The sequence below is a fragment of the Nocardia sp. NBC_00881 genome (assembly GCF_045207455.1).
Taxonomy (GTDB): Bacteria; Actinomycetota; Actinomycetes; order Mycobacteriales; family Mycobacteriaceae; genus Nocardia.
Genome location: NZ_CP108798.1, coordinates 57,672 through 115,342, shown reverse-complemented (window position 1 = coordinate 115,342; position 57,671 = coordinate 57,672). Strand labels below are relative to the sequence as shown.

The following is a 57,671-nucleotide window of genomic DNA, read 5'->3' as shown; positions in this document are numbered from 1 at the left end:
TCGGTGTCCGGCACGGGTCCGACCGTGGAACTACTCGGGCCGGCAGAGCCTTCCGGCAACCCGGGTGACGGCGCGGGATCCGGAGTGGTCGCGACCTCCGCACCAATCGTCTTTTCTGTTGTGGGAGACCGATCCGCCAGAATGGTTTCCAGCGGGAACCGATGGTAGTCTGCTACCGCTTCCGACAGCCGGCCGAACAGCGTCGGCCGCTCGGACATGTGCGCTGACAGAGGCATCAAGTCCCTGACCAACCCCAAGACTCGCGAGCGCTTCTCCTCATCCGGGTCGAATAGGCCATCGGGCAGATCAGAGCCTCCCCGCTCGACCTGGAACTTCACGCCCGGGAAAGCGTCCGCTATCGCCTTCAGTGCGTCCAGCACCCTCGCTCGGACCTCAGCAATGGCGCCACTCGACCCCGCCGCCTGTGAATCGGAACCATCCTCCTCGAAACGAGCGCCATTGGTGTTTGGCCCGTACCACGGCCCGCTGCCGGGCTCCTCGAGACGACGCTGGCGGCTACGCTTGGGGTCGACAGTGGTTCCTGTCGGGCCCATTTCGACACCCTGCCGCTGATGGCGGATACCCAGCAAGGGTGGAGTCACCCGATGGTCGGAGTCCGGTTCGGCAGTAAGCGGCGCCGGCGGATGGAAGTCCGAACGAGGAGATTCGAAGCCGCTTCGGTGTGCCGGCGCGCCGTTCTGGTCCGAGTCCAATTGGGTCCGCGCCGGTTCGTCGCTGGATTCGACGTCAGACGCCGACGCCGCATACCGGTGGGTGTCCTGAGAATCGCCTTCGGAGGCGCGGGCGGCAGCTTCCGGGGAACCACTCAGCCCTGCCCGGATAGCGTCGGCTTGCTTCGCCTCCCGAACTTTCTGACCATCTGACGTCGATTCGGGAAGCTCGGTCAAAGTCTCGTAGACGCGGGTGGTGTCCTCGTCGTCGCTGAAGCTCGCATCCGCATCTTGCTGCAGCTCAACAGTGTTCAGCCACGAGTCGATCTCGAGCTTCAGCGCGTCCACAGCCGCACTGACGATGTCGGCGTCGGGACCGTGGAAGATCCTCGGGTAGAACGCCATGACACGGCCGTCGTTGCCCCGACCGATCTGCACAATGATCTGTTTCGACATGCCGTGGTCGAAGCGCAACGAAAGGATCAGCCGCACACCGCCGTTCGCGATCCAGTCGATCCCGTCGAGCTGGATGGAGAAGTTGCCAACGCGGCCGACGAAGAACTTATAGGGGTAACCGTCAAACCTTTCGAGCCGCGAATCCAGCAACAGCTCGGTGTACCTGCGCAACCACAATCCACCTTGCTCGACCTCGAGCGGCTCCGGGGTCGGCTCCTCGGCTGCTATCGGCGAATCCGCATTCGGCTGGTCCGGCTCGGCATCTGTCGCCACGCGCTCCGCAGCGTCGCTGGCGGTCGAAACGTCGCTGCCCGCCACAGCTTCGGCAGCCACCGGCACCGCCTCGTCGAATTCCTGCGCTGGCCCCCCCGGCACGACGACCACCATCGACCGCGGTGCCGCACCGCCGGAAACACTGACCGTGATCTGCTTCCGCGCACCACCGAGCGAACCCTGCAACCAGCGCGCAACCTTGTCGACGGTCTCGTCGCTGTCATGCCAGTTCGACACCATCGAGCTGAGCAGTCGATACGTGAATTCGGTTGGCCACCCTTGACTGTCGCATTCGACCGTCCAGGTGAATTTCGCGTCCGCGCCGTCGGCACCGCTGGGGGCCTCGACCGTCAGCCAGTGCGAGAAATCGGCACCGGCCCCGTGAATCGTCAGCTGCCGGGAGTTCTCGTCGTAGGCGACGTCCGCGTAGCCGCCGCGTTCGCTGACGCCGGATGCGAGCGATTGCCGCAGGATCTCTGTGGTGTCGTCAACGAAACCCCAATCACGCAGCGCTGCAACGAGTTCTCCATCCGGCAGCAGCGTATGCGCAGGCGCGATCAGGTTCGATTGCCTGCTGTTCTCGTAGACTTGGACGCCGGGGATGAACTTGCGTTCCTCCGCAGCGCCAGCCCTGCTGCCGGGGCGGACACCCGGATACTGCTCGAGGAGAATATGTTCGCCGTCGCGCAGGGGCCTGCCTCCGGGTAGCGCCTGGAACAGTGTGGCGATGACGGCCTCGCGGAGTTTCAGGCCGTTCATGTCGGAGTAGAACTCCGGGAACTGCTTGGGCTTCCACATCGCGTACTCGAATTCGTCGAAGTCGCCGCCGCCCGGACCGTCTTGATAGAAGCCCTGCAGCGCCGACTCGACATCATCGACCTCGGGATGGCGCACGACCGACTGATACGCGACATCCGCGATCCCATATGCGAGAACAGTTGTGAGGTCGTCGCGCGACCGTCCCTCGGCCCACGGGTGAACCTTCCGCTTCGCCAACTGGTCCGCCAGCCATCCGGGCTCGGTGAACACCCGCTCGTTCAGCACGAGCACCCGCTGCTGCCCACCCGGCACATCCTCCACCCAGGACTCGCAGAATTTCCCGCTCTCCAGCGGTGTCACCGCGATCGCATGCGGCAGCGCCACCTCACCCTGCCTATGCGCCGCCCGCAGGAATTCCGTGATCTTCACGAGATCAGCGAGCGAGATTTTTCCGTTCGCAACCAGCCCGCCGAGGTGCACACGGGTATCCGACACCTGTTCGGCAACAACCTGTTTCGCCTGCCTGTTCTGGGCTGCGACTCCAGCCTCCGGTCGCGGCGCGGGTGCACCCGCGCCCGAGCCAGGAAGGTCGACTGCCGCGAAACCGGCGGCCACCGCCCCGGTTATCGCACCCGCATCCAGTCCGCTGGGTTGTTCACCAGGCCCCGGGACCTGCGTACTATCCATCCCCGGCTCCAGGGACTCGAAACCGGATGCGAGCGGATCCGCATCAGCTCCGTTGGGCAGGCGGAATTCATCCCACAGGCCCTCCACTTGCTGCCGCATTTGCTGGTGGGCGGGCACCTCGGGCTTGCTTTGGATCTCATCGACAAGCCGTTGGACTGCCTGATCCCACGTGATGTGGTCGGCGGCGAAATCGTCGTAAGCGCCCGCCGCTCCGAAGGCGTCCGGCTCGCCACCCCATTCGTCCTCCGGGAAGTCGCTGATGTCGACACCCCTGTTGTTCCAGATTTCCCGCTGCGCTTCGAAGGCGACAAGACAAGCCACGGCCTCCATACGGAACTGCTTCAGCAGTTCGCGATCGATCCATTCCTGTTCCGTTATCCCCGGACCGCGCGGCTCCACCTCGATCCCGGACATAACGCGGCCGATAGCTTTCGCCAGGAAGAACACCTTCTGCTCAGCCGAGATCAGATCTGAAACCCCGACGCTGATTGCCTTGCCCGTGGGATGAATCTCAGTCCGGCTCGCATCCTCAGACGGTTGGAAGGTCCAACCGTCAGCCTGGAGATCACGCATTCGTTGTGCCAGCAGGGGTGCGTGTGCAAGGAGCTCGTCGATATCGCGACCGAGGCCGGTGGGACCGCTGTACCAATAATCGATGAGATCCTGGTGGTAACCGCCGTAGTCGTGCCCGTCTTCTTCGAGGCGGTAGAACATCCGATCCGCGACGCGATCGATGGCCTCCGGGAGGGTTATCCGACCGATGTCGTCATATGCCTGCATCTCGCCATATTTATTCGTGGTGAAAGCATCCGGTGGCAGGCTGCCCAATTGCTTCTCGAGCTCACGACGCACTCGGGCGGATACGAGCGCGGCGTGTGCCTCGTTCTCGTAACGCTTGCGCAGCTCAATGGCGATCCAGTGTGTCCTGGTCGTCCCCACTTGCCAAGGAGCCTTGGCGGTGTCCACACCATAGTTTGCGTGGCCGAGTTCATGCGCGAGTGTGAGCAGGATTCGCGCCGCGATCTCATCGGCAATCCGATCCGGATCAGTCTCCCCTCGCTTCATCGCAATTTCTTGCGCACGGTTCGCTATTTCGGCACAGTCCACCTGAACCAGCGTTTTATCACGGCTGTACGTACCGTGGGTTCCATCGCAATGGCACTTGTCGCCACCATTTTCGATCGTGTGACCGTTGCCGCGAGCACGGTTGAACTGCACCATGAAATATTCGGACCGCCGGGCCAGCCCGTCGACCAGGGCGTCGATTTCCGGCCCTAGCCCGGTCTCCAGGATCGGTGATTGCGGAACATCGTCGAGCGAAAGATTGCCGTCCTCGCCGGATGGAACCGCAACAGCTGTCGCAACGAGCGCGGCTACCCCACCCTTGACCACTGTGCGTCTCGTGACGCCGCTGTCGTTCGCACTGTCCGATTCAGCCAGCTCCCCGACCTTTTCGGCAAGGTTTTCAATCGCGGCCCGCTCGTCCTCGAGATATTGCTTTCTGTGTGTCAGGCGGGCCTGCCGAAGGGCTCTCACCCAGACATTTTCGTCGTCCGCCGGACCAATCCGTGCACTCAGGATCTGCCGATCGAATCCGCCCAACTCGAGGCGTGCAGCCTCAACTTGCTCTGCGTCCGCCTCCGCCAATATCCGATAAACAGCGTCGGATTCGTCGAGGTGGTGGACTTCCCGCAAAACCCTCAGAATTACCTGAAGGTTCTCTTCGAGAAGGTCAGCTGGTACTTCCGCACCCGGCTTGGTCGCCGAATGCGGCATGGGCGGTGGCGTGTACGGAGCGTCCCCCTCATTCAAGAATCCGCCATCACGACCCGAACCACCATGCTCATCACCACCGAACCCCGCAACACCAGCACCCACCGCAGCTGCCCCCGCAACCACCCCATCACCAGGCGCACCAGCAATACCAGCCCTGGGATCCTCGACGGCCGCCACACTATTGCCACCGGAGCGATCGCCACCATTGGCCACATCCCACTGCGACTCAGCCTCTTCCAACCAAGAGTCGTAATATGGCGCGTCTGGATCCTCCATCAACTCCCGCGCAATCCACTCACGCGCAATCTGCGGATCCCAGATTCCGATCCTCAACTGCTCATAGGCGACCTCCTCCCCATGCTTATTCGGCTCGATGTCGAAATCAACAGGCTCGAACTCGAAAATATCGACCGGTGCACCCTCGGCACGGGACCCCTCCAGAATCTCCCACCGAGCCTGCGCGGCCACCAACAGATGATCCGCGTACTGCGAGAACCGCGCCAGCAGATACGCCTCTACAAAATCCTCGCGAGACATCCCCTCCGGATTCGGCACAAAAGCCAAATACCGCAGCGGATCTCCACCAGCCTCCCCGACCGCCACCGCGAGCAGATACACAACCTGCGCCGGATCCGACTGGGCATCCTGGTCGATCAGAATCATTCGGGCATCGTGATCCACCACGGTCCGATCCCCATACCCGATCGTCCAAGGCCGCTCGCTCAGCAGCAGCTCATTGATCCGCCGACACAACGACTCCGAATAATTGACGAGCTCGGCGACCTCAGCACCGAAAGTCTCATGCAACCAACCGGATTCGGCGGCACTATCACCAACCACGACCAACCCGGACCCAGCCACCACCGCCCCACCTGCAACCCGGCCAGCCGTAGTCAATACACCACGCCGACTCCAACCCGCACCACCGGATGAGGTGTATCCAGCAGTGCCATCGGCAGGTTCCGTTTGCCCGCTGCCGTCATCCGATGGGAAAGTCTCACCGCGATCGAGCGCGTCCGGAGTCACGGCATCGAGGTCCTCGAGCCCCGACACCTCGGAGAAACCGAGCCCGCGGGCGCCTTGGAGCGGTGCCGGCTCCGCAGTGCCGGTTGCCGCGTTCACGGAGGTGTCGGTCGCCGCGTCGTCCGTGGAGAGCCCGCCTGTGTCGTCGGCGTGGTGGTGATGGTTTCCAGATGCGTGCCGATCGGGCACGATAACCGGCCCGGAGTAACGCTGCTTATCCACACCATCCGAATCGCCAGCCCCCACGGACTCCTCCGTGACACTGGTCGACGTCGCCGAATCTTGTTCTCCCCCCACTGATCCGAGCTCATCAACAGCATCGTCGTTCGGCTGGAACGAACCAACCGCGACACGGCCGATCTCATCGCCACGAATCGACTCCACTCCGGCCGGCAGCGAAACCGCGCCCGATATGTCCGCTACATCGGCAGGCGCCACCGCGAACACATCCACCCCGAGCCCAGACAGCAACCGCACGTCCGGCGCCCCCGCCACACCCCGCAACACCACCGCAGCCACAGACCTCAAGCCGGACGCCGCATACACCTTTCTATCCGCGTCAGGCCCGTCCCCGACGACAACGATCCGCGGCCGCGGCGACCGATGCCCGACACTCACTAACGCGTCGTCCAGACCCGACACACCTCCCCCGACCGGAACAACTACGGCCACCCGACCATCCGGATCAGCCGCCCGTACCTGTTCCAACACGTCGGCGATGCCCGCAGTCTCGGCCGACTGCGGATTCAGTCCCCCCGCACCCGCATACACCACCACCGAATCCGCATCCGCCAGATCCCCCGCCACGAACCCGAGATGGCCCCCACCCAGATCGACCGGCGTCAATCCCATCTGCGCCAACGCCAGACCGTAGGCACTGTCCGCCCCGTCCGGGCCCTCGCCATGAGCATCCGGCCACTGATCGGTGTTGAGACGTTGCGCCTCACCCTGCGGTAATGTCGATTTGTTGCGTGTGCCATCGCCCGCCAGCAACTCGTACAGCAGCTGCTCACCAGTGGACGCACCGCTGAAGCCTTTGAAGTCCACGGCAGAAAATGCCTCAGCAAACAGCTCCTTCACATGCATATGCAGTGGCGAGTCTTCATCTTCTTCAGCGAGCAAATCCTCCACGCCGTAACTGCTGAACACGTCTTGTATCCATCCGACGAACCCTTCATTGCTATCGTCGCCAGTAGCGCGATACGCCAAGCGCAGCAACTCGAGGACAACCTTCACGTCGACTCTCAGCGACCGATCACTGTTGAAGTTGAATTTATTCGTCAGCCATTTGACGAATTCCCGGTCGTTGTCGGTAGTCTCGCGATAGACCTCACGCAATGCCAATACGGCGCGGCGGGACAGATCGCCTGAGACTAGCGCCGAAAATTGCGCCGCGTGCCCCAATTCGTGAGCAATGACGTTACGGAGCATCGTGGTCGCCGAGCCGACCACCTCGCCGAGCTCCACCCGCCTCGCAAACCTCTGGCGCGCCTGGTCCAAGTCGGTGAGATCAGATCGGTCCAGGACCAGGTTCGTACTGGGCTTCCCACCGCCACCGCTCAAAGCCTGCAACTTGGCGAAGCTGTCGCTCGGCAACTCGCCGACGACAATGTCCGTAAGGATCATCCAGGGGTGTCCATCGAGCACATCGGCCACAGCGTCGAGAATCTCCTCAAGTGTGGTCACATCGATGGCTGGGTCGTCGAACCCGTTCTCCCACTGGACACTTTGCACAGACCAGCCACGCGTCCGTACGAGATTCATAAAACTCTCGATAGCATCCAGCTTGGCCGTTTCCTGGGAAACCGATTCCCCACCAGTGGCCACCACAGGTGATGGACTTGCCGAATCCGGAACGCCTGCAACAGGATCGGACTCATCCACAGCCGGCGTATCGACATCGTCCGACGCACCAGAGTTAACGTCCGTGGGCACGAAATTGGTGCCGAACACGGCTTCCAGTTCCCGGGCGCGCTTTTCCTCGTTATGCTGCCGCGCCGCCTTATTCCACTCAGCAATGCCGGAACTGGTCACTGGCACTGCGCCGCGCGAGTCGCCACCCACCGGCCCCGAACTCTGATCCCGCCCAGCGACAATTCCACTCGCGTCCGAAGCCTCCACCGGCCCAGCACCCACGGGCCTCGAACTGTCCTCGGACCCGGCAGGCACCGACGTACCATCCGAACCAGGAAGGGCTTGCGCGGTGGTGTCCAGGTTCTCCGTTTCGAACGGCCCGAATTGTGGCGATGGGCTGGCCGCGCCGGTGTCGTTCGCGAGCTCTCCCCGCGTAGTCTCCGGCTTTCCAAGACCGCGGGATTCGCCGGCAGACTCCTGGAACGTCAACACCCTGTTCGGCTTTCCCCCCACCGTGACCGTCACCGTCCGGTTCGGCTTCGCACCGGACAGGGTCGCGGTAACCGGCCGCGCCGTCCCATCCGCCAGGTCGTCGAACATTTCCTGGAATTCGCGGTCGGCTCTGTCGAGGACATCGTCGACGTTGCGCCAGTCAGACATCAACGTGTGCCACCCGACCGGGACGCTTTCGCCCTGCACCCGCCACTTCACCTGCCCGGCCCCTGTAGCAGGCTCGATGGTCGAACTCAACCAACGTTTACCCTTGCCGGTAGCACCGTCTGTGTCGGCGGGATAGCCGGTGATCGTCACCGCCCCACCCGACAAGCGCGACACCGTGACATTTCCCCCATGAGCCGCGACACCAGCCGCTATGAGCGCCCGCAGCGATGTGGACATATCGCTCAGCCCCCACTCACGGAGCACCCGGCTGAGTTCCTCATCAGCCGTGTCGGGAAGCACGCTCATGGCCGTGGATCCGTCCCGCAGAGTGAGTGTGCCCCCCGGCTCACCGGACAGCGCGGCGGCGACAGTCTGCTCCGCGCCGGCGACATCGGCAGGCACCGAAGCACCGCCGGAACCAGGATCGACGTGGTTGCCGTCCGGCTTCGGAGCAGGGCGGGATCCGCCGCCGGACTCCCGGAACGTCTTCTCCCCAGGAACTCCCTTCACGGTCACGGTCAATGCCCGGTCCGGCTCCCGCCCGGACAACGTCGCCGTGACAGTGCGCGCCGTTCCATCCGACGGGTCACCGACCACTTCATCGAACCAGTTGGCGGCCTCCTCGCGGATATCGTCGGAATTGCCCCAGTCCGACATCAGCTGGGTCCACCCGGTCGGGTCGCCCTCGGCCTGCGCCCGCCACCTGACCTGCACGTCCCCGGTATCGGGATCGGCGGTGACACTCATCCAACGCTTACCTTTACCACCAGTGCCATCATCATCGGCCGCGTAGCCGGTGATGGTCACCGCTCCACTCGATAGGCGCGACGCCCTGACATCTCCCCCGTGCGCCGCGAAACCAGCCGCCACCAGCGCCCGCAACGATTCGGATACTCCGCCCAAACCCCAATTTTCGAGCACCTGACCGAGTGCCCCACCTGGCACCATCATCTCCGGCAGCACACGCAGTATCGAAGATCCGAGACGTTCAGTGAGCGTGTATCGCGGACCACCCTTGCCCGACCCGGAACCTCCCAGCTTCGACGCGGCAGCACTCTGCCCGGGCGTGGTGTCCTCGACCGTCGCACCGTCCGCAGCGTCACCCAAGCCTGTGATGTCGGCCAATTCCGCCCGGGCCCGCACCAGCTCGGCACGCAAGTCGCGCACGTAGGCGACCTGCTGACGCATTTTCTCGAAAGCGTCCGCCGAGCGGTCGTCTTCTTCGTCAGTGGGTTCGGCGCCCAGCCTCCCCAACCGGTCCAGCGCAAACTCTGCCCGCTTCAGCCTCGCCTCTAAATCGGCTACCTCCTCAGCTTTGGCCTCAGCCGCAGACTCCCCCTCGACCGGACCGTCATCAACCAGAGCATCAGGTTCAACGGAACTTCCCAGGCCCGCGACCGCGGCAGAGACAGCGGCGAATTCCGCTGGCGAGAGGCGTTTTCGGAGGTCACGAAAACCTGTCAGCAGCTTCCGCAACCGCTGCGCCTGGCCCCCAGGTCCCTTCCCGGTTCCGCCCGACGCGACACCATAGTCGGACAGCAACTGTTCGAGACCATCGGCATAGGAGCACAGCGTGGTCTCGATGTCCTCGGCGCCGCGAACATCCGCCGCCAACAGGTCGATGATCGCGTGCACCTGCGCCGTCCTCCGGTCCCCCGGCGGCAGTTGTTCGGGCAGCAGCTCAGCGAACAGCTCGGCAACCTGCTGACGTGCTTCCATGACGTCGGCCGCGGCGGCCGCCCACTCCGGCGACTCACCATCGAGTCCGGCGGCCCGCGCCTCCAACCGGGCCAGACGCTGCTGAGCCCGCTGCAGCACCCGCAGTCGTTGTTCCTCCCGCGCGACCGGCATTCCCTGCATTCCGGGCGGCACCCGGAATGCCTGTTCGATCAGCGCGTCCCGCAGCGTCCGCAGCGCGTGTTCCTGCAGCAGCGCGGTCAGAACGGGGTTCGGCGATCCGGCCTGCGTGGCCATCGGCCGCCCAGCCACCGACTCACTATTCCGCTGCGTGCGCAACGTCGGCCGACCTGCGGCATTGACCCCCGCCTGCCACAACTCGATCTCGACACCACGCGGATCCGCGGCCTGGCGCACGTACACGTCCAGCACCGGGTCCTGCACCCCGGCGGGCAGGATGATTATCAGCCTGCCGCCGATCAGCCGACCCCATGTGCCGATCGGGAGGCCACCGAGGCGTTCCAGTTCCGCCCGCACGGCGGCGTCGGTGAGCCGCTCGACCAGCGCGTCGAATTCCGCGAGAGCCTCGGAAAGTTCGCCGTGGTGTTTGTCATCGGGGTCCAGCAGAGCCAGCTGGAGGCGAACCTCGTCGGCCAGCTGGCCGAGCGGGAGGGCGCCGATGCGGTCCGGACCACCGCCGACCGCCGAAAGCGCACCCGTCAACATGCGACGGACCTCCGACTCGGTCTGCTCCGGATCGTCGGTCTCCGACGCAGTCGTCCCCGACTCGGCGATCCCCTGCGCGGTCGTCTCCTGCTCGGTGGCCTTCGAATCAGCGTTCTTCGAATACTGCTGTCCCGCGACCTCTTTCGGATCGGTCGCGGTCTGCTTGCCACTGTCCCCGGCAAGAGCGAATTCATGGTCGGCCAGGATCTGGTCCAACGCCGTGTAGTCATCCAGCGACAGCTCGACGCCCTCCCGGAGCTCGACCCGCCCGGTCAGTTCGTCAGACTTCCCCGACAGCACCGCTTGCGCCGCGGCCCACATTTCGTCGAATGTCAGCCCGTCGCAGTTGATGAGCAATGAATCGAAAGTCTCCGCCAAACGCATGGCGGTCTCATTCCGGACCTGGCTCGGCGATGTGCCATCCGAGATCGCGTCCTCGTATCCGGCCGCCGCGAGGGCCAGGGGCTCCCATGCCCATTTCGGCAGGTCCATACGCCCCAGCTGTTGACGCGCCAGCTCCAGCAACTGCGACGGAGTCATCCGCTCCGGGTACTCGACCAGCCCCTCGAGCGCCTGTACCAGGGCAACTACCTCTGGACGGCGCATTTCGGCGCGACGCCGCTCAACGGCGTCGACAGCGGCCTGTTCCAACATGTTGCTCTGAGCACACAAGCGCTCCGCCCTGGACAACCGCTGGAACGCATTGGCGCCATTGGCTTTCGCATCATCCGCGCGGCTGAACTCCTGCAGTTTCGCCCGGACGGCGGCACGCTGCTCGGGATCCGGGTAGCCCATGAAGACCCGCTGGTACAGGCGATCGATCAGATTGGCGGCCTGCCGGGTGGCCATCCGGGCGAGCCGGTTACGTTCGCGGGTGATCTGTTCGGCACAGGCATTCGCCTCGGTCAGTGCGCGCAGCAGTCCCGACCGATCCGAGTTCTGGGTGGTCGACTCAGGCGCGACCGTACCCATCAGCTTGTCTCGCCGTGCCTGCAGTCCCGCCCGTCGGGACCGCAGTGCATCGAGCTCGGCTTGCAGCTGATCCCGCATCACGATCTGGGCCGCCACGCGGGCCTGCCCCAGTTCCCGGACCTCAGTGGACTCCGGCATCTCGTCGAACGGCTCCAGCGCGGCAACGAGCTCGGCGTGTTCGGCCGCGAGCTGCTCGATCTCGGCCTCGATCTGCGCCACTTTCCTGGCCACGTCATCGAGTTCGGCGCCCAGATGCTCGACCTCAGCGGCCAACGCGGTGGCCGCAGCGACCGGATCGATGCTGCTGTCCACATCCGACACCCCGGCGAGTGACTGGGTCGCCAAGACCTCCTGCACCCTCCGCAGGGTCTGGAGTTGCTGTGCCAATCGGGCGTCGAGGCTGCCCAGCACGGCGGACTCGGCGCTGCCCGCGACCCGCCGATCGGGTCCAATCGCCTGCGGCGGTTCGGTTCGCCAGGCACCGCCGTTCCAGTAGGCGACGGTCACCGTACCGTCCGCGGCCACCGCACGCCGCTCGACCACGACCCAAGCCGATTCCAGCGCCGTCAGGGTTCCCGGATCGCTGATCGGGTTGCCGCCCGAGGTTTCGTCGGCAATGATCACCAGCCGGTCGCCGACCACCTTGCCCCAGTTGCCGATCGGGGCGCCGCCGACCTGTTCGCGTTCGGCGCGGATCGCGGCCGACTGCCGAAGTGATCGCTGGAATTCGGCGACGGCCGCGGCCAACTCTTGCAGCTTCTGGTCGGGGATATCGGTGCGCTGCGAGTCGGTCTCGGCCTGTTCGGCGCGCGCTTTCGCGTCGGCGAGCACCCGCTCCGCCGCGGCCAGCAAGAACGTCGCCGTCCGCTGTTCGGGCAGCTCGACGCCCGCTGCGGCGAGTACCTGGGCCAACTGTTCGGGACCCATCGGCTTCCCACCGCTGCCGGAAACCTCTGAACCGAACTGTGTTTCGAGGGTGTGCAGGCCCGCCTCGATCGCCTGCACCCGTTGAATCGCGGCGTGCGCGTCGTCGCCGGTGATGGCGTTCGCGGCGGCGACGGTTTCCTCCGAAACAATATGTGCCGCAGATGGATTCATCCCGACGGTGAAGGCATACAGCTGCCGCTTTGCGATCTGATACGCATCGTCCGCGGCGGCGGCGATCTCGTCGTCGCTGCGGGCCTGCTGTTCCGACAGCCCATCCGCCGCCCGCGACTGCGCCAGCCGCGCCAACAGTTCGCCCGCCTGGTCCAGCACCGCCGCCAACCGGTCCCGCTCGGCCTGCAGCCGCGCCCGCTCCTCTTTGCGAGCTTCGAGTTCGGCCCGCAATCGGGCCTGCTCGGCCTGCCGAGCCTTCTGCGCCGCCTTAGCCCGACGCCCGCGCGGTGGCTGTTCTGATTCGCCGAGGTTGAGCCCGAAGCGTTGGGCCTCGATACCGCCGATCTCCGTGTCGAGGTTACCGATCTGCGTATCGATGTCGCTCAGCGCCTGCGGCAGCTGTTCCGGCAGTACCGGCAACTCGGACGCCGAAGCGGCCAACTCCGCGGACATGAGCTGCATGCCCTGCGCCCGCGCGAACCAGTCCGACCGGGCCCGCGCCAGCTCGGCGCGCAAGTCGGCGACCTGCTGACGCATTTCCTCGACAGCCTCCGCCGAGCGGTCCTCTTCTTCGTCAGTGGGTTCGGCGCCCAGCTTCCCCAACTGCGCCAGCGCGAACTCGGCCTTCTTCAGTTTCTCCTGGAGTTCGGCTACCTGCTCGGCGAGCTCGAGCAGCTCCGAAATCTGTTGTCCCGCAGTCGGCGACGGTCCTCCACTGCCCACCTGCAGGGCCCGTGCGACCAGCACATCCCGCACGGTCCGCACGGCGTGCTCCTGCGCCAGCGCAGTCCCCGTAGTATCCAGCGTCTTGATGTCCGGTTGACCCGGCACCCATTTGCCGTTCTGCCACTGCTGGTACACCGGTAGACCGGCGGCGTCGACCAGCACCCGCCAGTGCTCGATCTCCACGCCCCGCTGCGCCGCAGCTCGTAGAACCGGATCGGCCAGGACCGGATCGTCGGTCTGTACCGGGCGGATATGCAGCAGCTTGCCGCCGACCACCCGCGCCCACGGACCCACCTCGACACCGCCGAGTTGTTTCAGCCGCGCCCGCGCCGTGGCTTCGGTCACCGTCACGACCAGTGCGTCGAAATCGGCGAGCGCATCGGTCAGCTGCTGGCGGATATCGGCGGCGAGATCCTCCTGCCGCAGCGCATCACGCGCCTCGTCCACCAATCGGCCGATGGCCCACGCGCGCACTTGCTTGGACGCATCCGGACTGTCAGCCAGCTCCCCGAGCGCGGCCCGCAGCCGGCCGCCGATGCCGGGGAGACCGGACTTCTCGGACTGCACCGCCGGTGTCGCCGGAATCTCGAACCGCAGCCGGTAGCGCCAGCCGAATCCGGTGCTGTCGGCGACCCCGACGTCGACGCCGTAGGTGTCGGCATGCATCGTTACCGCCGGGGCGTCGCGCCCGCCGTCACCCGGCCGCGCCGACAGCTCGGTCGGCATCCCGGCGCCGAGATCGAAGAGGTGGACTCGCAGGCGCGAACCTGTCTTCGGATCTTCCGTCACCTCGGCTTCTACCCGCACCTTACGACCGGAACGCGATGCGGCATCGCGCAATGCCTGCTCCAACGCGGTCTTCGCATGCTCGGCCTGGGTGGGTGACCAGTCCGAGGTCATCGCGTTCAAGGCCTGAAGCGCCAGGTCCACACCGGAATCCACCTCGTCGCCAGCGATCGTCAACCCGACCTTGGCCAGCCCATCGGTGATGACGAAGACTTCGTCTTTATCATCAACATCCTGAAGATCCTCGAGCCCGGTCACCTCGTGCACGCCACCGATCGGCCGCCCACTGCCCTGGTTCGCCATCTGCCGGAGTGCTTCCGACATCCACGGCATCTTCTGGCTCTCGAGCCAGCTGGACAGATGTTTGGCCAGATGGTCCACTTTCCGGTCGCCACCGGGCTGTGCCGTCAGGATAGACGTGTCGGCCGCAAATTCGGCGGGGACGGGGCCGACCGTCTGCTCCAATGCGGTGAGGTCGCTGTACTCCGCGGACGGCGCGGGACCGGCGCCGGAGTTCTCGGACGGCGCGGCACCGGCGGGGGCGGCGGGGTCGCCGAACTCCGAATCCAGTGACGCACCGATCAACTCGGCGAAATCCGCCCGCGAACCTGCCACACCGGTCCAGCCGTCGAAGACGGGCGCCTTCGGATCCGCCGACGCCGCAGTATGTTTCGGCCCAGAGCCGGTCGGCGCGGACGCCGTGAAACTCGGGGCCGTCAGGTGTGCCTCGAACCGAATCTCGTTGTGCCCAGATGAATTCCACCCATATGCCCACTTATCCGAGTTCGCGAACACCAAATCCAGATTCCGGTGGGCAGGCTGATCGCCCTGTCTACTTCCGGTCAGCTGGTCATTGGCGCGCAACCCCAGATCCGCGTGCGCGTCGACCACCCGGACCTGCACCACCCCATCGCCGCCCAGCGTCGCAATGACCCGCGCATTCGAACCGGTTCGCCGCACCGCATCGACGATCGCCTGGGTGACTGCCGCACGGAATCCGTTCACCCGGAACTCGAATATCCGCAACTCCTTCTGCCGTTTGCGCCGCACCTTCTCCGGCAGTCCGCTGAGGTCGACCTCGGGGATCTGCGGCACCAGCTGCATGACCTCGTCCACAGTCTTGGTGATCGCGATGGACTGACCGATGTTGTCGGCGCCGATCAGGACGCCGTTCTCGTCGTACCGGGAGGCCGGCTGGTCGGCTCCATGGCCGGCGAAGATGTCGGTGCCGACGATCCTCGAGACGAACCCGGGGCCCGAGGACTGTTCGGCCTGTGCGACCGTCGCGGTGGATTCTTCGGATTCCTCCTCCTCTTCTTCCTCCTCAGGCGCTTCTGGCTCCATCCACTCTTGCAGTGCCTCATCGAGCTGTTCGAACCGCGCCAACCGCTCCGCTTCGGTCAACGAAGAATCAGCGAGATTCGACGCGGCGATACCGAACAGCATGTCGCCGACCAGCCCATGCGCGGCAATCCGCTCCGCACCCTCCGGGAATCGCCCGTCCACCTTCTGATGAAGGCCGGCCACGATCCCATCAGCCTGCCCCCGCGCTTTGACGGCGTCGACGTCGCCTTCTGTCGACACCCCCGCCAGGGATGCGCCCTGGTCGATCCGCTCTGCCACATGCCCCTGGAGCTTCTCCATCAGCATCCGCCGGGCATGCTGATTGACCTCGGTTTTGCCCTCGTTATCGAAGGTGACGCTCTGGCTGACCTCCCGGACGGCGGCGTCGAGCGCCTGGTGCGCGCTCTCCCGCTCGGCCTCGTCCCGGAGATAAATGTCGATATCACGATGCATCTGCCGGACGAGGACGTCGGCATGGATGTCCGCCTCGACGTCGCTCATCCAGGTCCGGAGATCGTGGAACTTCTGCTGCTCCTCGATCGGCCGCCCGCCGAATTCCGAATAGCCGCGGAAGCCGTAGACCATGCTCGACGGTGCGCCCGACACCGCACCACTCAGCAGTTGCAGCCCCGTGAGCGAGTCGAATGCCTCACTCCATGACTTGCCGTCGTACCTGGCCCCGGCCACACCACCGAACACTCCGCCCACGAGGCCCGCCAGAATTCCCTGTATCGCGCCGCGGCCCAGCCCGCCCCACTTGTTGTAGGGCAGGATCTGCATCAACTTGGTCGATCTCCCCATCAACCGGTGCAGGAGGTGGCCGATAAATCCGCCCCCCGCACCGCCCCAGGCACCCGCCTTCATATTCTTCTTGAGTGCCTCCCAGTCGAGCTCGTCCTCACGGCCTTTCTCGATCAGCGATTGCTGGACGAGCCATTCCTGCAGACCCCCCTGCAAAACCTCCTCGAGCATTTCCTGAATGGTCTCGTAAAGGTAACCACCCGCACGGGATATGTATTTGGAGATCTGCGGAAACTTGGTGACCAACCTTTTGGCCAGGCCGCGGGTGATAAACTCGATGCCCTTCTCCAGCAGGCCACCGAAATATTTCGCCGCCCAGCGGCCGCTGATGATAGCCCGCCATGCGGCCACTTCACCGGCCGGCCCTGCCGCGCTGGCAATGGTTACTTCGATAGCAACCCACAGCAGTGTGATGTTTTGGTTCAGTTTCGTCGCATAGATCTGATTGCCGAACGCGCCGATGGCATCGGCCAGCGCCTGAGCATTCTCGAGAATACCGGCACCGGCAATGCCGAACTGGCTGATCTGCCGCTGCAGCTCCTCCGAACCCTCCCCCTCCGGCCAGCCCAGGGCCGTTTTCCTGGCCCACTCGGCCGTCTTCTCGACGAGTGCGACGTTCCCTTCATCGATGAGATCTTGCAGCTGGTCCGCAATCGCCCAGACCGCCTCCTCGTCGGTCGGCGGCCAATGATCGCCGACCACAAAGAAGAACGGCTTTGCGAACGGGAATACTTCGAGTCCCACGAGCGGCTACCCCCAGCCGCGATCCGAGACCTCAGAGCCCTCTGTGTCACCGGCCATGTGCTCTTGATCGACCGCATCTTCGAACCGCGGCTCCGAAGCTTCGACATCCGGGTATGCGACTACCACGGACGTGTCACTCGACTCTGGCAAGTCGACCGCATCTGCGATCCGCAGGTCCAGAGCTTCGTCATCCAGATGTGCGGCTACCGGCGAAGCGTTGCTCGACTCGGGCAGCGTGCTGTCCCAAATTTCTTCGACGGTTTCGGTATTCGGCTGCGCACCCGCTACCGACGGCCGCGATGCAGCGTCATCCTCGATATCGGGCAGCCCCTCGATCAGCTCCGAAAGCTTCGGCATGCGGGCCCGGCTCTCGTTCAGCGGCTCGAACAGCTCACCGCCGCGGCGAGTCACCTCCGCCACCGCCTGCTGCGCGGCGGCGACAACAGCCGCCGCGATCTCGTTATAACTGAGCTGCTTGATATCGGCGGAGAACTGGAGATCGGTCAGATGGCCGTCGGCATCCACCGTCACCGTGACCCGCTTATCTCGTGTCACCGCACTGGCGGTCAGCTCGGTGCGCCGTTGCGCGACATCGGTGACCTGCCGCAACTGCTCCTGCAGTTCGCCCAGCATCGCCTCCATGCCGGACTCGTTGCCCTTGGCGCGCCCATTCCACATCTGAAGTCCCTCAACCGATCTCGAATCCGCACTGCCCAATGGCTGTGCGCCTACCTCAGCACCCCTACATCCAGCCGAACCTTCGCGTCAGTCGAACCCCCGCGTCGATGCCTCTTCGGCCTGTTCCAACGTGCTGACTATGTCGAGTTCCGCATCGCGCACCACCACGGCTGACTTATGCACGCCTTCAGTCGCCTCCACTGTGGCGTCGCTGCTCTCCTTGGCCCCTGGCTCACCTTCGCTGCCATTGAGGAATTTTTCGGCGGGTTTGCCAGTACCGCAAGCCTCGGGCAGCCCCCCCAGTATGTCTTTCAGGCGCGCACTGAAGGACGCGATCCCATCACACACCTCTTCGCCGTACGAAGCCGCCGCCCGTAGCGCATCGAGGTCGAACTCGGTCCGTTCCGCCATGACAAACCTCCCGCAGTTGCCGAACGCACAGCTGTATGCCCAATGCTTGCACGGCAGACGCGAATTCACACCTCAAGGGAATGTCAAATCCTGCACTTACCCCGGCGGAGGTCACGAATCGCACGCCCTTACCTCGAGAGATCCCAAAGTCTGCTCCGATACCATCGGAACCCACCTCCTGGCCGAGCAAACCGTGAAACCCCCAGATAGAATGCCCATCCGTTGATTCGGCGGCCGAGGACCCCGTCCGCGGTATTCTCGGACCAGACGAAGAGAACCGTAATGTCCGAGGGGCGTGAAAGTGACAAGTGGACAAGAGGAGCGCGGTCGAGACGACTTGCCCCAGGATGACGCGGCGGAATCGGAGCCCGCTCCGGATATCGTATTCAGCCTGCTGGCCGACGAAGCCCCGGCGTCGGGCACCGATGAAGCGGTAGACGATATCCTCCGTCGCATTGTCGACGAACTGAAGACCGCGGCGCCGGACGAATGGCAGCGACTGTACGCCGAGTTCGCCATCACGGTGTCGACCGAAGCGGCGCAGGCGGTCTATTCCGTCGAAGACACCGAGGTCGCGGTGGCGGTACCGAAGTCGGCACTGCGTTTGGTCCGCGACCATCGAGAGGCTGCCGCGGGCTCGGACGGTTCCGGCCCGAGCGCCGCGCCCTGGTGGCGGATGCTGGTACACGCGACCTCCGATGGTTCGGTCGATGTCGACTACGACTACGGTGAACGCCCATTCCCGGACAATCAGTTGTTCCCGCCCGCCGCGTATCGCGCCGATCTGGAAACCTATCCGCGCGAACGCCTGCCGGTATGGCTCGCGGCCTACCTCGGACACGCGGACCGGCAGTCCCGCAGTCCACAGCAGGCGGCGATCGCGGCTCGCGCGGATCGCCACGCGGCGGTGTGGGCGACGTTGGCGGAGAACGAATTTCCGTCATTTCCCGTGATGTGGGCGCGGTGGGCGACGATCGCGGCCGGATTCGTCGCCGCTGGTTCGGAGTTGGGACCGCGAATGCTGCCGGCACTCGGCTGGTTCGAAAGTTCCCGGCGCAGCGGTTCCACGCTATATGCACTGCCCGATGGTCGTGCCGTACTCTCCGGCGGGGTATGGGACGCGCCGACCCTGGACGCCACCTACAACGGCGGCAGCGATATGCCGAAATTCTTTGCTGGAGCACCGGAATGGGTCGCCGAACCGATGCTGAACCCGCGCATCGGGGCCGGCCTGATGTCGTTCTGCTACTGGTGGGAGTCCGGCCGGTGGTACCGGGGCGAGTCACCCCCGGCATCCGAGTGCGCTGCCGCCATGCCCGGAGTGTGGTCGGCCGATACGGTCGCCGACATCCTGGCAAGAGCAGTCTCCAGCCAGCCGAACAAGGCCCAGCTCCTGGCCGCCTCGACACTGGTTTCGGCCGCGGAAGTGGGTGTCGTGACCCGCGAGACCGTACTGAATGCCTTCGGCGACAGCGGTTCACTCGATATCGACGGCGCCCTCTTCCAGTTCCGGATGGCCGGCCTGGTCACCGTGGTACCGGAAGCAATGCCCAAGCAACTGGCCATCGCCCGGGTGCGGCAGTACATTCTCGGCCTCGGCCTGGACACCACCGGCTACGCGCTGGGCGATCTGGTCGCCGACCGGCTCAGCTGTGGCTGGATGGTGTCTGTACCGGTGCCGCGCGGCGAGATCGCAGGCGGGCGGGCGATCTTCTACATCGCCGACGACGGGGTCCTCGAGCGGTCATCACCCTCGGTGCCGCCGATGCAGTTCGTCGACGGGTTCGAAAAGCGGTTCCAGCGCCGCCAACGATCGGAAGTGTGAACGAAATCCCTCCGTCATCCCGGCGAACGCCGGGACCCTGTGCGCACATCCGAGGGTGTCACTTGGATTCCGGCGTTCGCCGGAATGACGGGATGTTTCTCCCTCGATGTTCAAGCTCGATCAACACCGGATGGCAGCGCAACGACGATGACCGTGGCAACCATTGTGTCGCACGACTGAATCGCGCCGATCCGCGCCTGGGCCGCCGGAGCACACAGCACGGTGTGCCGTCGGCGACACCTACCAGACCAACGAGGTTGCGGCATGGATAGACGAGCTGCGACGCAGCGATCCGGGCGCCGCCGCACACGTTGAGTCGGCGGTGGACGTGCTATCCGAACGCGGGCCGCCCCTGGGGCGACCGCTTGTAGACACCCTCACCGGGTCGAAGCTCGCCAACCTCAAAGAGTTGCGGCCACGACAAACGATGATCCGAATCTTGATCGTGTTCGATCCCTGGCGCTCGGCCATTCATCTGATCGGCGGCGACAAAACAGGCCACTGGAACGATTGGTACCAGCAAGCTATTCCCCGGGCCGAGACACTCTACGAAATCTACTTGAAGGAATGAGCCGAGGAGGAACGCGAAAGATGAGCAGCTTCAGCAAATGGGACAAGGACGCCTACCGCAAGCGGGTCGGCGAGGACGAGGCCGCTCGGCGACGCGGTGCAATCATGGCTGAACAGTGGGGATTCCAGCTTGCCGAGGAACGGAAACGACTGAACTTCACGCAGGCAGGGCTGGCGGAACTCATGGGTGTCAGCCCCGGTCGAGTCTCGCAGATCGAACGTGGCGAGGTCGCCACCGTGGACGCCATCGCCGCCTATGTTTCCGCGCTCGGTGGCAAGCTCGAACTGCTTGCCGATATCGGCGGTCATCTGCTGAGGATGCCGGCCAACCCGGCCGCCTGACCGCGCGAGTATCGTCCCCTGCTCCCGCCGGAGGTCACCGGCCCAGCTCGATCGGGAAACCGCTTCGTGGGTGCACCGGTAAACATCCAGCGCCTCCATTCCGTCTGCTGCGTCGACGCCAGTCCCGCACGTGTCGCCGAAACCGTCTCGGTCGCACTGGCTCTGGGAACAGTTTCGACGTTTCGGTGGCACTCCTCAGCGAATTGAGCCCCGCACCTGCTGCGCCCGCACCACTCGCTCCACCCCCGGTCGAACCCAGACCGAGGCCTGCGGCGCGTGGGGGATCGAATTGCACCGGGGACGGTCGGAACGATGGGCATGCCCTCGGCGGTCGCCAACTGTTGCGCAGCGTCGATCGCCTGTCCCACCATCTCCGTCCCTTTCGCAACAATGTCCTGTGCGAAGCCCATCGCTTGCCGAACGATATCCTGCAGCGCCGCCCGGCTTGCCGGAGCGGGCCGGCACCCGAAATTGCCCAGCGCCAGCGAGCTGTTGTGCGCAGTGGCCGGTCCATCACGTGCATGGGCTGCTCTGTCGGTACGCACACGAGCTCACCGAGCTGCACCGCAACCGCACCGCCTATCCGGAGTGGTCCACGACCCTCGACTCCCGCTGAGCCGAACTCGACGTCGCCTACGCCGACCTGGCCCGCGAAAGTAGCCGACGGCCGCCGCCTACCGAACAGCTGAACGACCAAGATCAGGTGGAACTTGTGGCGGCTTCTCGCGTTCACCGCCATAGATTCCACGTGATCACCTGTCCAGTCGGACGTGAGACACGGTCTTACATCGGGACAATTCGCGCCGAGCCTGCTTGGGCAGCAAGTTTCTTGTCGAAGGTCCACAGCGGTTTCGCGTTCGACAGCTCCGCGTAGGTTGCCAGGCAGCAGTCCTCGAACGACAACTTCGGATGTGCGACGAACAACGACAGCGCCTGTGCGTATAGCGCACGGTTGCCATCGATCTCCGTCAACGACATCAGGCCTTCGATCGCTTCGGCAACCGCGGCGCGGCCGAATTCGTAATAGCGGCACAGGGCAAAGACAACCTCGATGACAGCTGTGTCGGCCACGGCGAAGGGCGCATCTGCGCCTGCGAGCAGATTTACTACCGCAGCATGCTGGTCGGGGACGTCGTTGAGCAGCAGCCGAAGCACAACATTGGCATCGAGCGAACCGGCCGACACGGGCATCAGCTCCGCAGCTCACGCTGGGACTGGTAGAACTGGTCAACGTTCAGCAAGGGGCGGGTACCCGGCTTGATATGACGGCTGATGCGCTCACTCAGCTCGCTGATGGTCGGCGGCTTGGTGAGAACGAGCTCGCCGGTGTCCTCATCCAGATGCGCGTGCAAAACACCCCCGGAGTCGGCCAAGCCAAGCCGACGGCGCATGGCAACGGGAAGTGTCGCCTGCCCCTTGCTGGTGACAGTAATGTTTGCATCCATGACCATTACAATACCACTATCCATTACCCCGAGGCCAAGGTAATGGACTGCTGCGACATCTCGGCCGCAGGTCACCGCCGCCGTCGCTCCTTCGGTGCCGACCGACCGCCCGGAGCCGAAGCAGCACCCTCGGACGCTCTCGCTCGGGCACCACCCGCCAAGCCGAACTCGTCGGCGAAATCAACACCAGGACGTCGCGCCACGTACCAGTACCCCACGCCGTTGCGCCGAGTAGACCGGTGCCGCCGATGCAGTTCGTCGACGGGTTCGAGAAGCGGGTTCCAGCGGCGCCAACGATCGGAAGTGTGAACGTTCACCCGAGCCTGCCCCGACTGCCGCACACGGCAACGCCTTTCGATCGGGACGCGACAAGGATCCGATAAGCGAAGCCCAATGCCTCCGTGAATAAATCCATCGTAAGAGGCGGACCGCGGCGATGCACGAAAACGAGCGCCACGGCCGCATCGGAGATGGCCATCGCAGGTGCGGCGGTCCAGGACATAGAGAGCAGTACCGAGATGACTCAGTCGATTGCCCTGATGATCATCGGCGTAGAGGTAGCCATCGTTGTCGCCGCCCTGTGCTGGCCGCCGCGCAGTCCGACTCGTTGCCGCGATATTCCGAAGCGTTCCACTGGTGGACCCACAGGTCCTATCGGCAAGTGGTTCCGCCTCAACTAAGTGTAAATAACTGCGACCGTAGGGTCTACGACGTTGACCGGGAGCCACTGATCAACTGCTATGGGATCAGACGGTTGGCGACCTGGTATGGCCGAGAGGGCGCTGGGGTCATTAAGGAGTGTGCGGTATGCCTCCCCAGGAAGAGGGTGGAGAAGAGAGCACGGGCGAGTCCGTCACAGAGGACCCCACCGCGGAGGTGACTTCCTGGTCGGAGTTGAACGAGTTCGTGGACACCGATGAACTGCTCATCGCCGATGATATCGCCTCTACATGTGCACAACTGTGTGCCGACTTCATCGAGGTGTTGCGGGGTATCAGGGATCAGCGAGACGTCGAGGGGGCGAGCTCGTATGAGGCGCACTATGTGGCGTACGCAAAGGATGCCGGGTACGGCGGCGCTCCGCTACCTTCTCTGGAGACGCTCGACACATATCTCACAAACCTGGGAACCAAACTGTACGACATAATTGGCAGCGAGGATAAAGAGGGCACTCGACTGCATGATTTGAACAATTTGAAGGAGCTTTTCATATCGGCCGCAAAAGCATACGATGCAGCTGATGACATCTCCGCGTCCGATTTCGACAGCATCAAACCGAGCGGTGCCGCCTCCTTGATCGATCGCACTCCGGGAAGCTGGGTTCCGACGAGTAAGAGAATCGACGAGCTACTGCCCGAGGGCGAATCGTTCGAATCTGTTTCGGACGATATCGGACCGGATCATTCGAGGCAGAGTTACGAAACACTGTACAATCTGGGTGAGTTCATCCGGGGGGTGGATTTGCCGTACCACTATGAATCGAGGGCCATTCTCTGGTACCGGATGGGCGACACTCTCCGTGACAAGTCCGAAGAATTCAAGAATGGTTTCGTACTGGCCGCTGCCGACTCATGGGAGCGGGACGGAAAAGAAGCTGCCGAAACGACGGTCGACAATTTCAAGAAGCAGCTGGAACCATTGTGGCAGGCGATGCATCAGGCTGGTCATGCGTACACTCATGCGGCCTACTGGCTCGATGATACGCAGAAGGCGATGCCGCAGGATGCTGAGAACCCGAACGAGTATACCGTCACAAAGGACGGGTGGTGGATCTTTGGCACAGCGACCCGGGTGCAAGAAGACCCGACACCCCTGTATCAGGAAGACTACCGCAACACATATATGTCCGGTTACCGGGAAACGGCCAAATACTTTCCGAAGTTTCCGGAGTATGCAGAAACGCCGGATGGCCCGACGGCGACTGATGGCACCGACGATCAGAACACCCAAGGGGGTGGTGGCGGTGCTGGTCTGAATGACGGTCTCGACGGTTCGTCGCTGGACAACCAACGGGCGGCGCTGGATTCATATGCCGATGAACTCGAGCAACAGGCTGCGGGTCTGGACGAATATGCGAACGCGCTCGATCCTTATGGTGCCGACCCTGCCGCCGGGCTCTCGAACGGCATGGGCGCCGTCACCGACGCCCTGTCCACGGCCTCGAATGCGGCACAGAACGCACTGGGTGCGGCGAAGGACGCACTGCGCAGCGATCCGATGCATCCGCCTGCCGGCCTCCCGTCGACCTCGGCGGGGCTTGATGCGGCACGGAACCCGGTTGGCGGCAAGGTCGGTGGTGGTGGTGTCGGTGGCGCGCCGTACGGCGCGCCGAAGGCACCGTACGACGCATCACGGTTGTTTCCACGCGTGAACGCGGGCGCGACCATGGCCGGGTCGGCGGCTGGGATGCCGCGGGCCGGTGCGGCTCCGATGGCGGGCCAGCCGCCGATGGGCACGCCAGGCCCCGCGGGCGCGCCGGGTGCCGGTGCGCGTGGCGGTGGCCAGGAGAGCAAGCATGAGCGCCCGAAGTACCTGGATTCCGGGGAGCATCTCGATGAGGCACTGGGTGAGGCGCCCGATATGACCCGAGCGGTGGTGGGAGGGATACAGGCGCGGCACATGACTGAACAGGTGCAACAGCCGGTGCCGCCGGAGCAGCCGAATCGGCCGCGGATGCCACGCTCGGAGCGGTCGCGGGCTCCGCGCCCGGAGGAGCCGGTCATCGTGCAGCAGCCGGAGGCGCCCTGATGGATCGGAGCTGGACACTCACCGACGTCGAGTTCGTCGTTGCCTGGGACCGCATGCGGGAGCTGCGGCTGCCCGCGCCTTTCACCGCTCTCGTGCGTGATCTGGATTGGGACGAGGAACACGAAGAACGCCAAGCGTGGCTGGGGTTGCGGCCTCGGTGGAGTAGTGGGCTCGATGAGGTGTTCGACATCGTAGCGAAGCCTGATTTGCGTATCATCGCGCACGGTTGGGATCAGCGCGCTCCCGCCGATCCGACGTCACATATCCGTCTCCATGCCGTACGGCGCGCCGACCGAGGCTACCTCCTCGAACAGATTCCGGCCAGGACCACTTACGGCAGCGGCCGTGTCACCATCACCGAGTGTGATTGCCTTTCCCTGGCCGGACGGATCGCTGCCCGTCTGCCGACAGAGGAGCGCGGACGGTTCGACAATGTCGTGCTACCCACCAGATCTACCGACGCGGAATTCGACGCCGAATTCGGTGCATCGATGGTGCGGGAATCGAAGGAAGCTCCGGTTGACCAGCATGGTGCCGAACTTCTGCGCAAACCGGTGGTGCGCCAAGGTTTCGTAGAGGTTCGGCAGGGGGTAACGAGATTCGGTCCACGGAATCTGGCTCGACATGGATTGTGGTGGCGCGATATCGCCGACGACGGACGCTATGCGATCACTCCTGGCAGTCCGGCCATTGCTACTGGCGTCGACACGGCGCGGTTGGTCAGCTCGATAAATCGTGCTGTTGCCGATGTGATCCGTCTGATCAAGGACGAGCAGCGCTGATTCGCGCGGCGATCACTGGGACCCCGCACACCGCCAGCTCCACACTTCCCATGGGCCTGTGGCGACACCGTCATCGGCTGGTCCGTTCGCGGCGCAAAGCCGCAGGCCATGAGCATCTCGGCGTGGACGGCACCCTGATCTACACCGACCTTATCCGCGACCCCGGACCCACGTTGGAATGGCTCACTGACCGCGACCAGGGAAGATCGCGCCAGTATGCGACGCGGCCCCCTGCGCGGGCCGACGCCGCGCGCACGAAAGGTCACTCCCCGGGGTATGACAGTGTTTCAGACCGTAATTCTCCTGGTTATCGTCGTGGAGAGCGGCATCATCGTGATGGCACTGTGCTGGCCACGACGGCGGTGCAACGACGCGGCGCGCACACGCCGTCGGCCGCTGACGTTGCCGGAACCGTTCCTCGAATCCCAGGCACGAACCTGGTCAGCGGCGCATGAACACGACGGTCTCATCCCGTCGGCTGTTGACGTCGCCGGAACCGTTCCTGGAATCCCGACACGAACCTGGTCGGCGGCACCGATGACGAAGACGGTTCCAGCACACCGTCATCGGCGACATAGAAGATGGCCCTGCCGATCGCGATCTCACCGCCCGGTACCGGTGCGAACACCATCCAGCCGCAGCTGAGCCGGTCGGCGACGAGTTCGTCCAGTGGGTAGCCGGTGGTGTCCAGCCCGCGCCCGAGGATGTACTGGCGAACTCGGGCGATGGCCAGCTGCTGCGGCATCGGCTGCGGTGTGTCGGCCACCAGCCCGGCCATCCGGAACTGGTACAGCGCACCGTCAGCATCGTTGTCCCCGAACGTCTTCGCGACAGTTTCCGGCGTCACCACACCTACTTCGGCGGCCGACAGCAGCGTCGCCGCCGCCGACCGTTGCGCCGCGCCCGGTCGGCGCGAGATGAGGCGCGCGACAATGTCCACGACGGTGTCGGCACTCCAGACTCCGGGTATCGCCGGAGCGCACTGCTCCGCCGACGGCGATTCGCCCCGGTACCACCGGCCCGCATCCCACCAGTAGCAGAACGACATCAGGCCGACACCGGCGCGCGGATTCAGGACCGGGTCGGCAACCCAATCCGGGGCTCCGGCGAAGAAGTTCGGCATCTCGGCGTCGCCGTTGTAGGTGTCGTCCAGCGCCGGTGCGTTCCACACACCACCCGAGAGCACCGCCCGGCCGCCAGCGAGCGCGCAGATGGTGGCGCCGCTGCGCCGCGAACTTTCGAACCCGGCCAGCGACGGCAACATTCGCGGCCCCCACTCCGACCCAGCCGCGACGAATGCCGCCGCGATTGTCGTCCACCGCGCCCACATCACCGGGTACGGCGGAAACTCGTTCTCCGCCAACGTCGACCACACCGCGGCGTCGCGGTCCGCCCGTGCCGCGGCGGCGGCCTGTTGCGGGCTGCGCGTCTGCCGCCCGCCGTGGCCGATGTAGGCCGCAAGCCACACCGGCAGGCGCGCACGTGGATACGCCGCCAGGTCGGCGCGATACGCCTCCGGCGCCAGTAACTGCTCGTCCGGAAACGGGTCGTCGCCGTAGTCGTACTCGACATCGGCACGGCCCTCGGCGGTAAGCTGCAGCAGCAGTCGCCACCACGGACCGGTGGACGAATCCGCCGCAACCCCTCGATGCTCGCGGACCACCTCCAGTACCCGATTCGGCACATCCACCTCGACCTCGGCGTCGTCGGTGGCGCATACCGCCCGGGCACTGCCGGCCGTGACGGTTATCGCGAACTCCGCGGTCAGCCGCTGCCACCCGACCGGCGCTACGCTGCGCAATTCATCGGCAACGCGCTGGATGATATCCGCCGCACCATCGTCGGACGGTGCTTCGGATTCTGCCCCGCCCGCCGCGGAACTACCAGGCACGCCATCGGACACCGCGATATCACCGGACGCGCCCGGTCCGTCGAATTCGGCGCGCCCGACGATAGCCGCCGCACCGGCATCGGACGGTGACTCGGATTCCGCCCCGGCCACGTCGCCGACCGCGAGACTACCGGGCACGCCATTGTGCACCGCGATATCACCGGCCTCCGCCGGTCCGCCTAATTCGGCGAGGGTGAACGCGATATCCGGAGTTCCATCTGCTATGTCCTCGGCATCTCGGCTGTCCTCGCCCGTCACGCCTGAACCCTTTCACAAATTGTGCACGAATTCCCTCAAGGGGAGGTAAAATTCGTGCTCAGGGGATATTCAGCCGTGCACCGTGATTCACGAGGTTCGTGAGAAGACGGGTATCGAGATCGCGGTGACCAGCTTCGCCGAAATCTACAGGACCCTGGTCACATCATCACCTATGACAACGGACCGGGCGGAATCGTTGCGTTGCAAGAGTTCTCGGTATGGTTGCACCGCCCGGGATATTCGGGTGCTAGCCGCGCCGACGGCGGCGAATTCCGCACCGAGGGGTGTGCATAGCCCGTTTCAGCCCAATGCCCACCATCCGGCGCAGTTCCGGCGCCGCGCTCGCTCAGCATCGAGCAATCCGGCCACGAACTCGACAACCGCCACAAGTCCTGATCGCGCACGCACCCTCAACAAGCGAGGCAACCAAGACGTTTCATTTCAATACTCGAGTAAGCTACTACTAAAACCTTTGCGGAGGACAGTGATCAACGTTTCGGGTGAGATCGTGCTCGGCCGGTCACTGACCTGCCCATCGCCGAGCTCCACCACGCGCCATGCCCCGTCGGTGCGCAAGGCGAAGTCGACTGTCACAAAGGGCAGATGGAGGTTCGCGATCAGCGGCTCGATCTCCGTCAGGTCCAACTCGGCAGCGGGCAGTTCCTGCGGAGTGTCGGGATGAGGGCCGATCAACCGGCAGCTGCCATCTATCCACCAGGTGCGAACCTCCGCGGCGGAGAAATGCTCGAAAGCACGGAGCACAAATCCGCCGGTCATGTCCTCGTCGCGCAGCTCTCGGAATCGACTTGCCACTCGCCATGCGGAATCCCCGTCGTTCACCTCCGGGATGAATGCCGCCTCATGCCAGTAGTGCTTCATCAACTTGGTGTAATCGCGCAGGACAGCAGGACCCGATCCCAGTTCCCGACACGCACGATCGAACGCCTCGCGATCGTGCCCGACAGTCCATACCGACCGAGGTGTCAGAGCGGCGAGATCCGAATACCAGCCCGGCAGCTCGTGTGCCCGCTGGTACTGCTCCGGACGGGTCCGCAACATGACACCGCGGCGGCGCAGAGCTTCGTCGAATGCCACGTACTGGTCACTGCGCAGCATCCAGCCGCGATAGAACGCTGGACCCGATACCCGCACCCGGCGGACCGCGTCGTCAGAGTCAGCGGGCCCGGTCAACGCATCGTGGTCGACCAGCGCGACATCCATCCCGGCCGCAGCGGCGGCATCCGCTTCAGCGGCGAAATGTTCATCGACACGGCGAGGATGCAGAACATCGGCAGGAACGAGAAGAATCACGGATTGCATCATGCTGCCCGGATCAGCAGAGTTCCAAGCGGTTTTGAATCAGCGTGGCCATAACATCGTCAAGCCCGATGTACTCACGCTCACCGGGCTCCCGACGCGGGAAGATGGTGCCGCGGCAGGAAATGATGGAGGAGCAGGGGTACGACACGGAGCTGCAGGGCTGGCTCCGATCGGTCTGATCGGCGGGGCCAGCGGAACAGCATGATCGAATCAATGGACGAGTTGGAGGCGCAAGCACGGCGGCAGCTGCACCGCATGCATGATTCGCACCAAAGGCACTGGGCAACTTGCTGAAACGCCTCGGCCACTGATCAAAGCTACGGCGAGGCCGAGCAACTCGAACTACCAATCGTGGAGACGGCAGGCGGCCCCGTCCCGACACGACTCGCCGGGACGGGGCGGCTGGGGGGCTTGGTACTGAATGGCTCAGGCGGGGCGACGGAACTCGCCGTCGATGACACCAGCCATGAAGACATCCCACTCACCCGGCGTGAAAATCAGCGCCGGACCGATCGGGTTCTTCGAATCACGGACGCCGACCCGGTCCCCCTCGAGCCAGGCCACCTCGACGCAGTCGGTCTGGCCGCTGCTGTGGCTGCTCTTGAACCAGTTCACCACGGACAGGTCAGTGCTGGTCATGCTCGAACTCCTTGCGCGTTCGCCGGGACGGGCTGCTGCGGGTATTCGATGTCGCGCCGGGCTCAGGTGGGGCGACGGAACCCACCGTCAATGACACCAGCCGTGAAGGCATCCCATTCACCCGGCGTGAAAATCAGCGCCGGACCGGTCGGGTGCTTCGAATCACGAACACCAACCCCGCCCTCGACGAGCCACGCCACCTCGACACACTCGCTTTGACTGCTGCTGTAGCTGCTCTTGAACCAATTCACCCCGGATAGGTCAGTATTCACGCCTCAAAACTCCTTGCCGCCTGCCTGAGCAGGTCTCGCGATTCCTCTTCACCCATGGATAAATCCCGGATGGCCGAAGCAAGCCCATGGTAGCGCTGAACGTCGTCGACCTTCTCGAGGTAGAGGTCGTTGCTCATCTGGCTTTCGAGGAAGACAAGCGACGGCTCCACGAGCTTGCCCTTCGCGTCGGTACCGAAGTCGAGGATGACGAACGGCCCATGCAACATGCCCCACGCCAAGCCAGCAGCGTACGGATGTACCCGAATCGAGACGTTGAAACGCTTGCCGATCTCGGCAAGGTGCCGGAGCTGGGCCGCCATGACTGACTGGCTACCGACGACACGGTGTAACGCCGACTCGTGGAGCAACACCTCTAGCTGTAATGGGTCGGTCTTGCGAGTAATGATGGTTTGCCGTTTCAGTCGGTGCTCGACTCGCCGGTCGATCTGCTCCGGATCGCTGAATCCGGGATAGGCGGCGAAGACTGCCCGAGCGTAGTCCGATATCTGCAGCAGTCCCGGTATGTGTTCGTGATACATGACCAGACGCCGGGCCGATGCTTCGAGCCCGACGTACATGTTGAAGTTGTCGCTGTAAAGTCCAGCGAACGCGGTGTACCAGCTCTTCACCTGCGCTTGCTTGGCGAGTTCGACAGCGCGGTCGGTATCCGTGGGGCTGACCTCCAAGACTTCGCAGATGGCTTGGATGTCGCGGACGCGAACCTTCTTCACCTTCCCAGACTCGATGCGCTGTAGGCCTGCCGGGCTCAGCTCAACCAGTTCGGCTACCCGCGCGATCGACAGCCCTTGCTCGTCACGGGCTTTGCGCAGGAAGCGGCCCAGCTGGCGCCGGGGCAAGGTTGAGGCGTCGTCGTTGTCACTGGTCATGTGCAGTGCACCCCCTGCAAGAGTGAATGGATCGGCTCGGAAATGTGAATCACTCCGCCCCTCGGACACGAGTAGTGTCCTAGTAGTTTGAACGACTTGAGTTGAATCGTTCAGTTCGGCTCGTATCACGATACCGCTCGTGGTGTGCTGGGTCTCGACGTTCAGGTGGCACCCCAGGTCGGAGCCCTGGCAACCTCCAAACTGCGGGAACTACAACGACTTCCGTCGAGTACATCGTGGCTTGGCTGCCACGAGCCGGCACGGCAGCGATGGCGATTGTTGTTCCGGGCACCCGAACGCCCCACAAGCCAGTACATCGACCAGGTTCGGGGGAACCATGACACACACGCAGGCCATCGCCGCACCGCCCACGGCGGACGGCAGGCCGAAAGCTCTTGGGTTCGTACGCAATGACGTGTCCGGTCCGCATGCGCTCCGCCACGCTGGCGACGTGCAACGACACGCCCGCAGGCTCGGCTACCAGTACGTGTACACCCTTCGCCCACCGGCTCACGTGGACAACCCGATCGGGTACGTGCTCGGCATCGCGACCGGGCTCGGCGTCGACGTAATCGTCGTGTTCGACCTTGGCCATGTCGACAGCCAGCCCTCGTCGGTCTGCGACAAGGGTTTCGACCTCGAAACCGTATGCCCACAAGGCACGTGGACCCGCTCGGCCCAGCCCGGGCCCGGTGTCGACGCGGGGGCCGCGTGATGAGTGGAGACACGATCGTCACCCCGCCCACTATCTGCGGCTTCGCCGAGGTCGAGCTGGCGCACCAGCAGATGCGCACGCACCGGGCATGCCGGGTCGACCGGTGCGCGTGGAAGTGGGTCGCCTACTACACCCTCGTACATCACGGCCGGATCGCGCCGCAGGAGTTGAGCCCGCGCGAACGTGCCCACTTGCGCGGTCTCGACTACCCGGCCGACGCCACCGACCGCGCCGCACCCGATGGCACACCCGAACCCCAGACGTTCCAGCAGGTCATCGACGGGCTCGCGCAACTGGCACTACCGCCGACCCACTCGGGCAGCGGCGGCGAGAGCTGAACGGCCATGGACGCGTGGCAGATCGTGCACAGCGTTCTCGCGGTCGTCGGAGGCGGCGCGTGCACCGTGGCCGGAGCGGCTTGCGTGTGGCCGATCAACCAGCCCCGACGTCATGTCCCGGCGAATCGACCCGCCAGCCGCTGCCAGTCGCGCCCGGTCGAATGGCCGAAGGCATCGACCTGCGACCCACCCCGCCAGCCGTTCACCCTCGCCGATGCCCATATCGCAATGCAATTGCACCGCGACCACGACTGCGCCCGCAAGCGCGTCGCGTTCGCGGCGCTGGTCGCGGCCGGACGCATTCACCCCGATACCGCACGACGACACCGACTCTGGGGGAAACCCTGGTGAACCAGAACGAAAGGCACCCACTGCCGGCTCAGGAACCGGATTCGATTGCGGCGCAGGCTCGTCTCCTCCAGCCTCCCACCGAACGTCCCGGATACCGCCTAGTCCGTAACCAGCATCCGTCCTATTGATCACGAACTAGACTAGACTAAGTCTGATATGGTATCCGCATGACTGCGGTGAACATCCATGAGGCGAAAACGCATCTGTCCAGGCTTTTGGAGCGGGTCGCAAAGGGGGAGCGCATCGTGATCTCCAAAGCTGGGAAACCGATCGCTGACCTGGTGCCTCATCAGGCGGCTCCGGTGACGATCGGCGGCCTGAAGGGGCAGCTGCGGTACGACGACAATGCATTCGACGTCGATCCGGACATGCAGCGGATGTTCTACGGAGATGACGCCGATGCTTCTGCTTGACAGTCAGACCGCACTCTGGGTGCTCGATGACAATCCCCGATTGGGTGTGACTGCCCGCAAGGCGATCACGTCCGCAACCGAGGTCTATGTTTCGGTGGCGACGATCTGGGAACTGACGATCAAGTCCATGCTGGGCAAATTGTCGGTGCCGACGAACCTCACCGACACGATGAGTGATCAGGGGCTCGGGATTCTGGATGTCACCGGACAGCACGCGGAGGGCTTGCGTGAATTCCCCGAATTGGTACGGCACGACCCGTTCGATCGTTTGATCACAGCTCAGGCGTTGTGTGAACGCCTGAGCTTACTGACCGCGGACAGCGTCTTACTGGGACTCGGACGGGACTTCATCGTCGATTCCACCCAGTAGTCCGGTCGCGTCGACCTAGCGGCCGCTGGGTGGTGGACCGGTCGGGGTGACCGCCTCGGCCGCCGGATCCGTTGCCGGACATAGGACAGCGGCGTGTTCCCAATGAGCTATGCCGAGTTTCAGGCAAGGCCAGGACGCGCGGCGGCTGCGCTGTCTGCGGCAACCATGAGCGGGTCGATGAGGGGGCGTCCGAGAAGATTGTGTAGGTCAGGGCTGATGTTGCTCAGGAAGCCGTGGCGGACGCTGGTTGCGATCGAGGCGAGTATGGGTGGCTGGAACGGCAACAGTTCATCGGAGGCGAGCAGGCGAGCGCGGTACTCGCCGAGACCGATCGTGTGGTGGGCGACGCCGAGCCGATCGGCAACGTCGTCAGCGGTGATCGGGTCGCCAACCAGGTCGTAGATCTTGCCTGCGTGTGCTGCGGGCGCGGCTGCGACGATCGCTGCCGCGGCGGCCAGATCCCCGCGTGCCACCGCCGACAGTGCGCCGGTGCCGAATGCCGACTCCACGCCATCGGGAGACCACATCAGCAACGCACCGAACAATTCGGCGTACAGGCCGTTGCGCAGCAGTGTCCACTCCAATCCGCTGTTCTCGACATGCTGCTCGGTCGCGCGGTGGGCAAGGGCGAAGCCGAGGTGATCGCCCGCGGTCGTCAGGCTGGTGTAGACGACGTGGGTGACGCCGTCACGGACTGCGGCGTCCAGGACCGCGCCATGGCGGGCGATCACCTGATCGTCCTCGGCGTACCCCGCCGAGACCAGCACGAGGGTGGAAACACCGTGCAGATCGAAACCGGCCGGATCGTCGAAATCCAGACGTCGTACGCCATCTCCCGGGGTACGACTTCCTCCTACGGCCTCGGCCCCGCGCGCCGTAGCTCAGCCAGTGTCAGGGAGGCGAGATGTCCGTTGGCCCTGGTCACCAAAATCATGAGTTCACAGTCCTTCGTGGTTCGTTTCAGTAACTACGATGGATCTTGATTCACTCCCGGGTTTGCTCACAAGGAGGCAGTTTGATGTCAGCCACGCACACCGCTGTGACCACCGCGTGGCCGAGCTGAACCCGTGCGGGCAGCCGGACCATCCCGACTGCGGCATCCGCGACGTTCTCGACCGCGTCGGAGACAAGTGGTCGGTGCTCGTCATCGTCGAGTTCGCGAACGGCCCGCGCCGCTCAGGGAGCTACAGCGAGCAATCGACGGTATTTCTCAACGCATGCTTACGCTCACGGTCCGTCGGCTCGAACGAGATGGCCTTGCGCTTCGGACTGTCTATCCAACCGTGCCTGCCCAGGTCGACTACCGACTGACGGAGACCGGAGCCAGCCTCACCCATCTCGTCAAGGCGCTGGCTGACTGGTCGCTGGAACATCGGGACGTCATCGCCCATGCCCGTCATGCCTACGACGAGAGAAGTACCCCGACAACGAAATGCGGTGACAGCACCTGCCAGAGTCGGTACGTGCTGTCCGCCGTCGACAACGTCATGTCCCGCAACAGAAGTGGCGGTGGCAGAGTGGGCAGATGCCGATCCAGATGGCCAGTGCGCGTTGGATTTCGCGGACACCCGCGCCCGGCTACTAGAATCGTGGAATCGCCTTCGATGGGGTCAGCTTGACGTTGCCTGTCCAGTATTCGGAATGCGCCATGATCTGCAGTATTTTCGAAGCTTCGTGGAGGTCGCCTGCGTTGGCGGCGGCCAGGTATTTCTGGCTGAGATGCGGCATGATGAACCTGTTCATCAGCAGGCCACGTTCCTGACTCCAGCCCTCGAACTTTTCCGGCAGGGGGTATTCCTTATTCGACTGTACAACGTTGCCATGGCGATCTCGAGTGATCTGGCTGCCGCTGGCGAGGGCCTCGATACCTCTGATCTTGTCTCTTGTGGGGTTGTCGAAGTAGTCCTGGAGATAGGCCTGTTCTGCATGAGTGAGAGCAGTCCATGGCACTCGGTCGATGTAGCGTCGGTTTGCCAACCGGTGCGCGGTGTGCTCGAAGATAGCCATGTTCGCCGGTGTTTGACCCAATTTGAGGAGCGACATCGAGGCCGCGGCCTCGCCGATGTACGCGTCACCGTCCCAGACGCTGGGACCGAATTGCTCGCGGTAGTTGTAGGCTCGCATGGCACCGACCATCATTTCTTTGTCCTTGAAGCCGGCGTCTGTCATGGAGGTGACGACGTCGCCCAGGGATCCGCCGCGGTTGATGACGCGGTCCACCGCCGCGGCGGCACCGCGATGGGTGTAGCCGTATTCCTTGGCGGCTGTTCTGGCGGCTTCGATATACCCTTCTCGGACCCGCGCCGAGTTGAGCGCCCAGCCCTTCCCGAGGATCTCTTCATTCGCTTTGAGATTCATCAGGTCGACGCGGTGCCTCAGTTTCGAGTCGAGGTCCCATGGTGAGCGCCTGCGGAAGAGTAACGCGGTGACCGGGTTGGCGCCGATGGTGTTGATGGCGGCGATTCCGGCCATGAGCCCGGCCCCGGGCAGGGAGTTGCCGGCCCCGACGTTGCCCATTCCCAGAGCGGTACCGCCGCCGCCCCCGCCGGAGCCGCCGGCGCCCTGTATCGCGAGGGCGAATCGGTTGGCGACCCAATTGTTGCCCCGGCCGATGCTCGCGCTCAGGCGCCTCAGCTGCAGGATGGCGACGATCTCCACCATGGCGCCCAGGACCAGTACCACCCCGACCTGTCCTTCGGCTTGGCGGAACAGGTTGCCCAGGAACAGGACGTAGACACCGAGGAAGACGGTGTAGGCCGCCATTCTTCCCGCCGCGACGAAAGCATCGACGACGTTGCGAACCAGGAACGTCTGTGTCGGTCCGTAGACGAATCCGCCTGCCGCGAACCCGAAGATGGCCATGAACGCGTGATAGATCGAGTCCAGCGCAGCCCACATGATCTTGTTGCCGAGGTACACCCCGAACACCAGCAGGATCGTCGCACACACCAACAGCACCAAACCGGAGCCGACCTGCCCCAGACTGGGATCGCTTGCCATGGCATAGGCCGCGGTGTCCCCGCAGGTCCGCATACCGGTCAAGACCCGGGAATCCTCGCCCGATTGCACGCCGGCCGACCACGCCGCGGCGCACCGCGGCGACTGGTCGACGACGTGACCGAAGTTCCACACCTGTATCGGGCGGCGTGCGAAATTGTCGGCCAGATCCCCCTGCATCGTGACGACCAGCTGGTCGGGGTTCGGGCTCGTGCTGCCGTTGAGCCCGGCCGCTACCGCGATACCCAGATCGCGGCCTTGGGCGAGTAGACCGTGTGAGGACAAGACATCAGCCAACGGCTCCGCCAGCACGATCGGGCCGAGCACCGCCACCCCGAGCATCGTGACGACCTGCATCGTGGCCTTGGCGACAAACCCGCGTACCACGAACCAGGCGACGAAGAACGCGCCGATCCCCGCGGCGACGGTCAACAGCAGCGGTGTGGCGATCTGGCCGGTCAGGTTGTCGGCGACCCCGGTCAACGCTCGACCGAACGGATCCAGCCATTGGAAGCTGATCGCGAAACCGATCAACCACACCGCGGAGGTCACGATGACCAGATAGCCGACGAACTCCAAACCCAGGATCAACGACACGATCGTCTCCAACGGATTCAACACGCTGCCGTGGCTGGTCGCGAACACGTAATCGGTCAACCGGACCCCGAACGAGTCCCGGATATTCATCCAGCTGAGCATGCCGATACTCGACCGGCCCGCCGCCATACCGTTGTGCGTCTGCGCCACAGCCACCCCACCGACAACACCCGGGAAGACGAACAACGCCAGAGTGATCCCCAGCAACCACACCATCCTGCGCCGTCGGCCGGTAGCCTCGACCCAACACCGAAACCGCCGCACCACCACCCGCGGTCGCCACCGCACCGGATCCCAGAACTCGAATATCCCACTGGTCATTCGACTATTGAGCGATTCTTTTAGGAGGCAACGAATCCCACCGGGGCTCGATACCGGGACACTTTCGACCCCTGAGCCGGATTCATCGCCGAACCGACCGTGCGGAACGCCGACCCTCTGACCGTCTCGGTCCTCAGTAGTCCAGTTCATGACTTCGACACCTTCGCCAGCTGTGGATCTCCAGGTCAAGCCCCGACGGGGCCGACTCCGCGGTGGAGCCCGGTCACCGCGACTCTCAATTCTTCGACAACGCACCGGAAAAGGCATCACGGTTATCCTCGTCCGTCCACGCCAGAATTCCACCGACGAGCACATGCCCGCCGAATCTTCGAATAGAAAGAGGTGCGTCGCGTCGCACAGTTGAACTGATTCACGATTATTGTTTCACGAACTCCACCTGACGCCCTCACCTCCCAAGCAAAAATACGCTCAAGGGAACGTAAAAACCCGTTCCAATAGCAGATTCCTTCCGGTCGGGCGTCCAGTACGTTAGATGTTGCAATTTTCGGCAATGGCGGTCATCCACTGCCATCCGCCGCTTGCACTAGCCGGCGCAAGCAAAGTATCCGGTAAAGCCATGCGATGCCATCTTCAGCGTGCCGAATTTACTCCTGCTTGATATCAACCCCCGGAAGGGGTAAGTGCCGGGGGCTGCGTCGACTGATGAGATTCCGCCCCTCGATCGTTTCCCAATATATTCTTAAGACTTCGTTAAGGCCATTGGCGTGTAATGTTTTCGGGTTGCACACCGCGGCCCGACGCCGAGAGCCCATTCGAGCTGGGCATACCGGTCCACTTGATAGCTATGACGGAGTAGTCGAGTCGATGTCGATTATCGGAAGGGCACGTCCGCGGCGACGTCCGGCAGAGCCGAGATGGTCGGCGGTGCGACACGGTGTGCCAGCGTTCGCGACGCACAGTGCGATCCCTCCCAGCACCGTGGTCGGACAATGATCTGCCGCCGCGGATTCCTCGCGCTCGCCGCGCTCTCGACCGTGTCTGCTTGTTCCATCGGCGATGACGCGGTCACGGTACGGCTCGGCTCCGGACGGGTCGGCGGGCTGTCCCACACATTCGCCCGGCTCCTCGCCGATGTGGCCGCCGAAGCGGGCACCGTGCGGATAGATCCGGTTATCACGGCGGGATCGCGCACGAACCTCGATCTGCTTGCCCGCGGCGAGATCGATGCCGCTCTCGCATTGTCGGATTCGGCGCACGAGTCCCGCACACGCGCACTGGCCATCGGACGACTGCACGAATGCTATCTCCACTTGGCTGTGCCCGCCGAGAGCCCGATTCACCGAGTCGAAGACCTGCGCGGCGCACGAGTGGACCTCGGTGCGCTCGGGTCGGGTGCGGAGATCACCGCCGAACGGGCGGTGCGTGCGGCGGGCCTGGACCCCACCGCCGACCTGCAGGTCAGCCATCGACAGCTGCCCGACGCGGTGTCGGCGCTGTATGCCGATGAGGCGGACGCGATCATGTGGTGCGCCGGTGTGCCGACGCCGGGTCCCGACATTCCCCGGCGTCTACGGTTGATCGACCTCGGCGGATTGGTCACGACCATGCGAGAACGGTTCGAATTCGACTACCACCGGGTGACGATCCCCGCGGATGCCTATCCGGGCAGTCCTGCCGTAAGCACCGTCGGCGTCCCCAACCTGCTTCTCACCAAACCCGGTCTGCCGCATTCCGCAGTGAGCGCGATCACCGAACTGCTGTTGCAGCGCGCCGACGAACTGACACCGAAGCGCACCGTGGGATTCCAGTTCCTGAATCGACGGTGGCTGGTCGGAACCGACGCTATCCCGATACACCCCGCATCGGTTGACGTCTACCGGACCTGGCATGGGTGAACAAGACCCACGCCGAGCGCCCTTGGACGCTGTCGAGAAACGGCTCGTCGCGGTAGTCGTATTCGACGACCGATTCGCCGGATTCGTCCACCTCCAGCAGCAACCACCTCAACGGCCGGTACCCTGCTGTGGCCATCGCCGCGCTCCGCTGGCGGAATATTGCAATAGTCCGGCCGAACAAGCCTACAAAGGTGCCAACTCCATCGAGTTGAGGAAACTGACGTGGCCGAATGCGGCGGCAGGAACTCCGACTCGTACCCCCGCATCCTCAAAGCATAGTCAAATATGCGCCCACTTATTGCGTTCAGTAGAAACCTCCAGTCATGATTTCCGTATGTTCAGCGACAGCTGACCGATCACATAAGAATCCACAAGCCGATCGATAGCGTGAGGTGATCGAAGCAGAAGACGGTGAGGGCGAATGTCATACCCGACAGCATGATCGGATCACTCGCCGACTGCCCCATGACGAGCCATCCGGCCGACTCGAAGCGATCACCACAATCGGAAAGTGCCCATGATCGACGAAAGCGATTTCTTCAGCAAGGCCAGGCAACGGCCCGGCCGCGCCAGGCGCGGCGACCTCCAGACGTCCTGCGATACCGCAGGACCGGGCCCCTACCCAACCACCGAGACCGACGCCGTTCACGCCGGCCGGACCGAGCCGGACCGCCCCACACCCGAGGGGAAAGAGCTCGAGCCCATCGGGGACCATATCCGCGAATCGCTGACCGACTGGTACCAAGAAAATTGGGATTGGATAGAGCGGCGCGCAGCCGAGGAACGAGCCGACAACACCTCGCCTGATACCTACGGAATCAAGCATTTTCTGCGGGATCTGGAAGCGAGTATCGACACCACCGTTTTCGGTGCCGATGAAGTCGGTGCCGCTCGCCATCAGGCGATTCTGGATGCAGTAGACGCGCTCCAGGCGACCCTCGACGAAGCCGAAACGGCGGCCAGCGGCGAAAAGCTTTCGGCCAGCACAGATGACCCGGCCGCCGGCGGATCCACCGACACCGGAGCGCTCACCGATACCGCCCGCACCGACACCACCGTGACAAAATGCCGGCTACCGTCGCACGAAGCCGTTTCACAGCTTCGAGAAATTACCAGTGGCACGGCCCGCACCAACTGATCACAACTCCACACCGCTACCTGAGAAAGCTCACTACTCTCCAGTCGTGGTCAGCTGAGGTCCGTCACACCCTTCCGGCAATCAGCTCACGATAACGTTTGTGCTGACGATCAGCTGGTTGCTTCTTGTGGTCGGCTGGCCACCGTCGTCGTGGCCAGCACAAGGCCGCGACGACGAACAGTATCTCTATGCCGATTACCGCAGCGGTCACCACTTGCAAGTCGGTCATATTCAGTCCCACTATCGTCCAGATCTCACACGAGTGCGCGTCAGTCCTACGCGGCGGCGATCGCGAGCCCGCCGCGAAGGCGAACATCGGGCACACTCATCACCGGTGATTCCGTTGCTCAGTCCATTCAGCCGGTCCGACCAGGTTGCCTGCGCAATCGCTCACGACGAAGTCTGGTCGACTACGTAGGCGGAACCGCATCCGTAGCAATCGCCGCAGGTGTCGCGAACTATCTACGTATCAACTACGTACGGCGCTGGACGCCAGGCTAGGGTCTAGGGGGTACGGTCGGAGCACGCGACAGCAAGATCACCGTCCTCGAGTGCACCTACCGACAATTGGGACGCTGGTTCAGCACAGCGGTTCTTGGTGATGGAGTCGCGGGGAAGAAGGAGCTTGACCTCTATGTCGAGTAGCCAACGACAAGGTCCCGGCGATCTTCCAGCACCCGCGAATGATTTCGTCGGCCGGGGTCCAGAGCTGGATCGAATCAGGACTCTACTGTCGGGCTCGGCCCGGTTGATCACCCTGACCGGTATGGGCGGTATCGGGAAGACTCGGCTAGCGGCCGAAGCGGTCGGCCAGTTCCGCAAGGCTACGCGTATGCCGGTGCACTGGGTGCGACTGGCAAGACTGGCCAAGGGCTCCGACTTCACCGCGGTGGAAGAAGAAGTCGCGCACGCCGTGCTCGACGCCGACTTCTCTGGGCGGTCGGCGTGGAACGCACTTGTCGACAAACTCACTATCAAGAACGCGGTAGGGCGAACCGCGCGGACGATGGTAGTGATGGACAACTGTGAGCATGTGCTGGCCGAGGCCGGTTCGCTCATTGCGGGACTGCTGGAGGCGGCGCCGTACCTGGTTATCCTGGCCACCAGCCGCGAGCCGGTGGGATGGGTCGACGAGCACTTGGTGGAGGTTCCGCCATTGTCGCAACAGCAGGCCCTGGCCTTGTTCCGACAGCGCGCGGAACTCAGCGGCCACGCTGTCACCGACACAGATCAGGTCGCGACAGCTCAGCTGATCTGTCACCACATGCACCACCACCCGCTCTATATCCGACTCGCCGCAGCGCGGCTTCGGCGTCAACCACTCGCGACGATCCTGCAGGAGTTGAGCGGCGGCGCGAACGACAAGCGAATGCGGTGGTCCCCTGCTTGGCAGGTGGGGGTGGATGCGCGCCATCAGCGGATTCCCGACGTGATCGCCTGGTCGTATGACCTGTGCACAGACAAGGAACGCTTGCTCCTGGCACGCATGTCGGTATTCGCCGCGGGCCACGACACCAACCTGGAAAGAGACGACAGCCTCGGGCTCGATATAGGGGCCGACCTGGAAGCCATCGAGGCCGTTTGCGCTGACGATCCGATCGGCGCAGACGACGGAGAGCCCAACCGAGACAGCGCCATGAGTCTGACAAAGGGAGAAATCGAGGGATTGCTCGAACGCCTTGTCGACCAGTCCCTCGCGTCACTACACCGCACCAAGACCAGCGTGCGGTACTCACTACTGGAAACGATTCGGGTATTCGCTCATGAACGACTGCGGGAATACTCCACCAGTGAGACGGACGAACCGGCACGGGTTGCCGCGCGCCATCGGCAATATTACCGCGACAAAGTCCTGCAGGCGTATGTCGAGTGGTTCGGCCCGGCGGAGCTGGACCTGCTGAAATGGGCGCGCGCGTCGTGGGGCAACATACTGGTCGCCATCGAGGGAAGCCTCACCACGCCGGGCGAGTCGGCACTCGGTCTGGAGATCTCGGTAGGATTGATCGCGCTTCGAGCGCCCTTCTTCAACGGCTCGCTGCGCGAAGCCCGTCAATGGGCGGAACGAACGCTGGAAGCAAGCCGCACGCTCACGCCGCAGCCAACCTATACCCAAGTGGCGGCGATGGCGTTGATCGGGTGGGTGGCCATGTGGCAGGGACAGCATGCGGACACCGAACGGATGCTCGAAGAGTGCGTTGCCACCTGCACTGGCGATCCGGAAATCCGGCAGAACTGGCGACAGTCTCCCGAAGTCGACCTCGGCTTCCCCGCCGCGGTCGATTTCGTGTGGGGCCAGGAGCTGATGTTGGTGCACGGCGACGCGGCATCCATCACCGCGCTGGCGCGCGCCCGCGAGAAGTCCCGCAGTACCGGCGATAGCGGCGGCGAGGCGATGGGTGGACTCATCGAGGCTATGGCAGCCAGCTTCTTCGGAACAGCAGAACAGGCGTTGGAGATCGCACAACGCAACGTTGACAACTTCACGGCAGCTGGGGCTCAATGGCTCAAATCCTGGGCGGAGCTGATGCGAGCGCTCGCACTGACCAAGCACGGTGATCCCACCGCGGCGTTGTCGGTCGGTCGTCAAGCGCTGGCCCACCTGGTATCCATTCGCGACCCGTGGGGTGCGGCCTGGGCAGTGCATGTTCGGTCCTGGGCGTTGGCGCAGATCATCACCGACTCGATCGCCGCAGGCGGCGCGGGTGCGGACGAGTTCGTTGCTATGGCGACCGAAACCGCTCGGCTCCTAGGAGGTGCCAGGACGCTGCGGGCGGAGCTGGGAACCGACATCGAAGCCCTGCGGCCCTTCGCCGACGAAACCAACAAAGCCATCAACGTCGCCCGCAGTGTGCTGGGACCCGATGCGTTCGCCGCCGCCGAGGAGGAGGGTTCCCTCTTGCGTTCCGAACTGCATGAGGTTCAGCGGCTTGCGCTGGGAACGCTACCCATGAACCGGGTGCCGACGGACAATACCGCCCGCACGGGCACCACGCGCTGGGACGACCTGACACGGTCGGAACAGGAGGTCGCGACGTTCGCTGCGGCGGGATGGACGAATACCGCTATCGCGGCGCAGCGTGGAACTTCGTTCAGGACCGTCGACACACAGATGACCGCGATCTTCCAGAAACTGATGATCACCTCCCGGGAAGACATCATCCGATTTGTTCCCAAGGACCTGATCGCCCAGGTTCGGCAGCAGTCGGCACGTCGGTTACACCGGAGCGATCTACGACCGCCCCGGCCACAGCAAGGATGACCTGGTGCGCACACCGGTGGCGAGCTCGGTCAGGAGGAATACGAATTGTCAGCGACGGGCTCACCGAGCTTGCCTCGGCCGTAACGGCGGCGGCCGACGCCCCTGCCGGCGGACAACCCGAGATCGCGACTGAATCAGCAAAATTCATTTTTTCAATGCCCGAGCCACACCGGCGATCTCGGTGTCTATTCGAGCAGTCAGGCGTTTCTCGTCGACCCCTTGCGCTATTGGGGGAGCACTCCCGGCGATCACATATCTGCCGTCCCCGAAAATATCACGCCACTCCAGCATCCGCCGATGGGCACGACAGCGATCGAACCGCGAAATCCCTTGACCGACAACAATAGCCCCCGCGCAGGTGACCGGCGACCGCAAGAATCTCTCGGCCTGCAACCAAGCGATCTTTCCGGTGGACGCGAAGACCCGGGACCGCCGGGATCCCTGATCCGTGTCACAGTAGGCATGGGCGGACAGATCGATATTGCCGTGCTTGCCTCTCTGAGCCTCGGGCAGCCGGGCCGCGACGACAGCACCGAACTCGCGCACACCGTATTCCGTAATGGCAAATCCACAACTGAGCGAAGCCGTCTCACCCGAAAGTTGCTCCAGCAGATACACTCGCTTGCCGCTACAGGCTCCGAGCATCCGGATCCACGACCTCGGGTTGTCATACTCTGCGGGGTTCCACCCCTGCACGACGATCCGGATATCGGGCACGGACACCGCATCGAGCACATCCTCGAAACAGCTACCCAATCGAGCCCGCACCGCCTCGCGCGCTTCTCGCTTCTCTCGCGCCAAGTAGTGATTTTGCCACAATCGGTTGGTCACGGTGAATGGCGCGGGAGGACCTTGCCCACCGGCATCCTCCCAGAGGACGACGAACTCGAGACCCGTGAAACGCCAACTCCGTGTCACCACGAGCCGGCACCTGCCGCCCGCTGGCTCGGCCGACACTTCGTGCCTCCTGCCAGCATGCCTCCCGGTTTCCGCACCGTGGCCTCCTCGTCGCCGAAATCGCCCTGCTCGCTCCACCTGGACCAGAACCCGGTCGGCTCCGTTGCCACTGCATCGAGATGTCGCGATGCCACCCGGGCAGTCCACGCCGTAACTGGTTACAGCATGTAACCGACTGTGTTCCAATACTTCAGCCGGAATCGGCACCGGGCGCAACCAGTCCGGACACGGAAAGGCGCTTTCTAACACTTCCTTGAGGTCGATGGTCACTACCATCCAGGCCGAGCAGCTTGTTCTCCTCCAAGCACTGCAAGGCACTCAGTCGTGCCAGCTGCGATAGAAATCAGCGGCGGCGGGATGCAGCGGAATGTCCCCGGTCCCGACCAGCCAGCGCCGGTCCAGGAACTGAAATCCCTTGGCATGCTCGGGCACCAACCTGTCGGGGTTCCGCAACAGCAGTTCTGTGATGGCAACCACTGCGGAATTCGCGAGAGTCGGCGCGACGAGTAGCAGGTTGGGTATCCCGACGGTACTGACCGCCGGACCTCCCGGGTACGCATTCTGGTGGATCACCACGCGGTCGTAGCGGTACCCGAATCGCTCACGCATCATCGGGGGGAACTCCCCCAGGTCGATCAACCGTATCCGCCAGGGGATGTCCAGACCGGGTGTCGGCACGCCACCGCCCCATAGAATCGCATCCGTGTCGCCGCTGTGGAGCGCTTCCACTGCCCCGGCAAGCTGCCGATGTCCGGCCACCACGTCGACCGCAGGGTCCAGGCCCGCCGCCTGCAGTACGCGTTCGGCGGTCATTGCCGCACCCGACCCGACCACTCCGAGGTCGACCCGCTTCCCACGCAGATCACCCACTTGGTGAATCGCGCTGTCGGCGAGCACAGCCATCTGCAGGTACGTCTCGTACAGGCGTCCGATCGCAAGTGGATGAGTCGCGGACTCGTACACCGAGTCAGCGAGGGCAAGTGCGGCATCGATCTCGCCGCGGGCGAGTAGGTCGAGGTTCATCTGCGACCCGGCGGTGGCGACCGGATCGATACGCACCGTACTGAATTCGGCCGCCACGGCAGCGAGGAGTTGAGCGATCTCGTGAAACAACCCGTTCACCCGCCCGGAACCGAGCCGGATCGTGACAGGGTTGCGGTCGATACCACAGCCGGAGAGAGCCGCCACGGCCGCCACGACGAACAGATCCCGGCGGTTGATCATCGTCGCACCGCCACCCGACGGTGGCCTGCCATCGTCCGGCCATACGCCAGAAGCGTTGCAACACATCGAACGCACTCGTTCCTGACCGTCTCGCCTGCACCGGGGACTGCCGCGTGGCGTCCTCGTGCCGCGGACAACGCCCTCCACTTCGGAGGCTATTTCAACCGCTCGAGATCGGAGAGTCAACAGGTGCCCGGCTCTTGCCCACGGAGCTTGGAGTCGTGACGTATCCAACGTCCATCGGGTCACCTGGGTTCGAACACGATCCGCGCCGAGTACGCGACCGATCACGACGCTCTCGCCGGCAGCCGGACTGTTATGCGTAGCCCCTGCGGAACGGTCAGACCGACCGTGAGTTCGCCCTGATGTCGCTGTGCCAGCGCCGCCGCAATGGGCAGGCCGAGCCCCGATCCACCGGGAGTGGCCGACGAGCCACGGTAGAATCGCGTGGTCAGCTTGTCGAGTTCGGGCTCCGCGACACCCACCCCGTCATCGCTCACCGACACGGTCACCCAACGCGTCCCGCCGTGCACGCGAACCTCCGTCCGCGCGCCCGCGCCCGCATAGCGACACGAATTGCTCAGCAGCACATCAAGGATCTGCATGAGCGCATCCTCTGGCGCTGCCACCTCGACCTCGCCGTCCGGCACAACGGCCGCCACGTCCATGCCGGCCCGCTCGAAAGCCACCCCCCATGCCTCCACCCGGTCCGCGACAACTCGCACCGCGTCGCAGCAGCTCGGCCAATCGGAATCATGCGGCACGGGGCGGAACCCCTCGGGTGTCTCGGCCACCGCCAGACGCAGCAGGCCGTCGAGCACCGCCGCGAGCCGGTCGACCTGTGAACTGGCGCGCCGAAACGAATGCGCGGACTGATCCGGTATCACCGGCTTCAGCGATTCCAACCGGATGGCGAGCGCAGCCAGGGGGTTGCGGATAGCGTGCGCGGTATCCGCAACCAACTGGCGCTGGGCTTCCACCGCATCGGCGACCGCCATCGCCATCGCATCGAACGATCGGGCCAGCTCACGCACCTCCGGTGGTCCGTCGTACTGCCGCATGATCGACGTGGGCGGGGGGCCCGAGACCGGATTCGGCAACGTATCCGTCAGCGTGGCAACCGATTGCGATAACCGTTCCAGGGGACGCAACACCCACCTACTCAGTGCCAGCGCCAGTCCCGCGAACAGCGCCAGGGCCGTCCACATGCCCAGCGTCAGCAGGGCCCAACGGTCAGTGATATCCCGCTTTGCCTGCACGGTCGACGTCTCGATGAGCACCGCGCCGTCGACTTGCATTCCGGATCCGATGGGACGGGCGATCATCAGCGAGTCCGGGTCCCAGGTGCGCAAGCGATGCGGGAACCCCGTGGAATGCCGATTACTGCGGGCCGCCGCCACGGCCTCGACAACTGCCGGATCGCCGGTGTCCACCCCGATGTTCGCGAACTCGGCACCGCCGACATCCACCACGAGCACGGCGTCCTCATACAGGTCGTGGTAGCGCTCCATCGCCGCGACCAGCGGCTGACGGTCACCGGTCGCCATCGCCTGCTCGGCGAGTTCGCCGAACCACTCGGCGTCCACGTATCGACCGAGCCACAGCTGCTGTGTCCGAGTGGTGGACGCCATGGCCCCCAACGGAACCGCAAGTCCGTGCACTGCTAGCGCAGCGAAAGCTAACAGCGTTACCAGCAACCGTCGTCGCAAAACCTCAACCTGTACTCATTTGCCCCAGCGGTAGCCGAACCCCCGGATCGTTGTGATCAATCCTGGTCTGCCGAGCTTGGCACGCAACGTCGAAATATGCACATCCAGAGAGCGGGACACCGCCATGAACGCATCCCCCCAGATCCGGTCCATCAGTAGTTCGCGACTCACCGCGGAGCCTGGCCGCTCCACGAGGGCCTCTACCAATTCGAACTCTTTCTGTGTGAGAGTCACCGGCTCACCAGCGACCTCGACCTGCCGCATCTCGAGATCGATCCGAACATCCCCGGTGATAATCACAGGGGCCTCCGGGCCGGCCGCAGCGGCAGCGGCGCGCCGGGTCACCGTCTCCAGCCGGGCAACCAGTTCCGCGATACGCGGTGGTTTGACAAGGTAGTCGTCGGCACCGCCCCGTAAGCCGCGGACCACGGTCCGTTCGTCGTCGCGGGCGGTGAGAATCACCACGGGCACCGAACTGACCTCCCGAAGCTGCCGCAGCACTTGCAGCCCATCGCCGTCCGGCAACCCCAGATCGAGGATCACCGCATCGCAGCGGCGGTGCCCGATGAGCAAATCCGCTCCCCGGCGCATACGTATTGCGAAGAAACCCTGGTCAGTGAGCACCTCCACCAGCGCATCGCCCACTTCGTCGTCGTCTTCGACTATCGCCAGCCGCACGCGCCGATCTGTCCCTGGTGACGAATCGGTATGGGCGGGATCCGGCGGACCGGTTTCGTGGTATTCACTCACCGTGGGTACACCGCCAAGCAGCCGACCAACGAACTCGACCCGACTTGCGACGAATGCCCGCCGGCCGGATCGACCAGGACACCGTCACCGCGATCCCCGGATCGAGCTCTGAGAACGTTACGAGCCGCACTGTTCACGGTCCCGACCAGCAAAGTTGCGCACACCACTCCTACATATTCCGCGACTACGCCTAGACGCAATGAAAGTCGAGAAACTTTACAGCGCTTTCACATATCCAGCCTCGTCGCCATCGGACTGCTCTCCAGCCACACGCGCACGTCGGCATGTGGTCGCGGCTCATGACTCTGCCATGTCCGGCACCGGTGAGATCGTTGCACCGGCCGACAGCAGTCTTTCCGCCAGTACGCGACAGCGTGTCCCGAGCTCCGGAGGGTCGAGTACCTCGAAGTCGTGCCCTAGCAGGAGGACGTGCATGAGCACGAAGTCGAGGCTGCCGGCGCCACTGCGCACCTCGCAGAGCTCGCTCCCTCGCCGTCGTACGGCGGCCGCCGACGCCGGAATCTGCGCGCGCACCGTGTCGGCCGACGCGTGCACGAGGAAGCGCCAGGTCCGTACCGACACATTCATCCGGTCGACGCGGAAGCTGCGCTAGTCGTCACGATCGAGGTCGTAGGCGAGGAGATACCAGCGCCGGTCGGAGGCGACCAGGCGGTAGGGCTCGACCCGCCGCGATCGCACCTCAGTCCCGGACGGAAAGTCGAATCCCGCCTCGACTTCGTCGCGGCAGGCCCTGGCCAGTGTCATGAGCACCTCGGGGTCTACCGGTGTGCGGCCTCCGCCGAACGACTCCACCGAGCCGGAGAGGGCGCGCACCTCGTGCCGCAACCTGGTTGGCAGCACCCTGTCGAGCTTGATCAGCGCCCGAAGTGCGGCGTCGTCGGCGCTGGCGACCGCGCCACCCGCGCCGGCGAGCAGGGAGACTGCGGTGACGATCGCCTCCTCGTCGTCGAGAAGCAGCGGCGGCAGGTCCTGACCCGGGCCGAGCTGGTAGCCGCCGCCGACACCATGGCTGGCATGTACCGGATAGCCGAGCACGCGCAGCCGCTCGACGTCGCGCCGTACCGTGCGCGGTGTGACCCCTAGCCGGTCGGCGAGTTCGGGGCCGGTCCAGACCTGCCGCTGCTGCAGCAACCCGAGAAGGGTGAGCACCCGCTCCGTCGTACCCCGCTCGTCACCGCTTGCCGAACCCATGTACCCACCCCGCCAAAGATAGCGGACCGATCCTGTCCGCTAAGGGTGTCAGAGTGGCTCCATGGATGCAGACGAACTCGACTGGAACCGGACGCTGCGTGAGCAGTGGGAGTTCCACTGGAACCATCAGCTCCGATCCCGCCTCGACGGTCTCACCGACGACGAGTACTTCTGGTCGCCGGTGCCGGACGCCTGGAGCATTCGGCCGCGCGGCAGCTCGACGGCGCCCGTGCAGGTCGGTGCCGGAGACTTCACGATCGACTACGCCTTCCCCGAGCCGATTCCCGCGGCCTTCACCACGATCGCCTGGCGACTCGGTCACGTCATCGTCGGCGTGCTCGCCGCGCGCAACGCGGCGCATTTCGGCGCACCGGCGGCGTCGTACGAGACCTGGGAGTACGCGGGCAGCGCGGCCACCGCGCTCGACCAGCTCGAGGCCCAGCTCGACGTCTGGCTGGCCGGGGTGCGCGGCCTCGGCGAGGCCGGGCTCCGGGTCCCGGTCGGCGCGAAGGAGCCCTTCCCGGAGGTGCCCATGGCTGATCTGGTGCTGCACATCCACCGCGAGCTGATCCACCACCTGTCCGAGGTCTGCCTTCTGCGCGACCTCTACCTGCACACGAAACCCGGCACCTCCAGGACGAGACTCATGACCGTCGAGACGACACACCTCGACCCCCACGAACTTCACAGCAACCCTGCCTTCACGCAGGGCGTGATCGCATCCGCTGCCCGAACCCTCTATGTCGGTGGCCAGCTCGGCACCGATAGCACCGGAAACCTGCTCGACGGTATCGAGGCGCAAACCACTCAGGCAATGCGAAACGTGCTGACCGTGCTTGCTGCCGGAGGTACCGGTCCCGAGCATGTCGTCAAACTCAACATCTACCTTGTCAATGGGGTCGACGCACAGGTGGGCTACGCGGCGGCGCGATCAGTGTGGGGGAATCACCGCACAGCCATCACGGTCGTTTCCACCGCAGGCCACGCTCGCCCAGGCGCGCTCGTGGAGATCGACGCGGTAGCGATCATCCCCGAATAGGACGAATCCACGGATCAAGGCTGCAGGGGCGTAGCTCACCCCGGATGCCAGGGCAGCAGCGCATCGGCCTACCGCGCGCCGGCTCTGACACGCAGCCCGAAGAGCTCCTCCACGGTCGACCAGCCGAGCACGATATCCGGCCGCGGTCACCCGCGGGCGATCGGCATCGACCGGAGTGCCGCAGCGCTGATCAGCGCACCGACGCTGATCAGCGCCCCACGGCCGACGGCGCACCGCGCCGCCTGAACACTCGACCTCATGACACCGGGGCTCGATGGTGCTCGGCCTTCATGCTCACACGCCGCACACCGCTGTGTGGGGATGCGAGCCCGAGAATCCGGCCGACAGGCCGATCCCACCGGCGCAGATCCGTTCGGTCAGCTGCTGCCGAACCAGCCACCGCCCCAACCACGGTCGCCCCAGCCGCGACCCCAACCGTCGTTACCCCAACCCCAGCCGCCCCAGCCGCCGCCCCAACCGTCGTTACCCCAACCCCAACCCCAGCCGCCGCCCCAGCCGCGACCCCAGCCGCCGCCGCCCCCCGGGCGATCAACCTGTACCACACCGGGTTCGGGCGTCGGCGCGGCCATGGCAGAAACCGCGGCCGCCGTCATCGGAACGGCTATCGCGGCTCCAACGAGCACGACTTTCGCTAGCAACTGGCATGTGGCAACCCTGGTGTCGCACATGAATCGAGCGAGCGCGGCCATCATGAGCCGGGGCGGGCCGCCTGATGGCGCGTCGCGTCATACTGCTCGAAATAGGCCTCGCCCACGACGAACATTCCACGTCGCGGTAGCCAGAAGTCACCCAACCTCGCCTGCTCGGCCAGCGGCCCCTGGAGGACCGATATCGATTCCATCGATCCGTGCACCACTCTTCTCCACGGTCCACAGCATCCGCGGATTGGCCCGGAACCACTGACCGTTCGGGGAAGTGCCGCTGAGCCGCACCCGCCCGACGCCCGACGCCCAGCGCCGGACCCGCGACCCGCGACATGAGCGGCAGGACGGCAGGACGTCGCCACAAGGCGGCGGGCAGCATGCGACCGAGACCCGTCGTCGCCGCCGTCGCCGCCGATCGTCCCAGCTCGAGATCCCACATGAGCCTGTCGCGCACCTCGACCGTCAACGCGGACGGACCCGTCCAGGTCACCGAGATGTGCTCAACCCGTGCGTCTTCGATCGCTGAGCCGAAGTAGCGGGCGCAGCCGACCTCCGGGGAAACACTGCTGTAGATCACCCATTCGCCGGCCGGGTTCCGATGCGACACCGAGTCATACCCCGCACCGATCGAACTGGCAGGAAAATGCCGAAGCGCCAAGTAGTGGCCGCTGGCGACTGACACACAATCCTGCATTCGATGCCGTTTCAACGCGGCGGCGATCCCCGACCATCGTCCGTTCCTCAGGTTGATGCGACACGCTTCGGCATTACTGGTGGGCGTCAACGTCGTCCACGGCCTCGACTTCCCTAGATCTACATTAGGTAAGGCTGACCTTAGTCAGGTAAGGTGTGCCTCCTGTGCGTGGTAGACGCTCGGCTGGCGACGTGAGTACACCGAATGCCTCGATGCGATCGCGAACGCTGTCGCGCTGAGGCGCGACTCAGCACATCGGGCTGCAAACCAACGGAGGCAATGGCATGTTACGGGAACATACATTCCGGGATCCTGCTCGGTGGCAACCTCGCACGGTCTTCCGGCGTCTGCGCGCTCGAGCCACCGCGACCCGCTGCCGTCGCCGTGTCGTATGGTTTCTGGCCCTGGTCTTCGCTCTGCTTGTTCTTCCGGGCAGCGTCGGTGCTGTCGCGACAGCGCAGAGCGATACGACCAGAGCGGGCGGGACGAGGATCTCGGCCCTGAGCTGGATGGAGATCCGGGACTCCTCGGGAGTGCCGTTGACCGATTACGTCTTCGCTACCGGCCACGGCGGTCTGCTGAATCCGTTGGAGACAGCGGTGGCGATGGTTCTCGGCCTGGAATTCATCGGATACATGGTCCTGGTCACCTCGACGGTGTGGGTGATCGGCTTTGCTATGAGCTTCCGGTGGCTGGATCCGTTCGGCAACGCGTTGAACGGGGTCGCGGAGGCCCTCACCGAACAAATCGCCACTCCCATTCTGCTGATGGTGGCGGCATCGATCGGCGCGTTCTTCGTGGCGTGGTTCGTGGTCCGCGGATATCACGCCAAGGCGGCGATGCAGGTCGTGACGATGATCGGGGTGGGGCTACTCGGCCCGATCGTGCTGTCGGAGCCGCTTGCCGACGTCCTGTCGTCGGATGGACTACTGGCCACGGGCCGCAATCTGGGTATCTCGGTCGCCGCCGGATTGCACGGTCACGGGCGTCCGGATCCCGATCAGCTGGTGGCCACCATGCAGGCCGATATGGCCGACAACTTCGCACGGCACCCAGTGCAAGTGTGGAACTTCGGACATGTAGTCGACAGCTCGGCCAACTGCCGCGCCGCGTGGTCGGCGGGAGTGCGAGCCGGCGATGACACCCGAGTGCTGAACAGCATGCGGACCTGCGGTGACTCAGCAGCCTATACCGAGGCCGACCATCCCGGGATGGGGCAGATCGGCACCGGGCTGGTTCTGCTGGCCTGCGGGACTATCGTGCTGTGCTTCGGAACCTATCTGGGATTGAAGGTCATCTGGGCCGCACTGGATGCGATCTATCACGCCTTCATGGCCATATTCGGTTTCGCCGCAGGCGGATTCATCTACGGGCCCACGCAGACCTTCCTGGTCCGCAATCTCGTCGACAGCTTCGTCGCGGCGGCGCGCATGACGGTCTTCACCCTTTTTCTGGGCATCTACACACTGTTTCTGGGCAATCTCTTCGCACAGGCACATGACCAAGTCATGATCGTGCTCGTCCTCGGCGCCATCGTGGAGATCGTCGCCATCGTCCAACTCCGCCGGCTCAGCGCCAATCTCACCAACGGCACCGATTGGATCGCCAATCGGTTCGGCCTCGCCATCCAAGGTGCTGGGACCTCTGCCCGTGATGGCTCGAGCGGTAACGCCCTAGGTATGGGCTATGCCGGTACTCGGCACGCCATGACCGGCCCGCACGGCGCGCACGGCGGCGGCGGGCTCCTTGCCGGGATGTACACACTCAACGCCATCAATACCAGCCCGCTGACCTCGTGGCTATTCCTGCGGGAGCACCCTCTCGACCCTTATTCGAAGATGAAGAACAAAGCGCAACGGGAACTGTGGCAAGCCCAAGCCACCCCGATCGGCTCGTCCACGATCTATGGACGAGACGGATTGTTCACGCACAATTTTCGGGATAAGCAGAGCCTTGTGCACGCTGCCCGTGCCGGCGTCACCGCGGCCGAACAAGCCGGTCGCGGCGGCATCAATACCGCTCGTGGCGCCGCGGCGGCCATCGATGAGGCGATGACGCAACGCGGTGCGAGTCTCTCCCAACTGAGCTCCGCCTTGCGCGGCGCGGGTTTCACCGACGACGATCTGGTCCACCGAGCCGTCGAGGCCCGCAGCCAGGTCATGCGATACAGTGCGGCCGATTCACTGGCCGACAAGAACCTGTCCGGAGTCGTCGCCGCGGCCGCCTACGCCAATGCGGCACACACCCCTGCCGCCATCGCCGAAATCGAACGCGCGGCACTCACCTACCGGCACCACATGCCCGGCGCAGTCACCCTCAACGGCAGCACAACTGACCCCCACACCCCACTTGGGTACGTGCACGACTATATGGCCGCACCGACCAAGGCGAAACTGACCGCGCTGCAGAAAGTCGCGGACGGGGAGGAAACGGCTCCATACAGCCGGGAGGAAGCGCTGCTCATGATGCGGTGGATCGGCACCGAACACGCACAGCGAACCGCCGCCGCCGTCGATAGATTCGTCGCTGACCAGGCCGACCGGGGCCACATGCGTGCCGTCCAAGCCCAACTCAGCGCCGCGATCGACACCGACCGCTGGGCCGCCGGCGCCAAAAGAACTCCCGCCAACACTGTCCTCTCACCCGCCATCCTCTGATCGCACCGCTTGCCGCACCAGGGACAGTGTTCATCGCGGGCCGACTGCCCCGTGTGCGCCCCCCTTGCGCCGGCCGTAGGCGGCGGCCGATCCGGTAGAGGGATCGCCGCGGCCGAACCGCCCGGCGCCGACGGCGCACACCACCAGAACTCGGGCATGTCGACGCCGGCTTCTAGTGCTGCAGCCGGAGATCTTCGTGGTTGGCGCGCAAGGTGGAGGGGGTGCGGCCTGTTTCGTGCTGAAATACTCGGTAGAACTGGGCGTAGCTGCCGAACCCGGCTGTGACGGCGGCGGCCAATGCTGTGGTGTGTTCGCCATTGCCGTAGGCGAGTAGGAATCGGTGCAGCCGTTGCTGGTTGCGATAGCGAGTGAGCGGGATACCGATCTGGGCTCTGAACAGACGGCTCAGGTGTGTGGGACTGAGGCCGGCGATGCGCGCCAGATCGGCGAGGTCGCCCGCGTTCGGGTCGGCCTGCAACACTCGGGCAACCGTGCGGATGCTGGGATGGACATCGTCACTGTCGACGACATCATCGCTGTCCAGGAACGCACGCCAGGCCAGAGTGAGCAGGTAGGCCACCCCGGCGTTGGCCAGGGCGTGATCCCGGGTCTCGGCGGCGCACACCTCACCGAACAGGGTTTGCAGGCGACGGCTATGTATAGCGCCGAGGCGACGTGAGAACTGCTCTACCGGATCGTCCTGCGCGAGAGGTCTTGTGTGTGGTGCCATTGCGATTCGGGCAACGAGCTCGGGTGTGAACACCGCCCACCACAGCTCGTGGTCGGCCGACTGGTTCACCAGGATGTGGTCTTGTGCCGGGAACAACCACGTCAACGTACCGGGGCTGAGTTCGTATCGACGCTCACCCAGCAGGTAGGTGGCAGTGCCGCGCACGACCAGATTGACTTCCAGCTCGGCATGGCGATGGGCGCGTACACGGACATCGCCGGCGATGTGGCGCACCGCTCGACCGTCGAGGCCGTCGGGCAGCTTCAGATCTTCGATCACGCAAGAAACGATAAATACTTGCCGAGCCATGAGAAGACCGTCGTGCCCTGGTTCGCCGAAACTGTGGTGGAACGACTTCGCCAACCATCGGGAGAACCTCATGACTGCCTTGAGCAACGCGTCTTCGCCGGTCACGGCTGAGCACATACGTCTGTTCCGGGATGAGGGGTTCTTCGTCCTCGAAAACGCCCTCGATCCGCATGATCTGCAAGCTCTTCGCGATGAGTGTCAGCGCTTCGTCGACGAACGCGACGCCGAAATGGATCAGCTCGGCGTCGACAGCCTGGACCTCGATCATCGTGGTCGACGCTACTTCGTCCACGCCTACGACCACAGCGCGGTGATACGACGGTTTCTGGCCTGCGACCTGATGGTTCAGATTGCCCGAGCGGCACTGGGCGAGACGATATACCTGTTCAACGAGCAGTACGTCGTCAAGGCCGCGGAGCAGGGTATGAGATTCGGTTGGCACCAGGACTCCGGTTTCATCGACTACCCGCACACCCCCTACCTCACCTGCTGGATCGCCCTCGATGACGTCACCGCAGCCAACGGCACCGTGTATCTACTGCCGTACTCTCGAGCCGGAACGCGCGAGGTCGTTCGGCATGTGCAAGACGAGGAAACGCGGGACCGGATCGGCTACTTCGGCGACGACCCGGGCGATCCAGTGATCGTGCCGGCAGGCAGCATCGCCTGCTTCTCCAGCACGGTCCTGCACCGCAGCGGTCCCAATGCGACAGATCGGGTGCGCCGCGTCTACCTCGCCCAATACTCAGCACAGCCGATTCTCACCGCCGACGGGACCCAGCCACGACACTTGGCCCACCCCCTGCTGATCAACGGCCATCGCAACACCTGACTCGCCGACCTACAGCTTTACCGCCGTCCCGGCCGACAGCTCATCAAACCTCATAGCGCCTGAGGATGCGCCGGCGACCGCGGTAACGCCGTCGGAGATCTTGCCGCGTGCTACCGAAACCTCGTGAGTGGCATCGCGTCAGTGCGCGCCAAGCGCATCGAGGATCATCGGACGCGCCGTCGCGAGCGCTTGCTGCCAGTAGGGCCAGGTATGCGTTCCATTGACGATGTCGATGCGAGCGGCAATTCCCAACGCCGCGATTCGGTCACCGAACATCTGGGTGGCAGTCGTCGTCATCGCCTCGAGGCTCATCGCGTTCACCGTGTTGCCGATCCCGTACGGCAGGTCCAGCGGACCAGGCGCGCCATTGCCCGTCGAGACGTATATCGGCAGTCCGCGCAGCAATTCTGCCTGCACAGTGGCATCGTTGCGGTCCCAGGCGGGATCCCCCGCCGGACCCCACATGTCGTCCACATTGAAGTTACCCTCGTCCCACATGGCAGCGCGCATCGCTTCGCTCCAGAGCGGAAACGTCGGGTGCACGAACCCTGAAAAGGATCCGGCGAACTTGAACTGGTCGCGATGGTGGCCGGCCAGCGTCAGGGCGGCGTTGCCCCCCATCGAGGCCCCCACGATGGCGTTGTTGGTTCGCGACACGCCGTACCGTTGCAGGTACGCAGGCAGCTCCTGGGTGAGGAAGGCCTCCCATTTGTACGTCGTCGCCTGGCGGTTGGTACTACTCGGTCGGTACCAGTCGGTGTAGAAGCTCGAGCGACCACCGACCGGAAACACCAACGTGACGTTATCGCCTGCGAATTGGCGCAGCGCGTCGGTATCGGTCGTCCACTGACTGTGGTCGGCCGGCGCACGAAGACCGTCGAGCACGTAGAGGGCCGCGCTTCCGCCGCGGGACGCCCACTGCACCTGGACTTTGATCGACCCCATGCTGGACGGTACGAAGAGCTCCTCGTACCCGCCTACCGGCGCCCGCAATATCGGTGCGTGAATCGGTCCGGCGGTAGCCACCGCCGCACCGATCGACGACACCAACACAGCTGTTGCTATGACAGCGCCGGTCTTCCTCCGCCAACCACGAATCACCCGCTGGTCCCCAGATCGCGCTGCCACGCCCATCCACATACCTCCTACCTTCTTCCCCGGTCACCGACCGAGGAGACCCGAATTTGGCTGTCGCTCAGACCAAGTCGCTTCCTGTGCGCTTGCGGCTCCGCCGCGCCCGGAATCGGAAAGACCATCATAGATCGTGCCGCGATCGCCCTCGAGCCGCCGTGAACGCCGTGACCACGCAGCGCACCGGGTGACTGTCGTCAGCGTGTCCATGCACTGACTCTTCCGGCAGTTCCTCGATTCCGCGGCGCGGTCGATTACGCCATCTGCGCCGGTGTGTCGCAAGGTGTTCGCCGATCAACACACCAT

At 64.4% G+C, this 57,671-nt stretch carries 37 protein-coding genes and 2 pseudogenes (1 of these 39 only partly in view); 18 read left to right on the top strand and 21 right to left on the bottom strand.

All coding sequences use genetic code 11. From position 1 onward, the window contains the following. The 3 genes from OH799_RS00465 to OH799_RS00455 all read right to left on the bottom strand — a co-directional run. A protein-coding gene (locus OH799_RS00465; protein WP_406274080.1) for an ElyC/SanA/YdcF family protein crosses the window boundary here: on the bottom strand, nt 1–17,033 show its 5' end (the start). Its footprint begins 95,263 nt before the window's first position; 17,033 of the gene's 112,296 nt are visible here — the first part of the coding sequence; its start codon is at nt 17,031–17,033; the stop codon falls past the left edge of the window. 6 nt (nt 17,034–17,039) lie between these two features. Continuing rightward, nucleotides 17,040–17,711 (bottom strand): YbaB/EbfC family nucleoid-associated protein, encoded by a 672-nt coding sequence (locus OH799_RS00460; protein WP_406274077.1) that lies wholly within the window; start codon nt 17,709–17,711, stop codon nt 17,040–17,042. Between the two features lie 87 nt (nt 17,712–17,798). Next, nucleotides 17,799–18,122, bottom strand: a complete 324-nt coding sequence (locus tag OH799_RS00455; RefSeq protein WP_406274074.1) for a hypothetical protein — start codon at nt 18,120–18,122, stop codon at nt 17,799–17,801. Between the two features lie 301 nt (nt 18,123–18,423). Here OH799_RS00455 and OH799_RS00450 point away from each other — a divergent pair, with 301 nt between their 5' ends. From OH799_RS00450 to OH799_RS00440, 3 genes are all read left to right on the top strand, one after another. Beyond that, nucleotides 18,424–19,947 (top strand): hypothetical protein, encoded by a 1,524-nt coding sequence (locus OH799_RS00450; protein WP_406274071.1) that lies wholly within the window; start codon nt 18,424–18,426, stop codon nt 19,945–19,947. A 163-nt stretch (nt 19,948–20,110) separates the two neighbouring features. After that, on the top strand, nt 20,111–20,518 hold the full coding sequence (locus OH799_RS00445) for a type II toxin-antitoxin system RelE/ParE family toxin (RefSeq protein ID WP_406274068.1): 408 nt from the start codon (nt 20,111–20,113) through the stop codon (nt 20,516–20,518). A 20-nt stretch (nt 20,519–20,538) separates the two neighbouring features. Continuing rightward, nucleotides 20,539–20,859, top strand: a complete 321-nt coding sequence (locus tag OH799_RS00440) for a helix-turn-helix transcriptional regulator (protein ID WP_406274065.1) — start codon at nt 20,539–20,541, stop codon at nt 20,857–20,859. A gap of 783 nt (nt 20,860–21,642) precedes the next feature. Here the strand turns inward: OH799_RS00440 and OH799_RS00435 are convergent. Both OH799_RS00435 and OH799_RS00430 read right to left on the bottom strand, forming a co-directional pair. Continuing rightward, complete coding sequence (locus OH799_RS00435; RefSeq protein WP_406274062.1) at nt 21,643–22,050, bottom strand: PIN domain-containing protein; 408 nt, start codon at nt 22,048–22,050, stop codon at nt 21,643–21,645. Further along, nucleotides 22,050–22,304 (bottom strand): AbrB/MazE/SpoVT family DNA-binding domain-containing protein, encoded by a 255-nt coding sequence (locus tag OH799_RS00430; RefSeq protein ID WP_406274059.1) that lies wholly within the window; start codon nt 22,302–22,304, stop codon nt 22,050–22,052. The genes OH799_RS00435 and OH799_RS00430 overlap by 1 nt, the downstream gene beginning before the upstream one ends. Nucleotides 22,305–23,210: 906 nt before the next feature. Between OH799_RS00430 and OH799_RS00425 the strand changes: the two genes are divergently transcribed. Both OH799_RS00425 and OH799_RS00420 read left to right on the top strand, forming a co-directional pair. Then, nucleotides 23,211–25,052, top strand: a complete 1,842-nt coding sequence (locus OH799_RS00425; protein WP_406274056.1) for a hypothetical protein — start codon at nt 23,211–23,213, stop codon at nt 25,050–25,052. Continuing rightward, complete coding sequence (locus tag OH799_RS00420) at nt 25,052–25,834, top strand: ESX secretion-associated protein EspG (protein WP_406274053.1); 783 nt, start codon at nt 25,052–25,054, stop codon at nt 25,832–25,834. Before OH799_RS00425 ends, OH799_RS00420 begins: the two co-directional genes overlap by 1 nt. Before the next feature lie 466 nt (nt 25,835–26,300). On the opposite strand, the gene OH799_RS00415 is transcribed toward OH799_RS00420, so the two are convergent. The 5 genes from OH799_RS00415 to OH799_RS00395 all read right to left on the bottom strand — a co-directional run bounded on the left by OH799_RS00415 (nt 26,301) and on the right by OH799_RS00395 (nt 31,101). After that, nucleotides 26,301–27,983, bottom strand: a complete 1,683-nt coding sequence (locus tag OH799_RS00415; protein WP_406274050.1) for a hypothetical protein — start codon at nt 27,981–27,983, stop codon at nt 26,301–26,303. A 441-nt stretch (nt 27,984–28,424) separates the two neighbouring features. Further along, nucleotides 28,425–29,294, bottom strand: coding sequence for an ATP-grasp domain-containing protein (locus tag OH799_RS00410; protein ID WP_406274047.1), 870 nt, complete (start codon nt 29,292–29,294; stop codon nt 28,425–28,427). Nucleotides 29,295–29,729: 435 nt separating this feature from the next. After that, nucleotides 29,730–29,942 (bottom strand): DUF397 domain-containing protein, encoded by a 213-nt coding sequence (locus OH799_RS00405; protein WP_406274044.1) that lies wholly within the window; start codon nt 29,940–29,942, stop codon nt 29,730–29,732. 62 nt (nt 29,943–30,004) lie between these two features. Beyond that, nucleotides 30,005–30,214: a DUF397 domain-containing protein gene (locus OH799_RS00400; protein ID WP_406274042.1), complete on the bottom strand. Its 210-nt coding sequence runs from the start codon at nt 30,212–30,214 to the stop codon at nt 30,005–30,007. After that, the gene (locus tag OH799_RS00395; RefSeq protein WP_406274039.1) at nt 30,211–31,101 is read right to left on the bottom strand and encodes a helix-turn-helix domain-containing protein; all 891 of its coding nucleotides are present in this window, start codon (nt 31,099–31,101) and stop codon (nt 30,211–30,213) included. The genes OH799_RS00400 and OH799_RS00395 overlap by 4 nt, the downstream gene beginning before the upstream one ends. A 337-nt stretch (nt 31,102–31,438) precedes the next feature. Here OH799_RS00395 and OH799_RS00390 point away from each other — a divergent pair, with 337 nt between their 5' ends. From OH799_RS00390 to OH799_RS00370, 5 genes are all read left to right on the top strand, one after another. Beyond that, nucleotides 31,439–31,816: a hypothetical protein gene (locus OH799_RS00390; protein ID WP_406274036.1), complete on the top strand. Its 378-nt coding sequence runs from the start codon at nt 31,439–31,441 to the stop codon at nt 31,814–31,816. After that, nucleotides 31,816–32,154 carry a hypothetical protein gene (locus tag OH799_RS00385; protein WP_406274033.1) on the top strand — a complete coding sequence of 113 codons (339 nt, stop codon included), beginning with the start codon at nt 31,816–31,818 and terminating at the stop codon, nt 32,152–32,154. The genes OH799_RS00390 and OH799_RS00385 overlap by 1 nt, the downstream gene beginning before the upstream one ends. Nucleotides 32,155–32,160: 6 nt before the next feature. After that, the gene (locus tag OH799_RS00380) at nt 32,161–32,505 is read left to right on the top strand and encodes a hypothetical protein (RefSeq protein WP_406274030.1); all 345 of its coding nucleotides are present in this window, start codon (nt 32,161–32,163) and stop codon (nt 32,503–32,505) included. Nucleotides 32,506–32,672: 167 nt separating this feature from the next. Next, nucleotides 32,673–32,918: a type II toxin-antitoxin system Phd/YefM family antitoxin gene (locus tag OH799_RS00375; RefSeq protein WP_406274027.1), complete on the top strand. Its 246-nt coding sequence runs from the start codon at nt 32,673–32,675 to the stop codon at nt 32,916–32,918. After that, entirely contained in the window at nt 32,905–33,288 is a 384-nt protein-coding gene (locus OH799_RS00370; RefSeq protein ID WP_406274025.1) for a type II toxin-antitoxin system VapC family toxin, read from the top strand. The genes OH799_RS00375 and OH799_RS00370 overlap by 14 nt, the downstream gene beginning before the upstream one ends. Nucleotides 33,289–33,407: 119 nt before the next feature. Here the strand turns inward: OH799_RS00370 and OH799_RS00365 are convergent, their stop codons facing one another. Further along, nucleotides 33,408–34,055, bottom strand: coding sequence for a hypothetical protein (locus tag OH799_RS00365; RefSeq protein ID WP_406274022.1), 648 nt, complete (start codon nt 34,053–34,055; stop codon nt 33,408–33,410). A gap of 450 nt (nt 34,056–34,505) precedes the next feature. On the opposite strand from OH799_RS00365, the gene OH799_RS00360 reads away from it, so the two are divergent. Then, entirely contained in the window at nt 34,506–34,907 is a 402-nt protein-coding gene (locus tag OH799_RS00360; protein ID WP_406274019.1) for a winged helix-turn-helix transcriptional regulator, read from the top strand. Here the strand turns inward: OH799_RS00360 and OH799_RS00355 are convergent. Further along, nucleotides 34,870–37,203: a hypothetical protein gene (locus tag OH799_RS00355; protein ID WP_406274016.1), complete on the bottom strand. Its 2,334-nt coding sequence runs from the start codon at nt 37,201–37,203 to the stop codon at nt 34,870–34,872. The genes OH799_RS00360 and OH799_RS00355 overlap by 38 nt on opposite strands. Before the next feature lie 950 nt (nt 37,204–38,153). Between OH799_RS00355 and OH799_RS00350 the strand changes: the two genes are divergently transcribed. The 3 genes from OH799_RS00350 to OH799_RS00340 all read left to right on the top strand — a co-directional run bounded on the left by OH799_RS00350 (nt 38,154) and on the right by OH799_RS00340 (nt 43,456). Then, nucleotides 38,154–39,059 carry a TAXI family TRAP transporter solute-binding subunit gene (locus OH799_RS00350; RefSeq protein ID WP_406274013.1) on the top strand — a complete coding sequence of 302 codons (906 nt, stop codon included), beginning with the start codon at nt 38,154–38,156 and terminating at the stop codon, nt 39,057–39,059. 517 nt (nt 39,060–39,576) lie between these two features. Continuing rightward, on the top strand, nt 39,577–40,197 hold the full coding sequence (locus OH799_RS00345; protein ID WP_406274010.1) for a hypothetical protein: 621 nt from the start codon (nt 39,577–39,579) through the stop codon (nt 40,195–40,197). Between the two features lie 601 nt (nt 40,198–40,798). Beyond that, nucleotides 40,799–43,456: a LuxR C-terminal-related transcriptional regulator gene (locus tag OH799_RS00340; RefSeq protein WP_406274007.1), complete on the top strand. Its 2,658-nt coding sequence runs from the start codon at nt 40,799–40,801 to the stop codon at nt 43,454–43,456. Nucleotides 43,457–43,600: 144 nt separating this feature from the next. Here OH799_RS00340 and OH799_RS00335 read toward each other — a convergent pair whose 3' ends face one another. From OH799_RS00335 to OH799_RS00315, 5 genes and pseudogenes are all read right to left on the bottom strand, one after another. Further along, a complete protein-coding gene (locus tag OH799_RS00335; RefSeq protein WP_406274004.1) occupies nt 43,601–44,683 on the bottom strand; it encodes an ESX secretion-associated protein EspG in 1,083 nt (360 codons plus the stop codon). A gap of 48 nt (nt 44,684–44,731) precedes the next feature. Further along, a complete protein-coding gene (locus OH799_RS00330; protein WP_406274001.1) occupies nt 44,732–45,637 on the bottom strand; it encodes a TAXI family TRAP transporter solute-binding subunit in 906 nt (301 codons plus the stop codon). A 287-nt stretch (nt 45,638–45,924) separates the two neighbouring features. After that, complete coding sequence (locus tag OH799_RS00325; protein ID WP_406273998.1) at nt 45,925–47,268, bottom strand: sensor histidine kinase; 1,344 nt, start codon at nt 47,266–47,268, stop codon at nt 45,925–45,927. A 93-nt stretch (nt 47,269–47,361) separates the two neighbouring features. Continuing rightward, nucleotides 47,362–48,024 (bottom strand): response regulator transcription factor, encoded by a 663-nt coding sequence (locus OH799_RS00320; protein WP_406281690.1) that lies wholly within the window; start codon nt 48,022–48,024, stop codon nt 47,362–47,364. A gap of 369 nt (nt 48,025–48,393) precedes the next feature. Continuing rightward, nucleotides 48,394–49,308: pseudogene (locus tag OH799_RS00315) on the bottom strand (helix-turn-helix transcriptional regulator). A gap of 61 nt (nt 49,309–49,369) precedes the next feature. Here OH799_RS00315 and OH799_RS00310 point away from each other — a divergent pair. Both OH799_RS00310 and OH799_RS00305 read left to right on the top strand, forming a co-directional pair. Continuing rightward, nucleotides 49,370–49,921: pseudogene (locus OH799_RS00310) on the top strand (DinB family protein); the annotation flags it as partial. Between the two features lie 33 nt (nt 49,922–49,954). After that, complete coding sequence (locus tag OH799_RS00305; protein WP_406281687.1) at nt 49,955–50,347, top strand: RidA family protein; 393 nt, start codon at nt 49,955–49,957, stop codon at nt 50,345–50,347. A gap of 377 nt (nt 50,348–50,724) precedes the next feature. Here OH799_RS00305 and OH799_RS00300 read toward each other — a convergent pair whose 3' ends face one another. Both OH799_RS00300 and OH799_RS00295 read right to left on the bottom strand, forming a co-directional pair. Continuing rightward, complete coding sequence (locus OH799_RS00300; RefSeq protein WP_406273995.1) at nt 50,725–50,937, bottom strand: hypothetical protein; 213 nt, start codon at nt 50,935–50,937, stop codon at nt 50,725–50,727. A 119-nt stretch (nt 50,938–51,056) separates the two neighbouring features. Beyond that, nucleotides 51,057–51,209, bottom strand: coding sequence for a hypothetical protein (locus tag OH799_RS00295; protein WP_406273992.1), 153 nt, complete (start codon nt 51,207–51,209; stop codon nt 51,057–51,059). Nucleotides 51,210–52,215: 1,006 nt separating this feature from the next. On the opposite strand from OH799_RS00295, the gene OH799_RS00290 reads away from it, so the two are divergent. Beyond that, complete coding sequence (locus tag OH799_RS00290; RefSeq protein ID WP_406273989.1) at nt 52,216–54,363, top strand: hypothetical protein; 2,148 nt, start codon at nt 52,216–52,218, stop codon at nt 54,361–54,363. 172 nt (nt 54,364–54,535) lie between these two features. Here the strand turns inward: OH799_RS00290 and OH799_RS00285 are convergent, their stop codons facing one another. Next, nucleotides 54,536–55,372 carry a helix-turn-helix domain-containing protein gene (locus OH799_RS00285; protein ID WP_406273986.1) on the bottom strand — a complete coding sequence of 279 codons (837 nt, stop codon included), beginning with the start codon at nt 55,370–55,372 and terminating at the stop codon, nt 54,536–54,538. Between the two features lie 100 nt (nt 55,373–55,472). On the opposite strand from OH799_RS00285, the gene OH799_RS00280 reads away from it, so the two are divergent. Beyond that, nucleotides 55,473–56,234 carry a phytanoyl-CoA dioxygenase family protein gene (locus OH799_RS00280; RefSeq protein WP_406273983.1) on the top strand — a complete coding sequence of 254 codons (762 nt, stop codon included), beginning with the start codon at nt 55,473–55,475 and terminating at the stop codon, nt 56,232–56,234. A 138-nt stretch (nt 56,235–56,372) separates the two neighbouring features. Here OH799_RS00280 and OH799_RS00275 read toward each other — a convergent pair whose 3' ends face one another. Beyond that, the gene (locus tag OH799_RS00275) at nt 56,373–57,374 is read right to left on the bottom strand and encodes an alpha/beta hydrolase (RefSeq protein WP_406273980.1); all 1,002 of its coding nucleotides are present in this window, start codon (nt 57,372–57,374) and stop codon (nt 56,373–56,375) included. Nucleotides 57,375–57,671 lie beyond the last annotated feature (297 nt).

Bases quoted from the DNA above. Each gene is read 5' to 3' on its own strand.
- OH799_RS00460 (WP_406274077.1), bottom strand. From the start codon at position 17,711: ATGTGGAATGGGCGCGCCAAGGGCAACGAGTCCGGCATGGAGGCGATG.
- OH799_RS00455 (WP_406274074.1), bottom strand. From the start codon at position 18,122: ATGGCGGAACGGACCGAGTTCGACCTCGATGCGCTACGGGCGGCGGCT.
- OH799_RS00440 (WP_406274065.1), top strand. From the start codon at position 20,539: ATGAGCAGCTTCAGCAAATGGGACAAGGACGCCTACCGCAAGCGGGTC.
- OH799_RS00435 (WP_406274062.1), bottom strand. From the start codon at position 22,050: ATGCCCGTGTCGGCCGGTTCGCTCGATGCCAATGTTGTGCTTCGGCTG.
- OH799_RS00430 (WP_406274059.1), bottom strand. From the start codon at position 22,304: ATGGATGCAAACATTACTGTCACCAGCAAGGGGCAGGCGACACTTCCC.
- OH799_RS00420 (WP_406274053.1), top strand. From the start codon at position 25,052: ATGGATCGGAGCTGGACACTCACCGACGTCGAGTTCGTCGTTGCCTGG.
- OH799_RS00405 (WP_406274044.1), bottom strand. From the start codon at position 29,942: ATGACCAGCACTGACCTGTCCGTGGTGAACTGGTTCAAGAGCAGCCAC.
- OH799_RS00395 (WP_406274039.1), bottom strand. From the start codon at position 31,101: ATGACCAGTGACAACGACGACGCCTCAACCTTGCCCCGGCGCCAGCTG.
- OH799_RS00390 (WP_406274036.1), top strand. From the start codon at position 31,439: ATGACACACACGCAGGCCATCGCCGCACCGCCCACGGCGGACGGCAGG.
- OH799_RS00385 (WP_406274033.1), top strand. From the start codon at position 31,816: ATGAGTGGAGACACGATCGTCACCCCGCCCACTATCTGCGGCTTCGCC.
- OH799_RS00380 (WP_406274030.1), top strand. From the start codon at position 32,161: ATGGACGCGTGGCAGATCGTGCACAGCGTTCTCGCGGTCGTCGGAGGC.
- OH799_RS00375 (WP_406274027.1), top strand. From the start codon at position 32,673: ATGACTGCGGTGAACATCCATGAGGCGAAAACGCATCTGTCCAGGCTT.
- OH799_RS00370 (WP_406274025.1), top strand. From the start codon at position 32,905: ATGCTTCTGCTTGACAGTCAGACCGCACTCTGGGTGCTCGATGACAAT.
- OH799_RS00360 (WP_406274019.1), top strand. From the start codon at position 34,506: ATGCTTACGCTCACGGTCCGTCGGCTCGAACGAGATGGCCTTGCGCTT.
- OH799_RS00355 (WP_406274016.1), bottom strand. From the start codon at position 37,203: ATGACCAGTGGGATATTCGAGTTCTGGGATCCGGTGCGGTGGCGACCG.
- OH799_RS00350 (WP_406274013.1), top strand. From the start codon at position 38,154: ATGATCTGCCGCCGCGGATTCCTCGCGCTCGCCGCGCTCTCGACCGTG.
- OH799_RS00345 (WP_406274010.1), top strand. From the start codon at position 39,577: ATGATCGACGAAAGCGATTTCTTCAGCAAGGCCAGGCAACGGCCCGGC.
- OH799_RS00340 (WP_406274007.1), top strand. From the start codon at position 40,799: ATGGAGTCGCGGGGAAGAAGGAGCTTGACCTCTATGTCGAGTAGCCAA.
- OH799_RS00330 (WP_406274001.1), bottom strand. From the start codon at position 45,637: ATGATCAACCGCCGGGATCTGTTCGTCGTGGCGGCCGTGGCGGCTCTC.
- OH799_RS00325 (WP_406273998.1), bottom strand. From the start codon at position 47,268: ATGGCGTCCACCACTCGGACACAGCAGCTGTGGCTCGGTCGATACGTG.
- OH799_RS00305 (WP_406281687.1), top strand. From the start codon at position 49,955: ATGACCGTCGAGACGACACACCTCGACCCCCACGAACTTCACAGCAAC.
- OH799_RS00300 (WP_406273995.1), bottom strand. From the start codon at position 50,937: ATGGCCGCGCCGACGCCCGAACCCGGTGTGGTACAGGTTGATCGCCCG.
- OH799_RS00295 (WP_406273992.1), bottom strand. From the start codon at position 51,209: ATGGAATCGATATCGGTCCTCCAGGGGCCGCTGGCCGAGCAGGCGAGG.
- OH799_RS00290 (WP_406273989.1), top strand. From the start codon at position 52,216: ATGGAGATCCGGGACTCCTCGGGAGTGCCGTTGACCGATTACGTCTTC.
- OH799_RS00280 (WP_406273983.1), top strand. From the start codon at position 55,473: ATGACTGCCTTGAGCAACGCGTCTTCGCCGGTCACGGCTGAGCACATA.
- OH799_RS00275 (WP_406273980.1), bottom strand. From the start codon at position 57,374: ATGTGGATGGGCGTGGCAGCGCGATCTGGGGACCAGCGGGTGATTCGT.